The sequence below is a fragment of the uncultured Methanobrevibacter sp. genome (assembly GCF_900314695.1).
GTDB lineage: Archaea > Methanobacteriota > Methanobacteria > Methanobacteriales > Methanobacteriaceae > Methanocatella.
On record NZ_OMWD01000023.1, the window covers coordinates 1 to 57,671 of the forward strand.

The following is a 57,671-nucleotide window of genomic DNA, read 5'->3' on the forward strand; positions in this document are numbered from 1 at the left end:
CGAAGAAAAAGGCCTAGATGGATACATATCCACTAGAAAACTCTCAAGAAAAGAAAAAAAGTACAATCTATGGGAAAAACCATTTCAAAAAGATAATTTTGACTACGATGCAGAAATCGAAACCTATATCTGCCCTTTAGGAGAAATTTTATATCGAAGAAGAACATACGAATATAAAAACAAACAAAGAATAACTTATTGGACAAACGAATGTAAAAACTGCATTATGAAAGAAATCTGCTGCAATAAAAAGAACTACAGAATAATCCAAGACTATGGAAACCCTTCCAAGATTAGAATGCAGCGGAAAATGGAAACAGACTGGGCACAAAAAATCTACAAAAAACGATCAAAAACAGCAGAACTACCATTTGCACATATAAAACAAAACATGAAACTACATGAATTCACCACAACCGGAATAAAAAACACAAACACAGAATTCAAACTATACACAATCGGACATAACCTAAAAAGAATATACAATGAAATAAACAAGAAAAACAACTAAAAATAATAAAAAATATCAAAAAATCATAAACACAAAATTCAATTAAAAATTTTGCGTCACATCCTCTAACATTAAAAAAAAAGCCTTTAATGAAGGATTTACAGAATTTAATCATGTTGTTAATGATGGAACAATCAAAGCATACAATTCCAACAACACCTAACAAAAAAGAAACAATAATATTAGTCAATTACTACAGACGACCAGTAGACTCCAAATCCCTTTAAAAACTCCATATACCATCTCAAAGATTGTTCGAAAAGAAATACATCGATGATGAAGATAAGTTAGAACAATAATATGAAATAAAAACACAATTTACATTCACAGGCCAAAATAAAATACAAATAAACGATATTGAAGCAAATTTATGAAATGCAAGAAATGAAATTTCATGGTTGCCTATAATATCCAATCTGCAGTCGATTACGATACCAAATTAACATGTACAATAAATGTCACAAAAAACCCTACAGACCATTATGAACTACCAAACATCTCGGAAAGAGCAATAAGAAACATTAACCCAACCAAAATTATCAAAATCAACTTGCATATAAAAAAAATAGATGGATTAATACCAAACAAAAAGCAAAGAAAAGAAAAAATAGGAAAATTAAACTCAAATCCATATCACAAAGACCATTTATGAATTAAATGCATTTAAATGACAAGAAAAATCAATATATGTACATTTTTGCAAAATATGTTGAACCACACAAAGATCCATGAAAAAACAGATGAAATAAGACCCATAATAATTACTAATCCTATAAAAAACTGCAAGCAAGAAAAAAACGTTGTTCATTCTTACAAATACACAAAACCATCACAAAATACGGTTCAGAAATGCAAAAAGCAATGAACCAGAAAATGGAAAAACAAGAATATGAATATGAACACACTAAAAGATTAAACGTTGAAGGGTCATTTGGAATATTCAAAGAACAAATCCAAATAGAAAAAGAAGTAGTCGCAGAGAATGGTAAAAACAGAAGAAAGAATAAATTAAATGTATTATAATACAATTTAATACAATTATACAATATAAAATAATAAATAAAAAATACAACAGAAGATTTGAAGATTTCTGCAAAAGTACATCCATTAAAAATCAATTAAAACTTGATGCAACAATATTTTAAAAAAAAAAACAACAAATCAGACAAAATTTAATTTTGGCAGACACTCTGAAATAAAAAAATAAACAAAATTATAAAATTAATGAGTTATTAACAAACTCCTTAAAAATAATGAATTTTTCTTTAAGTAACTTTTTTGAAAAATCGATTAAAATTCATGTTGTTGTTTAATATAAACTCTTTTAATAGCCACATAATTATTAGAACCATAAACCTTTATCGAAAAAAAACTGCCATTTGATTCATTTACTCTGATTCCTTCTCCATCAGCCTTAACGACAATTTGCCCATTGTCTCGGATAATTTCTATATCATGCCATTCATTACTTGACAAAGGCAAATCATAATTTAAAGGAGAATTCCTAAATGTAACAAATAATTTTGAATCAATGAAAAGACTAGTGAAAATGGAATATTTTAATTTAAATTTAATTGTAAAATTTTTAGGAAGTTGAAATGGTAAAGTTATTCCCCTAAATTCTTGAGCACATTCATGATAAAAACATATAATTTCATTATCAATTTTAGATTTCACATTTTTATCACATTCCCATAATTGATTATCAAATAATTCAAATTGTTCATTATCATTCAACAACATGTTATCCCAATTTTCTTTTGTAATATTTTCATGATCTGGAAGAAAATCATTTAGATTATCTTCTAAAATATGGTAAATTATAGGCACAATATACTTTTTAAACAAAGGATTATGACCTTGATTTTTATTTCCAATCATTATTTTAATAAAATCATGATAATTAAAAGGTAATTTCGCAATTTTTTTAAAAAAAGGAATGTATTGAGATTCCAAATCAAATAAAACACTGAAATCTAAAATTAATACAATATTAGGAATATATTTTTCTTTCTTTATTAATTCAATAATATTAGTTCTATATCCATATTTTTCAAAAATAATAGAATCATCATTTTCAAGAAAAGAGTATTTTTTTAGATTTTCCCAATGAAATGACCAATAAGTAAATAAATCAAATTGAGGGATATCTGCTAAAGCTTTAGACTCTTTAATTAAAATAGACAATACAATAGCTGTGAATCCTCCTTGTGAAGAACCAAAAAATAATATGTTTTTATTAAAAACATTAATCTTTTTGGAAATAATTGAAATTATTTTTGCAATATTCCCAAGATACCAATCATCAGTTTTTCCAACACCCCAACCCGCTTTCATATCCTTACTTAAATATAACGTAGGGTCATTATAATGTATTGTCGAATATTCAAAATCCCATGACCACCTATCAAATTTGGGACCAAATCTTTCTCGAGGTTTACTCATAGAATATGCACCAGAACCAAAAACAATTAGTTTATCACAATTTTCTTTTAAATTTAACAAAAATTCATATTTAACATTATTGAAAGTAATGCATAAACCAAATCGTTGATTATAAAGAAAAACAACATCTTCAAGTTCCTCGAACTCGCAATAAATTATATTGTCTACTAATTCCTGCAAATTATCTCCTCATTAAATATTTGCTTATAACCTACTCAAAACATAACCTTAAATCATAACTCTTGAATACTTAATTCTTTAAATAAGAATTCATTTCCACCCCATAAATCAATACGTATTGCGATTCCATTTGAACCTAAATCACAATTATAATGAGTAGTTTTATCATCAGTTATGAAAATTATATCTCCTTCATCATAACAAATAGTTAAATGACCGCCATTTGTGGGAATACCCAAATCGATGAATTTTTTAGAAATAAATTTTCTTTCGCTATTAGTTAATACAATCCTTGCAGCTGAATTATGTTGTAGTATATCAATATTTAATTTAAATCTGGAAGGTAAAAAATGAACTTTATTATTAGATATTGGACTAAACCAATTTCCAGACCTTCTCTTAACCAATGTACCATGAGGTTTTCGAATCATCAAAACAAGTTTCTTATCCCAATTATTATTACAATCCCCTTTAATACCTTTATCATAATACAAAATGGATTTAAATTCCCCATTATACATTGACTCATCATCAGAGGTTAAGATATTAGAATCAAATAATATCTTTTCAAAAGATTTAACATTAGATAAACTATTATTATAAAAATCTAACCAAAATTCTTTAGGATTATTAAAATAATTATTTTCAGAATTATAATAATTTGAATATTCTTGAATGATTAAATTTGAAGAAAGTAATTCTATTTTACTTTTAGAAGGGATTTTATAAATTTCTTGAAGTTTTACATTTTTTCCGTCAAAAATATTCGGAACTTTATATTTTATATTAGAATTACTAAAATCCTCAAGTATATGGAAACTAGTTGATATTGCATATTTATCGTTTAATTTCATATAAAATAAATTATGATTAGAATATTTTGTATAAATCTCCCCATTTCCATTGGATTTTATAAATCCAACTGTAAAAAAGCCATCAATATTGGTGAAATCAGATAAATTAATTATTTTTTCTGCAATTAATAATTCATTTTCATAAACTTTTTTCAACCATCCACTAATAAATGATAAATTACCATTTTGATCTATATTAAAAGTTTCATAATTATTATTAACATCAATTTTAAAATCTTTTCCAACGAAAATTGTTTTTTTATCTTTTGAAATCCATTCAAAATTAATAGTATCAGAATTTAATGAATTAAATTTATTAAATTTGTTTTTAATATTTTTTATTTCAGAATGCATTAATTTTTTTTTAGATTTAAATAATACAAATTCCATTTTCACACCTCACTCTTAATACAAATTTATATATAATATCATATATTTAGTTACAGTTTAAATATATTTCTATAAGTTTCGCAAATCTTCAAAAACTATGTGCTTTTTTCTTTTTCATTATTTTGAATTCAATGATTACTATTACATAATTCTTTTGAAAATCATTGTTTTCTTCATCAACGAAATCAAGATCATTATAAAAAAAATGATTTAGACACTGAAATTTCGCTATGATTTTATTTAATAAGCAAATAAATTATTTTTAAAGAATTTTTCAATCAAAAAAAAATATAATCCGATATAATTGAACATATCTACAAATTATGAATATTAGAAAATATTTATATTAATAAAAAAAATATATATAATAAGGTGAATTTTATGAAGAAAAAATTTCTGATATTAATAATAATTATTGCACTTTTATTAATATTCATTGGCTTTACAGAACATTCAAAGACATCAAATGAAAAAAAAGTAATTAATGTAGCCGGCACCAATTTTACAATACCCGACAAATATTATGAAAACGGTACAAATGAAAATAAACAGATTAAGATTACTAATGACACTAATTCCTTTTATATAGGACATTATAACGATTCATACATAAAAAATCATTTAAATGAATATTTCAAGTATTGGCATGAGCAAAATCAGTCAGTTTCAATTCCATGTTCCAATTTCACTGTAGAAAATAATTTAGTTTATAAAACAGTTAACAATCAAAATCATGTAATAGGTTACTGGTTTGAAAAAAACAATCAAACTTATTTCATACATGATGGAGGAGATAATTCGATTGAAGAAAGTATCTTTCTTGATTTGATAAAATCAGCAAATAACTAAGAAATTATCTGAAATCATGAAAAAATATTTATTAAGGGAAAAAAGTTAAATAAATTACTATTTAACTATCCCAAACTATTTAAACTGTATATTTGCTAACTGTTCATTACTTGCTTTTTCAGCATCCTTAAGATAATGGTCACAAACTTTATTAACTTCACCAATTTCTCTTAATTTTCCATTATCAATCCAAACGGCTTTATCGCACAATTCTCGAATTTGAGGAATAGAGTGAGAAACTAATAAAACTGTAGTTCCCCCATCCATTAATGATTTCATTTTATCAGCACTTTTTTTCTGGAAATTAACATCCCCAACACCTAAAATTTCATCAATAATTAAAATATCAGGGTTTACAGCCGTTGCAATAGAAAACCCTAATTTCGCAAGCATGCCCTTTGAATAATTTTTAATAGGAATATCAATGAATTCACCTAATTCAGAAAATTCTATAATTTCATCCATTTTTGATTCTAAAAATTCCTTTTCATATCCTAAAACTGCACCATTTAAAATTATATTTTTCCTTCCAGAGAAGTTTTGGTCAAATCCTGCACCTAATGATAATAATGGTGAAATATTACCATAGGTAGTTACACTTCCTTTATCAGGAGAATAAATACCAGTAATTAAATTTAGTAAAGTAGATTTACCTGCACCATTATACCCAATAATACCTACCTTTTCACCTTTATATATTTTAAAAGAAACATCATTTATAGCATGAATTTTTATTTTTTTAGATTTATCTCGTTTTAAAGTACGGACAAAAGTTTCTTTTAATGTGTCAATTTTTTCAGTTTGAACTTCGAAAGTTAAATCGGCGTGATCAACAATTATTGAAACCTGCTTATTATAATCAGGTATAATATCTTCAAGGAGATTATCAACTTTTTTTTCATCAACATGCTTATTTTTATGAATTACATCAGCTTGATTTTTACTATCTTTTAGTTCCTTGGACACATTATCATTTTCTCGTTCTAAACCAATTTTATCAGTTACTAAAGTTGCATCATTTTTAAGATTTGAAACAGGTTTAGATATAACATTAGGATTATTAACTTGTTTTTTTAAACTTCCTTTAGAATTAAATTTTGCTTTTTCTTTTTGTTCAAGATGAATCAAAATTTTATTGGCTTCATGAAATGATAACCCATATTTATCCATAATCTTTTTTATAGCAACATTTTTTTGATTATTTAATGAATTATCATTAAAAGTTTTATTTACTTCTTTATTAAATTCTAAATTATTGTTTTTTTGATTCATGAAACACCTCTAAAATTTGGTAACCACATTGCCCTCATATTTTTTAAATACAATAATTCCAAAAATTAGTATTATCAAAGATAATAATAACAAATTTATTAAATTAATCCAATTTGGAACAGTTCCTTGATAAATAAAGCACCTAAATTGATCAATAGCCCAATATAAAGGATTTAACATCATATAACCTCTAAAAGGTTCTGGAATAATATCTATTGGATAAAAAATCGCTGAAGCATACATAAACATCATCGAAATGACTGTCCACAAATGTTTAATATCAGTATAATACACACATGCTATTGATAACATTAAACCCAAACCAACAATCATAACAAATAATAAAATAACTGGAATAATTGAACAAAATATGATAGGAAAATGAAATGTGGCATGTGTAATAAACATTATAATTACTAAAAGAATTAACATTATTAAATAATTTAAAAATTCAGATAAAATAGCCCCTAAAACAAAAATATATTTTGGAGCAGGAGTTCTTTGTAAAATAGATTTATTTCCTCTTAGTGCATCCATGGATGAGGATATAGAAGAAGTAAAAAATTGAAATAAACACCATCCACACAAGAAATAAACAGCATAATTATCTATATTTCTCCCAAAAATAGTTGAAAATATTATTGTAAACAAAGCCATCATCAATAATGGACTTAAAATTGTCCACATGACCCCTAAAACAGAATCCTTATATTTTGATGAAAAATTTTTTTTCACAATTTCTTCCAATAAAAATATATCATTTTTTTTAATTGAACTCATAAAATCAACATTTAAAATTATATAACTTAATTAGTATTTACTAATATATAATTATTAACAACATGATTTAAATATTTTTAAAATAATAATTTATATTGCAAATAAATTATTAAATGTGTTTGAGAGATTACCTACTTAAAAATTCACATGAAAAATTTAAATGGTTTAAAAATTCTTATTTTCCCACCCCATAATACAAATAAAAACAAATTTATTGATTGTTGAAAATCATGTTCTAAATGAATGGGAAAATAATTCTTCAAGTTAAGAGTTTTAGATTATTCCTGGGTTAAATACTCAAGATTATGAAAAGGATGTTTTTATTTAGGATTTTATGAATTGATAAAATCCTAAAAAAAATAAGTGTTGATAACAGATTAGAATTATTCAAAAGTTAATTATCAGAACCAAATGAAATATTGTTTTACAATAATTTAATAGCGTGATATGATATGATTAGTACAAACCAACTTAATACATTCAAATTAAAAATGATTGAAACATTTTATGATGAAACATGCAAAATTTTTTATGAATATTTCAAAGGAAAATATGATATCCGGAGATTTGAATATTATATTAATAGATATTTCAATGCATGGAAAACCTGTAGAATAGATTTAAGAAATAAAGGGGAAACAGCATCACTTAAAGTCTTAAATGAAGAAATTAACACAAATATTAAATATCCTACTTGGTTTGATAATGGAAATGGATGCATTATTGAATCTGAAAATAAAATATTAAATTTAGATATTAAATGCAATGGATCTGGACAAATAGAATTGAATTTAAAAGGTATTGATTATAGAAACAATCCCACTACAAGACTTCCAATTTATATTGCCTACAAACAACTACTCTACAATGATTTACCTATTTTTAATGATAATCACTTAACATGGCACGATAACTCCTATACATATACAAAACTATGCCAAAACAATGAAAAAATAAAAATTAAAGTAGAATTTAAAACCATTTTTGATTATTTTCCAAAACTTAATGAATTTCAAAATAACTTAACTTATGAATTCAATAGCTTTGAGGACATCAATGAAATTTACAATCAATTTGAAGACTATATCCTACAAGAAAAACTTAATCTATTTCCATATGTCGATAATAAGGAATTATATAAAATCTATTTAAATTTAACAAAAAATTACAATAATCTAATTAATGAATTTAATAGTTATAAAAAGGACACCGCTAAAGTTTTAGACTCTTATAATCTACTTTTCAACAACATATTTAAATTCAACAAATTAGAACCGACAGCAATAGCAAAATATTCCCGTGAGCTCAACAATCAACTACTTGACTTTATCGGCAATGTCTGTAAAAAATATGGTTTGCAATGGTGGTTAGATTTTGGAGTTTTATTAGGTGCTGTCAGACATGGAGGAAATATCCCCTGGGACGATGACTATGACATTTCCATGATGAGATCAGATTACGATAAATTCTTTAAAATAATCCATAATGAACTTAAAGAAAATAATCTTGAAAATTCAATTCAAGTGAATTTAAATAAAAAAGGCCCTAACAATTCATTATTATCATTTATCAAACTGGAATACTTCGATAAAGGAAGATTATTTGGTTTTGTAGATATATTTCCATATGACTACATTGACAGGACAATTGATGATTATGAACATGTAAAATCTATTTTTTATAATGAACATTATAAATTCATTGATGAGCTAAAGGCAGGCGTTGACAGGGAGGTCGCTTTGGAAAAGTATTTCAAATTATTTAATGTTGCAAATAATCAGACAGATACAATGATTTTAGGCATTGAACACTTTACTTACAATGAGATTAGTCATGAAAATGTATTTCCACTCAGTCAAATAAAATTTGAGGACAGATATTATCCTTGTCCAAATAAACCGAAAGATTTCCTTAGACAGGAGTATGGTGACGACTTTATGAAAGTTCCAAAAACTATTTATAATCATGGATTTTTTGATGCTTTATCCCAATATGATGATGTTTTAGTAACTTTTGAGAGAAATATCAGTCTTTTAAAAGAAATTAATTTCAGATATAAGTAATGCACATTAAACTCTAAGTGATTAAATGAATGAAATTACACTTTTTCAACCTTTGGATTATGTGCATCAAGCAACATAATTTACCAATCTGACATTCAATTTATAATCTTTTGTTAAGGATAAAGAAAAATTAACAGCATGTATTGGGACACCTATAATTTTATGATATGCATACATTAATCCACATAATAAAATTGTTTATTATTTTAACAAATAGTTTTGAAAAATAAATATTGAAAACAGTGCCGAGAGTAAAACCTAAATAGTTTTTAATATAAAAATTAAAGTATAATATAATATATTGTTAGGTGTAAAAATGAGCGAATATGATGAATTATATGCAGATGAATTTTTTATAATTGATTCCAATAAATTAAATGAAGTAGAAAGTGAATTTTATGGATATTTAATTGATGAAGGCAATTTTTATACAAGAGACAACTTCAATAATACAGTTAACCTTTCAGGATTAGGAGCCTACATCAATATAGACCGAGAATATAATGAAATCATCATCAAACAAGATGCCAATGGAAGTTTTGGACTTTACGTGTATAAAAATGAAAATGTGTTCTGCATATCAAACTCATTTGTTAAACTATTGGATTATGTAAAGCAAAGATATGCCATATCTTTTAATGAAGATGCCGCTAATACACTTTTAGCATACAATTATAGTTCTTACATCTATAAACAAACATTAGTGAATGAAATTGAAATCCTTCCAAGAAACTACGTGATAAAAATAGATACTGTTTCAGAAAAAATTTCATACGAAATTATTGATTATAAAGAAAAAACTGTGGATTTGGATTCACAGGAAGCTTTTGATATTATAGACAATTGGTTTTATAGATGGACTTTATTATTCCGAAATCTTAAAAAACAAACAAATAACATTACTGCTGATTTAACCGGTGGATTCGACTCCAGGATAACTTTTTCATTATTGTTAGCATCAAATATTAATTTAAATGAAATTCATATACGCTCAATAAAAGATGAAGTATATACACATAAGGAAGATTATCAAATAGCTTCCAAAATAGCAAAAGAATTCAATTTTAGATTAAATGATTTAAGCCCATTTAATTTAAATCGTTACTATTTTGAAGAAAAAGAGACATCACTTAAACTATCTGCAAATATCAAATTAGGAATCCACCATCAATTATTCTATAAATATTTCAAAAATGTAAACCCATGTTACTCCATAACTGGATATGGTGGAGAAAATATCAGGGATTACAGCCATGTAATGCCGCTTCATGAATATATTGAGCTTGCAGAGTCTTTTTCACCAGAATTAGTGGAATCCACCAAAAAGATTATTGATTATAATGTAAATCACATCAAAAATGATTTTTATGGAACTTACAATGATGAAAATGTTGACTATGGGATTTCTAGAGAAACCATTCACACATATCATTTTGGAAGAGGCACTATAGAAAAATATCTAACTAATGAATTCAGTATAAGTCCACTTTCAGATCCTGAAATAAATAAAATTAAAAGGCATGACGGAATCCATATCGATAAAAATTTATTAATTGCTATAATTTATTTAAGATATTGTCCTAAACTTTTAGACTTCGATTTCAATGGAACATCAGAAATTAAAAAAGAAACAATTGAATATGCGAAAAAATTTAATGAGAAATATCCATTTACATTTAACGGATATGAATTGGCTTCAAGTGAACTAAAAAATACAACCAGAGACAAATCACACAGCCCAATTAGCGTTCGTGAAATCGATGAAAATTTAAAAGAGATATTTTTCTCAAAAGCATTTAGAAAGCAATTTGAAATATATTACTCCCCAGAACTTTATAATAAATTCGCAACAAGAATTAAAACAATGAAATATGTTCCTCTTCAATTTGCATGTCCTGCATTTATAATAATGAAGGTATTGAATGATATTGAAATAAGCAAATTTAATGCAGATGAAGACTGGTATGACTGGTTAAATCATTTTATTGAAACTGGAAACGATTATGGGCAAATTGATAATGAAATAATCGAAAAACTATTAATATATAACACAGCTAGAATCGACATTATCAACAAGGGTGCCAACAATGATATTGAATTTATTAGTTGTTCAGATGCAAACTCCATTCATAAAAAGCCTGCCTGGATTAAACCTGAAAATGGAGGGGCATTAGTAGTTGAAAGTAAAAACAATTCAATGGATTTGAAATTCAGATGTGTTAAAGACGGCAAACTTGATATCAGCCTTAAAGGTAAAGATGTAAGGGATAAAAATAGAAACAGATTCCCAGTTTATATAGATTATTCTGAATTTACAGTGAATGGTGCAAAAATATTAAAAGAAAATATCTTAACTTGGCATGACAAACCTTATGTTTACAGCAAAAATGTAAAAAATGGTGAAGAAATTACAATTCATGTAACATGGAAACCATTCGACCATCAAAGTACTTTTAAATAAAATCTTAAAACACACCTTCTTTAGAATAATTAAGAAGGTGTTTTTAATATTGATTATTATTTTTTAACAACATATATATAAAATACATAATATATAACTAAATATATTATAAACAAAGATAATTCAAGAATTTTATAGATTACACTTTAATTTTGAAATTGAATTAAGTACACATATAATATTTAAATTAAAAATTTTTTCAAAAAATGTGATAAAATGGTAGAAATTTCTGTAGTAATTCCAATTTATAATGTTGAAGATTATTTAGAAGAATGTTTGGACAGCATTGTCAACCAAACATTCACAGATTTAGAAATAATCTGCGTTAATGATGGTTCTAAAGACAATTCACTAGAAATCCTAAATGAATATGCAAAAAAGGATGATAGAATAACTGTTATTGACCAAGAAAACGGAGGTCATGCAGTTGCTACCAATGTGGGGATGGATCAGGCAACTGGAAAATACCTTTTTTTAATGGATTCCGATGACAGCTTAAAGTTAGATGCTTTAGAGTTAACATATAACGCAGCTGAAGAGAAAAATGTGGATTTCGTATTATTTCAGGCAATAAATTATGATGATGAAAAAGATGAATTTTACGAAGCTGAAAATTACAGCATGAATAAACTTGCGGATTTTGTGGGGGAAAATGTTTTTTCAATTGATGACATTGGAGAAATGTCCTTTGAAATTGCCGTAACTCCCTGGACCAAATTATACAACAGAGAATTTATTGAAAATTCACACATCAGATTTGCTGAAGGATTAATTTTTGAAGACAATATCTTTTTTTGGGAAGTCCTATTGCAAGCCCAAAGAATTTATTTTTTAAGAGAACATCTGTTTTACAGACGTTGGTATGAAACATCTTCAACAATGGCTGGTGATTTGAGATTTACTGATTCTATTGCCATTAATACTATGATTATTGATGTTTTTGAAAAGTATGATTACATGACCGAACGATTTGAAAGCAGAAGCTTTAATAGAAAAGTTTCTTTAACTTTTTTACGTTTCCAACAAATTAAACCCGAATTTAAAGAAACATTCTTCGATGAAATGCAGAAAAATTTCAAATTTTGGGTTCGTGACAATGAATTTTACGAATATTTACAATCAATAATGCTTCCAAGAAATAAATTTCTATTAGAATCCATATTAAAAGCAAAAACTGCAAAAGAATTGGATTATTTAGTTGAAATTTATGATTTGGAAGAGGAAAACCGGGAATTAGAAAAAACTATCAAAACATTTGAAAATAAAAAAATTTCATCCAACACAGGAGAATTAACTAATCAAAAAAACAAGATTATCGAAGAAAATAGGCAGTTAGCTGAAAGAAATGAGGAATTAGTCGGAACTGTTGAAAACCTAAAGAATGTTAATAAAAAGCATCTTGAATCAAAAAGCTGGAAAATTACAAAGCCACTGAGAAGTGTTAATAAGGTATTTAAAGATAAAGAGGGATATGATGAAGAATAATATAAAAGTTTCAGTTATAATGCCTTCATTAAATGTTGGGGAGTATATTGATGAGTGTATTTCAAGTGTAACCAATCAGACACTAAAAGAAATCGAAATTATTTGCATTGATGCTGGTTCAACTGATGACACCTTAGATATTCTAAAAAAACATGCTAAAAAAGACTCCAGAATCACAATATTAAACTCTGATGAAAAAAGTTATGGTCATCAAGTAAACATAGGGATTGAAAGAGCAAAAGGAGATTATATCAGCATTATTGAAACCGATGACTTTATTGATGAAAATATGCTTGAAGTATTATACAGTTTATCAGATAATGGAAAAGTAGATCTCATCAAATCAACATTTTATCATTATGATGACTGGGATAAAAACAACATTAAAGCAGATATAGACAATTCCAAAGCAGATTTACCTAATAATAAACAATTCACACTTAAAGAAGAACCTCTTTTTGTTGATGGTCATCCTTCAGTATGGTCAGGAATATATAAAAGAAACTTTTTGGAAGAAAATAAGATTAAAATGGTGGAAGCACCTGCTGGCGGTTGGGTGGACAATCCATTTTTCTATGAAACAGCAATTGCAGCTAAATCTATTGTCTATACTCATCAAGCATTTTATTACTATAGAGTGTCAAATCCCAATTCTTCTTCAAATCAATTCAGTGATTTTTCAATGCCTATGCAAAGAGTATTGGACATGTTCGATATCCTTGACAAGTACAATTTCAAAGATGAAAATGTTCTTGTAAAATTCTATAATCGATTATTCAGATATGTTGAAATCATTTTGGAAAATAATGACAATTCCGATGAAAATCTGGATTATGAAACATGCGCTAAAATTCATGAAGTTATGCAAAAAGTTGATGAAAACATCGTCATGAAAAAATTGAAATTCAATTTCCAAAAGATTTATTTAAAATACATCTCACCATTATTCCTGGCAAGGTTTGAAAAACCCAAAAAACTTACTGATGAAGATTATGAACTTTTATTTAAAGAAAATAAATTCCTGCATACAAATGTGGCTTATTTCAGAACACAGTATAACGAAACAAATTACCAGAAGTCACAACTTGAGAAAAAATTAAAAGAAGAGGAAGAATTATTAACCATCAATAAAGTTTCAATAGCTAAAAAGCCAAAAATAGAAACTGTTACTCCAAAACCAAAAGTAAACATTGAAGAAATAAAAAATAAAAAAGAAAAATCATTTTCATATACTGAACGTGAAAGTAAATATCCAGTTTCTGTCATAATGCCTGTGTTTAATGGAGAAGAATTCCTTGAAAGGTCAATGGCCAGTTTATTAAAACAAACACTAGAAAATTTCGAAATTGTATTTATCGATGACGGTTCAACAGACAATTCATTAAAGATGCTTAAGGAATATGAAAAGAAATACGATTTTGTTAATGTATTAACACAGGAAAATTCAGGTTCTGGAAAAGCAAGAAATTATGGAATCAATGAAGCTCAAGGAGAATACATTGCATTTTTGGATGCTGATGACTTTTTCATAGATGCTGACGCATTGGAAAAAATGTATGATATAGGAAATCTGAATAATGCAGACATGGTTACTGCCAATATTAAACACGATGTAGACAATCAGGGAGAATTCAAGCCATGGGGACCTTTCCCATATTATCAACAAAATGATGTGATATTACCAGAACAATACGGTATTCCATGGTCATTTTACAAAAATATTTTCAAAAGAGACTTTTTAGTTGAAAACAACATTTATTTCCCAGATTTATTAAGAGGACAAGACCCAGTATTTTTAGCAGAAGCATTGACTAAAGTAGATAAAGTTTATGTTGCCGCTACAGATTTATATGCATATGTTTATAACAGCGATACTGCAAAAGCCAGCAATCCCCGTAAATTATATGATCAGTTACTCCACTACAGACAAGTCATTGATTATTTGGACATTCCGAAATTCTACAGACGCAGAACTGAATATTTCGTAAAAATAATTTTATTCTGTAGCAGAATAGATGACGATAGTATTGTGGATGCAATAGAAAGCATAAGAGATATCTTCAAAGACATGCCAGATTTCTTAAGAAGATTGGAAGATTATATTTTCTTGAAATTCAGACATGTTCCTGAAGTTAATGAAATGATTGACTGGCCTGAAATTTCTGTAATTATGGATGTTCACAATTCAGAGAAATTCTTTGAAAAAACCATCAATTCATTAATCGGACAAAAAATGAATGATTTTGAATTGATTTTAATTGATGGATTTGACGATGGCAAATTTGAATATGTTAAACATTTGCTTAAAGATGAACCTTGGGTCAAATTCATTGAAAATGATAATGAAGACATAATAAGCCTAAGAAAAAAGGCATTTGACGATGCTGAAGGAGATTATATCTTTTTCTGTGATGACACATACGTTTTTGAAAATAATCTATTTGAAGATATGCTTGAAAGAACACTTGTTGAAGGTTCTGATGTCTGTTTGTGTAATGTGGCCAAAGGTGGAGCTAATAAAAATCGTGAAATAAACTTCAGAAGTATCCTAGGCAATCAAAATTACCTATATTATACAACAGGATGGGAAAAAATCATCCCACACATATTCAGTTCATCATTTGAAAAAGGATGTGCAATATATAAAAAAGCATTATTAAATGATTTGTTTGCTAAAGATGACCTTATTGGAGAAATTTCTGTTTTACAGATAAAAGCAATTTTAAGTGCATCAAAAATATCAATTCTAGATAAATTTTCTGTAAAATACCTTACAAAAGATAATATTTTCTATTCATCCAGGATGCCTGAATATAATGCAAATCCATTAAACATTTTTAATATCTGTGATGATGTGGAAGAATTTTTAAAAGAAAGGTCACTTTATGATGATTTGAAAACATATTTTGATATTTACAAAATTAACCAAATCTCATCTGCCTTAGATTCTGTCCGTTATATTGGTTGTTATAGTTATAATGACCCTAGAAATAGGGATTTGTATGCTAATAACGATATTGCCCTAGATTATTCCCAATATTACGGATCCAAATCAGAGCATGTGGGCCTAGACTATTCATATGCCAATGAATATTTCACAAAAACAAAAGAAGAATTTAATAATCTTGATTATAGAGATTTAAGATTCCTGGATTTGAATGCAAATAGATTTTCAGATAGCGACAACTTAATTAAATACAATGCTGTTTTAAAATCAGATTCATATGAAGAATACATGGACATTGCCAACTTTTCAAGAGTCGAAGAGTTAAGGGCAAGATATAACGACATAAAACGAAGAGTCAATGATGCAGAATCCAAAAAAGAAAAATTAAGTAAAGAATCTGAAAAAGCAATTGAAGAAAATACAGCTTTGGAAAACAAACTTAAAAACGAATTAAAAGAATTGGAATCAGAAAACCAAAGGTTAAATGATGAAAATAATCGTTTAAGAGAAGAATACTGGGAAAATCGTGAAATATATGACTATATTTTAGCATCTAAGAGTTGGAAATATACTAGATGGATGAGAAAAGACTAAGGTATGTTAAAATGAAAGATATTGTAAATAAGTTAATTTCTATAAATTTTGATGAGTTAAATAATCTAAAATTAAATATTAATGAAAAAACAGGATTAGTTATAGATTATAAAAATTGCAAATATGAATTCCTTATACATTTGGTTGATTTTGATACAAACTTAGTTATATTGGGTTCAAGTTTCTTAAGCCCCCAACAAAAAGAAAAATTTAAAAATAGACCATACTTTGAAAGACAATCATGGTTTAAAGATATAAAACACAATGTAATATACTATAATGACCCAACTATATATGATTATGAAGAAATTAATGGAGGCTGGGGTATTGGTACTCCAGACAACTGGCATTTAGAGAATATTGCTGAAATAATCAAAAAATTGTCAGATAACATATTTGATTATGATGCAATGAAAATACCAAAATATGGAAATTTATTTTTCTATGGAAGTTCCATGGGAGGATTTATGTCAATTGTATTATCCACACTAATTGAAAATTCAACCTCCATTGCAGATTCACCCCAATTAAATTTATTTACCTGGTGGTATTGGGATGAACTGAAAAAATATTGCTTTAAAGGAATGACTGATGAAGAGATATTGCAATATTCCTATCGTTTAGACATCATGGATTTAATAAATACCAAAAAAATAATTCCAAATTCATATATCATTTTAGACTGCACTGATCAAAGAGATTGGGACAGCCAAAATAGAAATTTTTTAAACAGATTTGATTCCCTGCCTTATTATTATAACAGACATAATAACAATATTAACCTGCATTTTGTTGGAAAAGGATTGAAGCATTATATGCTGTCTAAAAGTGAAACACTAAATTTTATAGACAACATCATAAAAATACGCAACGATAATTTCAATTATAATCCAATAGAATCAGAAATGTTAACTACATTTAAAGAGCTCATAACTAAAATATTTTACAGTTATGAGGATAAAAACATTCCATATTCCCAATTTATCCATGAAATAAATTTTTATTTTGAAAACTGGAATACATGTAGATTTGACATGAAAAACATTGGAACTGAAAATAATTCCATAGAAATTATCGAAAAGGATGAAAACATTAACATTAAATCTCCACCTTGGTTTAAAGATCAACAAGGAACAGGTTGTGTCGTTTCATCAAAATACCCTATACACTTAAAAATTAGATGCATACAAAAGGGAAATTTATCAATCGCTTTTAAGGGACCAGATTACAGATACCGTGAAAAACGATATCCTGTACATATTTGTTACAATAATTTCAAAGTCAACAACAAATTAGAGTTTTCTAAAGACTTTTTATTGTGGCATAACCTACCACACATATTTTCACAAAAATGCGAAGATAATGAAATAATTGATTTGAAAATTGAATTTAAAACTATAAACGATTATTTTCCAGAACTAGCATCATTGATAGATGCATTAAATGAAAATGAAGAAAATCTAAAATACAATTTTAATATTCTAATCGATTATATCAATAAATCAATTAAAGAAAACAATCCACAATAAAATAAATTATTAATTACAACGGAGAAAATTAAATGAAATATGATTATTTAATAGTTGGTGCAGGTCTTTTTGGTGCAGTTTTTGCACATGAAATGACCAAATCAGGTAAAAAATGTTTAGTTATTGAAAAAAGAGACCATATTGCTGGAAATGCGTATACTGAACTTAGCGAAAACATTAATGTCCACAAATACGGAGCACATATCTTCCACACTAACAACAAAGAAGTTTGGCAATATATCAACCAGTTTGCTGATTTTAACAGGTTTACAAACTCTCCCGTAGCTAACTACAAAGGAGAATTATATAACTTACCTTTCAACATGAACACATTTTATCAGATGTGGGGTGTCAAAACACCTCAAGAAGCCAAAGCAAAAATCGAAGAGCAAAAAGCTGAAGCAAAAATTGAAAACCCTAAAAACCTTGAAGAACAGGCAATATCCTTGATTGGAAAAGACATCTATGAGAAACTGGTTAAAGGATATACCGAAAAGCAATGGGGTAGAAAATGTGAAGATCTCCCATCATTCATCATTAAAAGATTACCAGTCAGATTTACTTTTGACAATAACTATTTCAATGATTTATATCAAGGAATTCCAATTGGAGGATATACCAAAATTGTTGAAAAAATGTTGGATGGCATTGAAGTTAAATTAAATACTGATTTTTTCGATGACAAACAAAAATGGCTAGATATTGCAGATAAAGTCATCTTTACAGGAATGATTGATGAATATTATGATTACTGTTATGGCGAACTTGAATACAGGGGACTTAAATTTGAATTTGAAACATTGGATATGGAAAACTATCAGGGAAATGCTGTAATCAACTACACAGAAGCTGAAATTCCATACACACGTATTATTGAACATAAGCATTTTGAAGGGTCTGATTCACCAAAAACTATCATTACAAAAGAGTACCCTAAATCCTGGATTAAAGGAGAAGAGGCATATTATCCAATGAACGATGAAAAAAATTCTGAATTATTCAATAAATATGTTGAACTCTCTAAAAAAGAAGACAAAGTATTGTTTGGTGGACGTTTAGGAATGTACAGATACTTTGATATGTGGCAAGTTATTGATGAAGCCTTAAAATTAGTAAACAGATTAAAGGATAATTAAATCCTTTCCATTTTTTATTCTGATTAAAACATGCAGTAATCTTAACTTAAGATCTTTTTAATATATTTCTCAAATTTAAACCTTTAGATTTCTTTGGTTTATCTTTTTCTTTCTTAAGAGATAAAATACTATCTTGCAAACATCTATTTTGGATGGTTAATATCCTATTTTTTTCCTTAAGTCCAACATAAGATTCTGAATTCAATAATTGGAAATTTTCCTTTTTTAGTGAAACAAACTTGTTAAATAACTCATTTTTTTCTTCATTCAAATTATTCAATGCAATAGCCGATTCATAATTATCAAGTTCGAGTTCCACTTCACGAGGAGTTTCACAATATAAAAAAGAATGAAATACTTTTTTGTGTTTATCATCCAAATACTCCATATAATCATCATATAGTCCTTCAGAGACAATTCTTTGCAATTCATTTTTTAATTTATCAAAATACATTCTCTTGAATTCAGGTTTTATATGTTCAAATCTATATAATCCCATTTTGAGTTTATGATTGTATAATTTTCTTTTGTGTTGTTCGAACATTCCATATTTTTTAAATGTTTCAATAATTAAATTTTGAATATCAATTGAATCTAAAAAACGCTGATCACCAGTGGTTGTTGATGAAAAACTATACCATCTCCTAGTAAAGAGGAATTCCCTGTAAAATGCAATGCGTTTTGAATTGAAAAGAACCTCCCAAAAAAATACATTGTCATCAAATATTAATCCTTCGGGAAATTTTGCACCACATTCTTTTACAAACTGGTTGTTGTATAATTTACTCCAAGGCGTAACAGAAATTTTAAAAATTAAAGCTCCCAATTCTTTATAATGAACTGTTGATTCACCTATAAAATCTGCTACTTTCACCATACTATACATTCCAGTTTTAAAATACTTATCTTCCTCGGTTCCATAGTTCAATGCTTGAAATATGACAAAATCAGCCTGTGTCTTTTCCGCATGATTAAAAGTCTTTTCAAGAGCAGTTAAATCCAATAAATCATCAGAATCCATTAAATATAAATATTTTCCATTGGCAAGTTCCATACCCCTATTTGTTGCTACTGCATGACCGCCATTTTCTTGGGAAATCACAGTAAACCGGTCGTCATTTTTAGCATAAGAATTTAAAATATCCAGTGATTTGTCTGTAGAACCATCATTAACACAAATTATTTCAATATCCTCCAGTGTTTGATTAACAATGCTATCCAAGCAGGGTTCTAAAAATTCTTCAACATTGTATACTGGAATAACAACAGAAACCTTAACCATTTCATTCGCCATTTATATTTTTTTAATGTATATTTTGTAATTTTTAATTTATTTAAGTTGTAAGTCAAATAACATTAATATTTATCTAGTTTTAATTTATTTATTTTTACTGTTAAAAAAATATTTGTTAAAAAATCATGAAAATCCCATTTTAAAATTAAAAGGCCTTCTTGAAAATAGTCATATAATGCTCATATACTCGAAATGCTAACCGATTAAGATTAAAACAAAATCCCAACTATCACCAAACAGACATAATTGTTTATGTTTAAATATTACTAAATTCAATATATCATAAAGGAGACTTTTTTATGCATAAAAATTCACATGAAAAAATGGAATGGTTTAAAAATAATTATTTAAATACATCAAAAAAATTAGATATCCTTGATGTTGGATCTTTGGACGGTAATGGAAACTACAATTATTCTGATATTTTCAATGAAACAAACTGGACATATACAGGACTTGATTTCCAGGCTGGAAACAATGTAGATATTGTTGTAACTGACATTTACAACTGGTTTGAAGTTGAAGACAACACTTATGACGTTGTAATTTCCGGCCAGATTTTTGAACATTTGGAATTCTTTTGGCTTACAATGTCTCAAATTGAAAGAGTGTTAAGACCTGGAGGTTATGTCTGTATTATCGCTCCATCAGCAGGACCAAAACATGGAGGAGATATGCCAAACTGCTACAGATTCCATGAAGGCGGTATGGAAGCTATGGCAAAATATGTTGATTTAGAAGTTCTTCACGCTTCTGTAGATGACAGAGAAGAAACCAAACCTTGGTATGATGCTTGCTTAGTTGCTCATAAAGCTGGAAGTTCCAGTGAAAATACACAAGAGTTAGAAAGCAGAGTAAATAACCTTGAAAGCAAACTAGATTTAATTTTAGAAAAGCTTAATAAGTAAGTTGATTTTATGGAAATAGTTAACTCAAAAGAAGACATTGAAAAATTAGAGAAAAATAGAGTTGAGGGAAACCCTGAAATCACCAACTCCAAAATCTCATTTAAAGGAATCAATAATATTTTATTTTGTGAAGGCAATGTAAAAATTACAAATGCAAACTTTGCGTTTGAAGGAAACAACTCAATAGTTTATCTTTCATCAGCAATGAACTCACAATATTCATTTACATTAATAATATACAATAATTCCACATTTTTCATTGGAAAAGAAGGTAATTTGGCAAATCCTGTAAACATCAATATTCAGGAAAGCCAAAATGTGATTATTGGTGCAGAATGCAGTCTTTCAAGTGGTGTGAACATCAGAACTGCAGATATCCATCCTATTTATGACAATAAAACAATGCAAAGAGTCAACCCTGCTCAAAGCGTATTTATTGGAGATCATGTATGGATAGGTCACTTGGCTTACATTTCAAGAGGAGTTAAAATTGGTTCAGGAGCAATCGTTGACAATTATTCATTTGTTCCGCACAATGCCAGAATCCATTCAAATTCGTTAGTTGTTGGAAATCCCGTAAGAGTGGAAAGAGATAACGTATTTTTTACCAAAGAGTTTTTAGGTTATCATACAGCTGAAGATTCACTTAATACACAGGATTATAAAAGCGATGTTTTCATATACGAATTTGTAAATCAGGAAACATTAAATTTAAATCAAATCGATAAAATCCTAAAGGAATTAAGTGTTGATGATAGATTAGAGTTTATCCAAAAGTTGTTTGTCAGAAACAAACGTAAAAACAGATTCGCAATTTTTTAAACATGATAAAATTTAGGGGATATAAAGGATTGCTGATTAAGCAATCCTTAAAAGCAATTTTATATCCAATAAAATATTTAAGAACCCATGTCAAAGTTGACATGAATTGTAGGTTGTATCACAAATCAAAACTTGACTTGCTATTTAAAGTTTATATTTTTTCACATAAATAAACATTTAGTTTGAAAGACCTTTATTTTTAATTTGTTTAATCTACAATTAATACTAATAATTTTTTTATACCATATCGATTAAAGTTTATATTAATTACATGAAAATTTTTTAAATCAAATAGGTTGAATAAATGTATAAATTATCCGTTATTATCCCAGTTTACAATGTTGAAAACTATCTAAGAGAGTGTCTTGACAGCATCACCAATCAAACAGTCAAAGACATTGAAATAATATGCATTGATGACGGATCAAGCGATAACTCACCAGATATCCTAAAGGAATACCAAAAGAAAGATTCCCGAATCAAAATCATCACCAAAGAAAATGGCGGCCAGGCAAGTGCAAGAAACCTTGGAATCAAGGAAGCCCAAGGAGAATACATTGCATTTATCGACTCAGATGATTTCATTGAAGCTGAAATGCTTGAAAAGCTCTACACAAAAGCAAAGGATGACAACCTTGACATTGCAATGTGCAAGATTGCAACCTATAACAACCAAACAAAAGAAATCAAGGACAATGTCTGGTATTACATGCTTGGAATATTCAGAGACTTTGAAAAGGACATCTTCAACCACAAGGATACCAAAGAATTCACATGCAACATTGCAGTTACACCGTATAATAAAATCTATAAAACTTCCCTAATCAAGGACAACGGCATTTTATTCCCCGAAGGATTGATTTTTGAGGATGAAAAGTTCTTTTATGACACATACCTAAGAGCAAAAAGAGTATCAATCATTCCAGAATTTTTATACTACTACAGAGTCAACAGAAAAGGTTCCACAGTTGATATTGAAAAGGAAAACGACTACACCGACATCATTGAAATTTCAAAGCAGATCAGACAAACATTTAAAGAAACAAACAACTATGAAGACTATAAATACCTGCTCAACAATCGCCTAATCCATCTGCAGCTGGCAAGATTTACTGAAACTTCACCGAAATACAGGGAAAAATTCTTCAACCTAATAAAAGAAGACTTGCAGGAAGTTTTAAAAGATCCAGACATCAAAGACAACCTTGAATCAGACGTCAAAATCAGAGTCGATAAAATTCTTAAATCAAAAGATTACGAAGAGTTCAAAAGACTTGATGAAAACAAGATTTTTTCAGTGGTTATGGCATCATACAACTGTGGCCAATATTTGGATGAAACCATAAACTCATTGATTGGTCAGAGCTTTTCATTTGGAAGCAATATCCAACTGATCATTGTTGATGACGGGTCAACAGACAATACAAAAGAAATCTGTCTTAAATACCAAAGCCAATATCCGGACAATATAATTTATCTCTATCAGGAAAATCAAGGTCAGGGCGTTGCAAGAAACTTAGGCCTGAAATATGCCAACGGAAAATACATAAACTTCCTGGATGCAGATGACAAGTTCAGCGGGAACACGTTCTATAAAGTTTATGAGTTTTTTGAAAAGCATTACGAAGAAATTGATTTTGTAGCAACCAGAATGCTTTTCTTTGACAAATACGAAGGCCATCACCCACTAAACTACAAGTTTGAGGAAGACAGAGCCATAGATTTAAATGAAAACTGGGACTGTCCGCAGCTTTCGGCTTCATCAGCATTTTTCAAAAGGGAACTCTTTGACAATTACAAATTCGAGGAAAGCCTTGTAAACTCCGAAGACACATTGATGCTCAACAGGATGCTTTTGAAAAACCCAAAATATGGTGCCGTGACAGAGGCCATATACTGGTATAGAAAGCGCAGCGACGAGTCATCCACAATCGATTCAACATCTATGCAAAAGGAATTCTACATCAACCGTTTAAACAACTATTTTAAGGAACTTATAAACCTGTCCATTGAAGAATACGGGCATGTGGCAAAATTCATCCAATATCTGATTGTTTATGATATCCAGTGGATGTTTTGGGTAGAAGACATATCAGAAATACTGGAAAGTGATGAAATCAAAGAAGTATATCTATACATAAAGGAAATTTTATCTTACATCGAAGATGATATCATATTATCTTTACGGGACGACCGTTTAAACATTGCTCACCACATGTTAGCTACAAAATATGCAGTCGTTAATGTCAGTTTAGACAAGGTTGTAACCTATGAAAATATCCATTCAAATTTCAATGGCCAATATGCCGGAGTATATGTCGAGGACACATTGGTCGACAGGCTTGACAACCACAAACTCTGGCTTGACATAATCGAAATAAAAGGCAACACATTATTCATCTCAGGATTTTTAATGTCATTTTTTGAAGATGACGAAATTGAAATTGAGATTAGCAAAAACAATCAAATTTACAAAGCCAAAAAGGTTTACTATGCAAACAATGCAAAGAAATTCCTCAACTGCTCACTTGAATCACAGTTCAATTTTGATGCTGAAATTCCGCTAAAAGACAAGGAAAACTGCATTGTTGAAATCTTTGCAAGATTTACCGGCGAAAACTCAAATGAAAACACAAGATGGGCATTGAATGTTGATTTTGCAAACCATGCTCGAATGTCAAAGCTCAGCAACTACAGCATAGAAAAGAATCATTTCATGAAATTCAAAGACAACAAGTTTTACATTTCAAACTACAATTATCTTAAAATGATTAAATCAGAGCTTCCAATTTTACTTAAAGTATTCAAAAGAAAGGAATCATACTACACTTCAATTCTGCTTTTCAGACTTATATACTTACTATTATACCCATTTTACAGAAAGAGAAGAATTTGGCTTTTCATGGACAGGAGGGAAAACGCCGATGACAATGCAGAGCATCTCTACAGATATGCCATTGGCCAAAATGACAATGTCAAAAAGTATTTCACCGTTTCAGATAAATTCGGAGATTTCACACGTTTATCAAATCTTTCAAACGTTTTGGAGTTTTACACAATCAAACAAAGATTAATCTATCTTTTTTCAGAAAAAGTCATCTCTTCACATCCTGATGAAAACATTCTGAATCCTTTTTTTGACAAAAACGAAACTTCCTACGCTGGCCTAATCAATTCAGATAAGATTTTTCTGCAGCACGGAGTTACAAAGGACAACGTTTCATCATGGCTTCACAAGTTTGACAAGAATGTTAAATTAATCACTACAGTTTCCGATGCGGAAAAGAAATCCTTCATGGATCCAGGTTACAACTATGATGAAAAGGTAATCCGGACTTTGGGCTTTGCCAGATTCGACAATCTGAAAAGCAATGAAGGAAAAAGGCAAATCCTGATTGCACCTTCCTGGAGAAGTGAACTTCAGAACATGACTGAAAAATACATTACCTCATCAAAATACTTCAATACCATAAACTCACTGATAAACAGCGAAAAACTAATCGAAATAGCCAAAAAATACGATTATGAAATAGTATTCAAGCCACATCCGATGGTTTACGAATACATTGATCTTTTTGACACCCATGACTACATCCAAATAGACAATGAAAGCACATATCAAAGCCTCTTCAGGGATTCCAGCTTGCTGATAACCGATTACTCATCAATAGCTTTCGATTTTTCCTACATGAAAAAGCCAGTCATCTACTATCAGCATGACGACGACTACAACTTTGAGGAAGGTTATTTCAAATATGAAAGTTGTGGATTTGGAGAAGTCATAAAAACAGAAGACATATTAATTAAAACAATAGATAAATATCTTGAAAATAACTGTGAAATGAAAGAAATCTATAAAAACAGAGTAGATACTTTTTATAAATATAATGACAAAAATAATTGTAGAAGAATTTATGATTATATTTTAAATATGAAATGATGTTTCCATCAATCTGAAAACATAAGGGGAAATTAAATGAGTTTTAAAGAAAAGATGCTGCTGAAAAGTAATTCCTATGCTTATTATAAAAATAAAAGTAACCACCTGCAAAAGGAAAACAATTCCCTTAAAAGAGAACTTGAATCCATCAAAAATGAAAGAAGAATATCCTTAAGAGATGAATATTTTAGAAAATACGGATTATCCGGTGCCTTTTCAAATTGGGATTATGTAGATTTTTATTTAAATGATGATTTTGAGGACAATCTCAAAGAGATTACAGGCCATCTTGACAGCGAATCTAAAAGACTGTTCAAATGGATTTATTTAAGAACACTCTTCGTAAATCTTGTCACTAAAAACACAGTATATCTAGACCACGAACTGGAAAATCAAAAGAAATTCACCGAGTTTAAAATAAATAATTCACATCCAGGTGAAATTGCAGGATACAAATTCAGTGGAGACTACAACCTTCATGCATTCATAGACTTGGGCTTAAGCGATGACGATATTAAATTCCTTGAAAATAAAGACATCATTGATGCCGGAGCATTTACAGGAGATACCTCACTTCCCCTTTCAAAAATTACAAACAGAAACGTTTATGCATTTGAACCATTTGAGGAGTCATTTGAACTGCTGAAGAGAAACATTAACGACAACCAAATCAAAAACATCCAACCAGTGAACCAATCTCTGGGAAACTTGAACGGTGAACGTACACTATATTTATCCGGAGAAAATGTGCAGGGAATTACAAGCGATGCAAATATGAGAAATTATGACAATGAACTCAAGGTTCAGGAAACTACATTAGACAAGTTTGTCGAGGATAACAATTTAAATGTTGGGCTGATAACAATTGATGTTGAAGGGGCGGAAATGGATCTTTTAAATGGGGCATTAAATACCATCAAAAACCAAAAGCCAATATTACACATAAGCATTTACCATAAGGCTTCCGATTTCTTTGAAATTATCCCATGGATAGCAAATCTGGAATTGGATTATGAATTCAAAATCGTTAAAGAACAGCCATGGCCGTTTTTGGCAGATACTGTAGTACAGTGCAGAGTTAAATAAAGTGATTTAGATGTTTTTTGAGTCAAAACCATACAAATTTTCCATCATAATGGCAGTCTATAATACTGCAGATTACCTAAGCGAATCCATCGACAGCATTATAAATCAGACAATTGGTTTTGAAAATATTGAGTTGATACTCGTTGATGATGGAAGCAGCGACAGCTCAAAAGACATTTGCTTGAGTTATCATGAAAAATATCCCCATAATATCAAATACATTTATCAGGAAAATCAGGGCCAGGCCGTTGCCAGAAACAACGGAATGAAAGCGGCAAAGGGAAAATACCTGAACTTTCTAGATAGTGACGATAAATTAGAATTAAATGCATTGGAACTCGTCTATGACTTTTTTGAGAAAAATTATAAAAATGTGGATGTCGTATCCATTCCAATGAAGTTTTTTGACAGAAAAGATGGAGAACACATTTTAAACTATAAATATGAAAGCACAAGACTGGTTGATTTGAAATCCGAACCCAATTGCATTCAGCTTTCCGCATCATCTGCATTTTTTAAAAGAAAAGCGATTAAAAATTTTGAATTTGACACTGAACTTGTCGTATCTGAAGATGCAGTATTTGTAAATAAGATTTTACTCGAAAAATGCAGACATGGAGTGGTTTCAGATACCTCATACCTATATCGTAAAAGAACATCAAAAACATCAACAATCGATTCTACACTAAAAAAGAAGGAATATTACATTGACAGATCACAGAAATTTTTCAAAGCGCTGTTTGATTATTCGAAAGACAAATATGGAAAAGTCCTTGATTTTATCAAGCATACCGTAATGTATGACATCCAGTGGATGTTTGACATAAGCGACGTTTCCGACGTGTTAGATGAAAATGAATTGGAGCAGTTATACTCAATTTTGCATGAGCTTTTGGAAGAAATTGACGATTCAATCATATTGAACCAAAAACATCCCGACAGAAGTCTGTTAAAATCCATTTTACTCTTCAAGCACGGAAATACAGAAACAATAAAAGATACTTATGGAAACAATGCTAAAATAAAAGTTGGCAATTACATTATTGATGAACTGTATTACCACATTTTTTATATTGATGCCGTGGAGATATCCAATGATAATTTAAAGATTCTAGGATTTTTAAAATCATTTTTCAGACCAGAAGAAATAAAAATTCAAGCCATAACATATAATAAAACTGAATTTTTAAAATATTGGGTTGAATACTTCAATAAAAACAAGATAGTGTTCATTAAAAAAGAATTTTTAGATGAAGATGGAAAAAATATCAAGGATTATTTACTGCATTCCAATAATTCATATGACAATTTAAATATCGCACAATACCTTAAATGCGATTTAAACTTCAATTATGAACAAACATATAATTTAAAACAAATAGAATGGCTAATTAAAAAAGATTTAATCGATTTAGAATACTACAACAAAGCATATGAAAACATTTCAATATTGTACGCAGAAACTTGCGGCAAAATTTTCGATGCCGAAAAAATGAATTATCCAAATAGGGAAAAATATCATTTAAATCTTAATTTTAACCCAAATTATAATTTTGAGCTTTCAATACCCCTGACATTAAAGGAATCTTCGGAAATTAAAATTAGGGTTTCATATGACAACATCAATTCATATTTAGATATTGCATTCAACTATTATTCAAGATTAACAAAAGAAAGTTTTTATTCCAAAAAAGAGGATTACCTGATAAAATTTGAAGACAACACATTCACTGTGATACCATACACAAATTTTGATTGTTTGAGATTTGAAAAGGAAAATATAAATCATTTGATTTCAAAAAATGAATCATCTTTAAATAACGTGATTAACTTTAGAAAACAATACTACGATTTATTTTATAAATTCAACAACAGAAGAATATGGCTGTTTATGGATAGGCCAGAAATAGCTGGAGACAATGCAGAACAGTTATATAAATATGCCATTAATCAAAATGACAATATAGAAAAATATTTTATAATTTCAAAGGATTCAAAAGATTATGACAGGTTAAAAGGATTTGCAAATGTTGTGGAATACAAATCAAAAGAACATAAATTGCTATCTTGTTTTGCCGAAAAAATAATTTCATCACATCCTGATGACGATTTGATTAATCCTTTCTCAGGAAGATATGAAAAGTATTTCAATGGCCTTTTTTCAGCAAAACTTTGCTTTTTACAGCACGGCATAATCTTAAACAACATCTCATCATGGTTACATAAATATGACAAATTTCTGCACCTGTTTGTTACATCTGCAAAAAAAGAATATGAATCAATATTCAACAACCCATATAATTACGATGAAAGTGTAGTTAAACTGTTGGGACTTCCCAGATATGATAATTTAGATAAAGGCAATGAAAAAAATCAGATTGTCATTATGCCGACATGGCGAAGAAGCATGCGGGAAATGACAGAATCAGAAATAAAAAAATCCACATATCTGAAAAAATGGAATTCACTACTGAACAATGAAAAGCTATTAGAGTATGCACAAAAAAATAACTACAAAATAATATTCAAACCTCATATTAACGTTAATGAGATAATTCATCTATTTGACTTGGACAATGTGATTTTTGATGATGAACTTTCCTATCAAAACGTTTTTAATGAATCAAAACTATTAATAACAGACTTTTCGTCTGTTGCATTCGATTTTGCATATATGAAAAAACCTGTTTTATACTATCAATGGGAAAATGATGATTTTCATTTTGATTTGACTGAAAGTTACTTTGATTATGAAGAAATGGGATTTGGTGAAAAAACAAATGATGAAAATGAATTAATACATCTAATAAAAAAACATATAGATGATGACTGTCAAATGAAAGAAAAATTCAAACAAAGAGTAGATGATTTTTACAGATTTACTGATAAGAATAACTGTAAAAGAGTTTACGATTATATTTTAACTATAAAATAACAAATCATGGTGATCAATTGAGTGAATACAAACTAACAATAGTTATTCCAACTTATAATTCTGAAAAGACAATAAAAAAAGCTTTTAATTCTGTTAAAGTGCAAACAATCGGATTTGAAAATATTGAATTGATATTTGTTGATGACAAATCAAAAGACAATACATTAACATTACTTAAATCCTATGAAAATGAATACGGCAACATAAAAGTATTTGAAACAGATGAAAATAGTGGTTTTGCGGGAACTCCAAGAAATATTGGTCTTAAAAATTCAAATTCAAAATACATTCTCTTTTTAGACAGTGATGATGAACTATCAATCGATGCATGTGAAGTCCTGTTTAATGAAATTACCCAAAATAGCTCAGATATTGTGATTGGTGCTTTTATTAACCAATACTCCAATTTCAAAAAGGAACATAATCCTCCATTATATTCCGGAAATAAAGAACTGTTTAATTATTCAAAAGATGTGAATTTACTCGATGTCACACCCGCCATTTCGGCAAAACTATTCAAAAACGAATTGCTCATCGAAAACAATATATTATTTATCGAAGGAGCACCTGCCCAGGATTTGGCATTTTTAATAGAATATATGCTTAATTCAAACAAAATATCCGTGTTGAATAATTATTATGCGTATATGCGTAATGTGAATGAAAACTCCGTTTCAATGAATGTGAATAAAAAATATTTATATGGATTAATCAACACACTAAATATAGTTCTGAATTTATTTAAGAATCACAATATCACTTCAGAAACTCAAAAAATAATATTCAACAAACATTTATACTTCCTTACAACACAATTTATGCGATTTTCAAATTCTGAAAAATTTGATGAAAGTGAATTGAATGAAATATTAAACTCAACAACATTCAAAAATTTCCAAAATCAAGACTTCTTTAAAGATGATGAAAGTTTTGAAGATTATCTCAATAATTTAAAAAATGGAAAATATGAAGATAACCACCTATTGCTCAAAGACATGAGAAAACAGTTTAATAATAATTCAATCAATGACTATTCAAATCTGAAAAATGAGATAAATATCCTAAAAAATGAAAACAGTGAATTGAATATAATTCTAAATGAAAGTAAAAATGAAATCAATGAATTGTGTGAAGAAAAATCCAACTTATTAAACGAAAATGAAAACTTAAAAAATGAAATAAATGAAATAAAATCATCAAGAATATGGAAATTGAAAAATAAATTATAGGGCGTGATAGAATGCATAAAAGTTCATACATGAAAATGAAATATTTCAAAGATGCTTATTTAAATCCCAATCAAGAATTGAAAATACTCGACATAGGTTCCTTTGACAAAGGCGGAAATTATAATTATGGAATGATTTTAAATGAATCCAAATGGACATACCAAGGCCTTGACATGCGAGAGGGAAACAACATCGACATTGTTGTTGAAAATCCATATGAATGGAGTGAAATTGAAGATGAATCATATGATTTGATTGTTTCAGGTCAGGCATTTGAACATATCGAATTCTTTTGGTTAACACTAGATGAAATCAAAAGAGTCCTGAAACCCGGAGGACTATTCATTCTTATCGTTCCAAGTACAGGGCCTGTTCATAAAAATCCTTATGACTGCTACCGGTTCAATGAGGACGGTGTAAGAGCAATGGCAAAATACATTAAATTTGACATTCTAGAATCCGGAACCAACCTCGATGAAATTTCAGACCCATGGTATGACAGTTATGTTGTTGCAAGAAAACCGGGCGGTGAAAACAAAAACGACCTGGAAGAGAGAATGGATGACATAGAACGCAAAATGGATTTGATTTTAGAAAAATTATGATAACATGTATAAGATTTCCGTTATTGTACCCGTTTTTAATGTGGAAGAAACACTTCAAGATGCCTTTGATTCAATTTTAGACCAGACCATTGGTTTTGAGAATCTTGAAGTGATTTTTGTTGATGATGCATCAACAGACAGTAGTGGAGATATTATCAAAGAGTTTTCTGACAACTATGAAAATGTCAAATCAATTTATTTAAGTGAAAACAGTGGTTTTGCAGGCAAACCCAGAAATGTGGGAATTGAAAATGCAAATGCATCCTATTTGATGTTTTTGGATCCGGATGACGTTTATTTAAAAGATGCATGTGAAATACTATATGAAAACATTACAGAAAACGATTTAGATATTGTTTCAGGAAATTACAACATCAATCGAGACAATAGAATCATTCGAAATGATTGGAGTGTTTTAAGACTTGATGATGGACAATCCCGAGAAACCCGAAACATAGAAGAATACTTTAACTTTTTAATTCCGACCCCATCTGTCTGGTCAAAGATATTCAAAAGAGAATTTATTTTAAATGAAAAAATTCAATTTTTAGTTGGCGTTCCAGCACAGGATTTGGTTTTCGTATCAGAAGCACTTCTAAAAGCAAAGGGAATAAGATTCATAAATACACCGGTCGTTGAGTACATACCACGTAAAAATGACTCAGTCACATCCAAAAAAACCAAAGAGGTTCTTGCAGGGTTCATCAAATCATACACAGAATTATACAATATAGCAAAAGACCATAACCCCAATTATGTATGGATAAGTTATAGAAACCTATATTTCTGGATTAAGCAATTTTGCCTAAGTGATTTGAACTTAAAAGATAAAATTGACTTACTATACTTGGCAAATCCATTATTTGAAGAGTTCATCACCACAGACAGACTAAAACAACCTGAATTTTTAGATGAATTTATAAGATCAATATCCAAAAAGGACTTTTTAAACGCTTCAAAGATGTCTGAAAATCTGGACATTTATTACGATGAAAATATTCTTTTGGAAAAGATTAAGGAAAAAGAGATAATACTTTTGTTTTATGGATTGGACATTGAAATTGGTGGCCTTGCAAAAGCAACATTCAACCGTGCCAATTTATTAAAAGAACATGGATACAATGTGACTTTGCTGAACCTCAACGAGTGCAAAAACTTTGACCATATCACACAGCATTTCCACGAAAACGGATATCTGGACGAATCCATAGAATTAATAAATATCGTCGAATATTACGCTTTAAAAAATAATCTGAATGACAAGATTTCAAAAGCATCAAAAGATGCAATTGAAACAAAGGACAAAACAAAGATAACCGATTACAAAACAAACGGCAAATTAACAAAGTCTGAATACGAATTCAACAACTATTCCTGTGAAAAGATTTATGAAAGCAATAGATTGAAACTTGAGCAATACTACACAAATGACGGATTTAACTACCTTATCATAGAATATACAGGCCGTGAAAGTTCATACACATTAATAGACAGATTCATTGATTCGAAAATTAAATTCAAGGACATGTTCGAATTTCACAATTACTTCATAACAGAGATATTGCTTAAATATGATAACAAACCTTTCCTAATCAATGAAAACTCCGGAAAGATTCCAAACTTCAATGACATCAGCCCAGAAATTGCATATAAAATTGCAAACATCCATACAAATCCATATAAAGATGAACGTCACTATGGAAGTTCTTTAAGAGACAATTTTACAATCCTAAAAGGCAAAAATGACCATGATTATGTTGTCGTTTTGACTGAAAGACTAAAAGATGATCTTATCAAGGAATTCAATTTCAAAAACATAAAGGCGATTCCAAACATATTAAATATACAAAAATGTGAAAGAACCGTCACAAAAGATACAAATAAAATTTCAATATTTGCCCGTCTAAGCCATGAAAAGAACATTTCAGATGCAATACGTGCATTCAAGATAGTTTCACAAAAAAGAAGCAATGTTCGTTTGGAAATATTTGGAAGGGCAGTAATCGAAGAGGAACTGACAGAAGAGAAAAAACTGAAAGACCTTGTCAAGGAACTGGAACTTGAAGAACAAGTGATTTTTAAAGGCCATACAGAAAACGTCAGAGAAGAGATGTCAAAGTCCCTTGCAACACTATTTGTTTCCACTTATGAAGGACTCGGAATAGTTGTTCTGGAATCCATGATTAACAAAACACCTGTAATCAGCTATGACATCTATTACGGCCCGTCCGATTTCATCAGAGATGATGAAAATGGATATCTGATTAAACAAAACGACATAGATGAATTGGCCCAAAAGATACTGTTCCTACTTGAAAATCCAGACAAGGCAGTTGAAATGGGAAAAACAGCTGAAGAAGATATTTTAAAGCAAATCGATGATGAAACTCTCTTTTTGAAATGGCAAAACGTGTTTAAAGAAACATACCTCAACTCACAGGCTTTAAACAGTGATGCAATCAACAGAAGCATACTCCAGGAATTAATCAAAACAGAAAGAGTTAAAATTAAACTCTACAAGCAAAACCACAGACTATACAAACAAAACAAGTTATTGAAACAACAAATCAATTCCAAAAAAGGCATCAAAGACATTTTCAAAAGATTTAAATTTTAAAACTACTTTTAATCCATAATACAAAAAAAATAATATTATATAGAATAATAATTATACTTTTATTATGGATATTCAAACTGAAAAATCTAAAATTATTTCCAAAATCCAGAGATTGAACTATAAAGATTTAATAATATTCCTAATCCCAGTTATAATATTCTCATTTTATCTTTATGTTTACAATCCAGGTATTTTAACTTTTGATTCATTTAATCAAGTTCATCAAATTGCATCTGGCCACTATACCAACTGGCATCCATTTTTCCACACATTCATTGAAATGCTGCTGTATAAAATCTACTCCAGCCCCGCAACTGTGGCAATATTCCAGATTCTGGTATTTTCAATAATCTGGATGGTAATCTGCAAATACTTCAGAAATAATGATGAAAACATCAATTTAGCTGACATAAAAAGAGATAGGGAATTTATTATACAAAGCATAATCACATTAATAATCTGTCTTATTCCAATAAACGCAATATACTCAATTACATTATGGAAAGACGTACTTTTCAGTTATGGAATTCTGTTTTTATGCTTTTTAATCAAAGTAATGATTGACAAAAAATGCAAGGTCAGCATCAGGTTCATAGTACTTATGGGATTTGTTATGGCCTGCGTAGCCCAATTGAGACTTAACGGTATTTACGTTATCGTCCCATTATTAATCATTCTGGCATATTATCTCTACAAGCATGACAAAACAGAGAAGTTTTTCATCAAATTGCCAGTCATAGCAATAATATTTATTCTATTGATTGCATCAATGAATGTTGTCTATAATGTTGAAGACAATGCAAAGGATGCAACACTTTCAAAAACCACACATATGCTTGCAAATTATGACTTATACCACAAACTGGATGCTAAAGACAGCGCCAAGTTCCATGAGCTGATAAACGAAACTGCCGTAAAGGATAATTACAAAACCTTTTTCACGGATCCTGTGCGAAATGCCGCAAATGAAAGTGTCTTTGAAGCCAACAAGGGTGAATATATCGGCATGGCATTGAAATATTCACTTCAGGATCCAATACATTTCATAAAATATATGTTAAGCTCATCTGAAATCACATGGGACATTACAAGGGACAGCTACTGGCAGGGAAAACCATATTACATAGAGGAGAATGGTCCAAATCTTGAAACTGCAAGAAATACCTACTTCAAAGCATACCATACAACCCCTGTTGAAGCTTATGAGAATGTATCTTCAGCAAATGAAGGAAACGGATTGTTTAACCTATTTAACTACATAGTATATAATGCAAGAACAAATGTTATCGCAGATACATTATTTGAAAGTCCAGCACTTTACATGTACCTGTCAATTCTGGCAATGGCTGGAATATACTATCTGACCAAATCAAAGGACATCCTTCTTGTCTATCTGCCTAATCTGTTTAATATTTTAGTTGTTTTTGTTTCAATACCAACGCAGGACAACAGGTATTTATATCCAAACCTGCTTGTATTCTATCTGTTAATGCTCATACTGGTTGGAATACTGGCAAAACAGAATTTTAGTCTAAAACCTAAAGCTGTTGCAACCAGCGCTGAACTTTCAAGCCATCAAGAGGAGAATTATAATGAGATAGATGCAAAAATAGATAATTTGACTCCTGAAGATAAAGTTTCACAAACAGAAACAATTGAAAAAGAAGACACATATGACGAATTAGACGCAATAATTGACAATTTAACCCCTGAAGAAGTCAACAGCATATTGAATGAACCTGAAGACAAAACTTCACCAACAGAAACTGATGAAAAAGAAGACACATATGACGAATTAGACGCAATAATTGACAATTTAACCCCTGAAGAAGTCAACAGCATATTGAATGAACCTGAAGATGAAACTTCACCAAAAGCAGAAAGTGTCAAAAAAGAGAGCATTAACGATGAAATCGACTCACTAGTCAATGATTTAAGTCAAGCAGAACTTACCAGCATTGTTAACGAATCTGAAGGAAAATCTTCAAAAGCAGAAACTGTTAAAAAAGAAGATGTGAAAAAACAGGAAGATTCTAAACAAGACCCACAAAAACCACAACAAGAAATCCCACCAATGAAAACAATACCAAAACAAAAACCACAACAAGAAATCCCACCAATGAAAACAATACCAAAACAAAAACCACAAGTTGTTTTCCAAAAGGAAATCCCAAAAAAGCAACAAACACAACAAAGAAAAACAAACCCACAACAACAAACACAACAAAGAAAAACAAACCCACAACAACAAAAACAACAAAGAAAAACAAACCCACAACAACAAAAACAACAAAGAAAAATAACCCCTGAAAAACAATTTTCCCAAAGAACAGAAACAAAAGAACAAATGGAAGCAAGAATCAGGGCAAAAATATTAAAAGACTTAGAAAGGGAAAAACAAAACAAAAAATAAAACCTTGTGTTTTAAATCGTGCAAACAGCATGATTTAAAACTTCTTTTTATTGAAAAAAGAGCGCTTATTTTTCACACCAATATAAAACCTATTGTAATCATTACATCTAATTACTGATTGAAGGTATGCAATTTTTTCATCAACATCATTAATAGAATTGAAATTTTCCTCAATTTCATCAAAACTTAAAACATTGCCCTCATTTCTGTAAATCCATCGCCCAGCACTATATTCCATAGAATTTTCAGTTTGTTCATCAGTGTAGTAATGAACACTTGACCCATCAAAAAGCACATCATCTCGAATCAATTGGGCAGGAACTCCACCCCAAAGAGAATTTGACTGAATCTTTTTGCCCGCAACCAATGCTTTTGCACCAATGATACTTCCAGAACCAATTTGAGTTCCCTTAAGTATCAGTGCATCCTGACCAACCCAAACATGATCTCCCAAATAAATGCTTTTGGAGAGATTGATTCTTTTAAGGGAATTGGTATCATAAATCAGGTGAGGATCTGCAATCCTCATCCATATATCTCGTGCAAACAGGCATTCATTACCAATGAATATGTTTTTTTGCTCAGATATGGAAAAATTAATCCTCCCATTAATATAGCTGTTTTCACCCATATAGAAAAGGGAATTGTTGTAAATGGATATGTTCAAATAATATACATTTCTGTTGGATGAAAGATAGATTATTGAATTGTCTGCATTGAAATCCAAAATTGAGTTATGCAGATTTACATTGTCTTCACAAATCAAACGATTATTTCTGCCTCTGAAAATGATTTGGGTGTTTTGCAGATTGGGATTTACGCCAATTATTTGATTGTTATTTTCATCAACTTTTACAACATCCATGATACCACACTATGTAATTTGTATAGTTAATGCTATTTATTAATTTTTATAACTCCACAACAATAATTTATATAGAATACAAACATAATTACTATTATAAAATGTTTTAAATAATGCAAACTATATATTTTGGTGAAAAAAATGAGAAAACTAATAAAAATTGTCCCATTATTGGTGGTAATTTTTTTAGTATCCATGTCATTCGCCTGCGCAAGCAATACAGACGAACAAATATTGGCAAATGATACTGACACACCAGATAATGAAATTCTATCAGTTGACAATGACATAACAAATATAAACAGTCAAACTGATGCAAATAAACTTACAGATAATGAAAAAAGAATAACTTCAAAGACATTCGGTGAATTAACAAAAGAAATCAGGTCCTCTGAAGAAGGAAGTACACTTGTTTTATTAAATGACTGTTCCTGTGAAAGCGGTTTCAGTTCAGATGGAATCGGAATTCAAAAACAATTTACAATAGATGGAAACGGACACACAATAAACGGCAAGAACACTGCAAGGACATTCTTTATTGATGCAGACAATGTTATTTTAAAAAACATTATATTCATCAATGGAAATGCAAAAGGTAACGGCGGAGGTGTCCTACTCATCCGAGCATCCAACACAGTCATTGAAAACTGTACCTTCAAAAACAGCAAAGATGAATATGGAGGTGCAATCTACATAACCGAAAAAACCAAAGTGGATAACAAAGCGATTACAGGCACAAAAATCAACAACTGTAAATTTGAAAGCAACACTGCTGAGAAAGGTGGTGGAGCAATTTACGCTTTAGGCAAAGGAAATACAATTACAAACTCAAAATTCACAAGCAACAAGGCAAATGCCATGGGAGGTGCTGTTCAAATTGCAAACAACAACAACAAAATCATAAACAATACTTTCACAAGCAACTCCGCTAAAACAGAAGCAGGAGCACTAGCATTGATGTACTGCTCAAACCAAGAGATTGAAGGAAATACCTTCACAAAAAATACTGCTGGAAGCATTGCAGGAGCTATTGACCTCTATAAAGGAAGCGGATACACCGTCAAAAACAACAAATTTGACGGGAACACCGCAGACGACCTTGGAGGTGCAATGAGACTTTCAATTTCATCCTACTCAACAGCAAGCAGAATTGAAAACAATGACTTCAAAAACAGTCAGGCACAAAATGGAGGAGCTATATACAGTGACAGCGACAAGGCAACATTCACAAAAAACACATTCTACAACAACAAAGCTACCTCAAAAAGCGGTGGAGCAATTCACATTAACGGAAAAAGTAATATCATTTCCTACAACAACTTCGACAAATGCAGTGCCAAATACAAAGGAGGCGCAATATGCATTGAAAGCAACTCCGATAAAATTATGCACAACAACATTACACACTGCCATGCAGATAACGGCGGAGGAGCAATCTACGTAATGGGATCAGGCACAACAATCAGCGACAACAACATCGAAAGCAACGATGCAAACCTCAATGGAGGAGCAATTCAAATCGATGGTTCCAATACAAAAATAGTATACAATGAAATATCAGGCAATTCAGATAAAGGCAATGGTGGAGCATTATTTATCAGCGGAAATACCGAAACAATATCTTCAAACAAATTCATATCCAACAAAGGAGATGCAAGTACAGGTACCGGTGGTGCAATCAAAATGTTCGGACATGATGCAATCATAACCGAAAATACTTTCACTAAAAACATCGCAAAGTATGGTGCTTCTATTTTCATAACCGGTTCTAACGAAAAAATCGCCAAAAACATTTATACTGGAAGTACAATGGCAAAACAGGTAACCTGGAAACATCAAAAACAGAACACAAAAATAAATGCTCCTGCAAAAACATTCAAGAAATCCGTGAAATCCAAGAATGTTATCATTACATTAAAATCCGCTTTAAACAAATTGCTTGCTTCCAAAAAGATTACATTAAGCGTTAACGGCAAAACTTATGCTGCAAAAACAAATTCAAAAGGTCAAGCTACTCTCAAGATTACCAAATTGACCAAAAAAGGAAGCTTCAAATACACCGTTAAATTCAACGGAGACAGCAATTTCAACAAAGTAAGCAAAACCGGTAAAATTACAATAAAATAAATTCAAACTGTCCTTAACCGGACAGTATTCACTTTTTTTAAGATATTATCAACATCATCCAAAATAGGAGGGAAAAACTATGAAAAAATCAATGAAACTCATCCCATTGCTTGTCATAATCTTTCTGGTATCCATATCATATGCCTGCGCAGCAGACATCGACGGGAAAAACATGACGGACAGTGATGTTTTAACCGGCAATGATGATGACATAGCAATATCAACAGCAAACAACGAAGAAATAGTAAAAAGTACAAATGTCAGTTCAAAGACGTTTTCAGATTTGTCAAAAGAAATCAACAAAGCAGAAGAGGGTAGTGAAATCATATTGATGGAAGACTGTGAATATGACTCAGGCATTACATTTGAGGGAATCGCAATCAAAAAGCAACTAACAATCAATGGAAACGGCCATACAATAAACGGAAAGGATTCTGCAAGGGCATTTTTCATAGATGCAAACAATGTCGTGCTTAAAAACATCAACTTCATAAACGGGAACTCAAGGGCACATGGTGGTGGAACACTACTCATCCGTGCATCCAACACAGTCATTGAAAACTGTACCTTCAAAAACAGCAAAGACATCTATGGAGGTGCAATCTACATGACTGCACACACCAAAACCGGGCTTTTTCAGGAAGTCAAAGGAACAAAAATCAGCAACTGCAACTTTGAGTCAAACACTGCTGAGAAAGGTGGTGGAGCAATATATGCATTAAGCAAGGAAAATACAATCAACAATTGTGAATTCATATCCAACCAAGCTTCAATGGGTGGTGCAGTTCAAATAGGAAATTCAAACAACAACAAAATTACAAACAATAAATTCACAAGCAATTCTGCTAAATCAGAAGGTGGAGCTCTTGCACTGATGTACACATCAAACGAAATTGTAAAAGACAATGTCTTTGAAAAAAACAGTGCTACCAAAATTTCAGGAGCATTTGAAGCTTACAAAGGAAGCAACTATACCATTACAAACAACCAGTTCAATTCAAACTACGGTGGTGAACTGGCAGGTGCAATGAGGCTTTCAATCAAATCCTCAAAAACCACAAGCAAAATTGCAAACAACAAGTTCACAAACAACAAAGCTAAAAACTCAGGTGCACTATACAGTGACGGTGACAATGCAACATTTACGAAAAACACATTCACAAACAATGAAGCCACTGAAAAAAGCGGAGGAGCAATATTCATTAACGGTAACTCAAACAGCATTTCACAAAATACAATCAGCAAATGCAGTGCCAGCTACAAAGGAGGAGCAATCACCATTGATGGAGACTCCAACAGCATTGTAAAAAACAATATCACAAGCTGCAAATCAAAAGACGGTGGAGGAGCAATCTACATATTGGGATCAAAATCTACAATCAACAGCAACAACATCAAAAGCTGTGAAGCAGGAACCTCCGGTGGAGCGATACTTGTAAGCGGTGACAAGGCAACAATAAAAAGCAATACAATATCCTCCAACACTGCCAAAAGTCATGGTGGAGCATTGCTTGTTAAGGGAAACAATGCAGTCATCACATCAAACAAGTTCACTTCAAACAAAGCAACTGCCAAATCAGGTTCAGGAGGTGCAATAAGGTTGAACGGAAACTATGCAAAGATTACTTCAAATACATTCACAAAGAACTCTGCAAAAAACGGCCCTTCAATCTATGCACAAGGATATGAAGAAACAATAAGCAAAAACAAGTTTACAGGAAGTACAATGGCAAAACAGGTTGTGTGGAAAATTGTGAAACAGAAGACAAAAATTACCGCACCGACCAAAAAATTCAAGAGGTCAGCTGTCAAAAAGGTTGTAATCACCCTTAAATCCGCTGTGGGAAAGAAACTTGCCTCCAAATTCATTTACCTTAAAATCAATGCCAAAAACTACAAGGCAAAAACCAACAAGAATGGTCAGGCAACATTTAAAATCACAAACATAAATAAAAAAGCGATTTTCATATATGTTGTGAGATTCAAAGGTGACAAGTACTACTACTCTGTTAAAAATACAGGAAGAATCAGAGTAATCTAAAATTAAGCTGTCTTCGGACAGCTCACTTTTCTTTTTTTTGAGCCAAAACAAGAATTTTGTGTTTAAATCTTTTTTTAGCACAAACATGTAACATTATATATGCATTTTAACAAATAGTTAAACATGTACAACAAAAAACTAATCGGCTTTTTCCTAATCGCACTGATTTTGGCAGTATGCATAGGAACTGCATCTGCAAGCGAAAATACAACACTCACATCAGCCAATGAGGAAAAAACATTTACAGATATACAAACAGAAATAGACAATGCCTGTGAAAACGATACAATAGAACTTGAAGGCACATATATAAGTCAGGGAAACGCAATTGAAGTCAATAATGATTTAACATTTAAGGGTACAAATGATACTACTCTGGATGGAAACTGGAGTTCAAGGATAATAAATACTGATAAAAATCTTATTTTTAAGGATATAACATTCCAAAATGCACTTTCAAGTGAATACGGAGGAGCAATCAAATCCATAGGAGATTTGACATTCATAAACTGCATCTTCAAAGGTAACAACATAAAACCTATGCCGGATTACTATTGGTACTACGGAAGTGCAATATACGGTGAAGGAAAATTGACAATAGTCAACTGCACATTCACAGACAATCTTGGAGATTCTGCAATCAGAGCAGACGTCATAGATTTGAAAAACTCAAAATTCATAAATAATCCTGCAAATAATGCAGTCAACGGAAATAGAGTAACTATAGACAACTGCGATTTTCAAAACAATTCCGTGGCAGTCTATGATGCAGTGGAGTTAAAAATTAAAAATTCCAGATTCGACAAAAACGAATACGGAATCTATGTATTCAGTTATTGCACACTTGATGTGGACAACTGCAGTTTCACAAACAACAGTGAAACCGCAATGTATGCATCATGCGATTCAACCGTTTCAAATTCAAGATTTGAAAACAACCGTAAGGGGATTAGAGCCTACAGTTCCTATATTTCATCATCACAAACCTTCCCTTCAGATGCATTGAAATTGAATATCCTCAACTGCACATTCAAGTCAAATACAGACACTGCAATATCCACAGACGGAAATGTGATTGTCAAAAAAACTTCGTTTGAGGACAATACTGGAGAAATGGCAGGCGCAATATACAGCGACGATTACCACGGCTACACCACAATCAATATTTCAGATTCCACATTTACAAACAATACTGCAGATTATGCAGGTGCCCTCAAGGTCGTGGGAGCAAAAGTCACAATAAATAACACCACACTAAAAGGCAACGGCAAGGCAAGCATCATACTTACAAGCGCCATATGGGGAATTTATGGCAATACCTACTACAGCATCGCAAAGCTTACAGTCAACTCAAAGACATATACAAAAAGCGTCAATTTAAATGATAACTTAAAAGAAATGGAAATGGCCACACTCACCGCCAATAAGGTGAAAACTTCATATAATTCAGGAGCTACATTGAACATCAAAATCATCAACAAGTTTACAAAAAAACCCGTGAAGGAGTGTGATATTACATTAAAAGTATTTACCGGCAAAAAATATAAAACATACACAATACGAACAAAAAATAACGGAATAGCAAAATTCAGCGCATCCGGATTAAATGTAGGATCCCACAAGATTGAAATCACTACAGATTATGGAGAGTGCAAAGTCAAAAAGACAACAACTGTCACCACCATCACAAAGGCAAAGACAATCATAAAGGCTCCTAAAATAATTGCAAAACACAGAAAGTCCAAATACTTCAAAGTTACAGTCAAAAACAAGGCCACCAAGAAGCCTGTGAAAAACACATACATCAAAGTCAAAATCGACAAGAAAACACACAAAGTCAAAACAAACTCAAAAGGAATAGCTAAAATCAACACCAAAAAACTTAATTACGGAAAACACAAGGTTACAATAACTTCAGCAAACACAAACTACCAAATGAGCGCTAAATCAACAATAACAATCAAATAAAACCCAAAACTGTCATCGAGACAGTTTCCTTTTTTTCTTTTTAATGCAGACATGTAACATTATATATACATTTTAACAAATAGTTAAGCATATCGTGACACTGAAAAATAGTCAAGGTCAAAAAATCCACCAAAAAGCTAACATTGACAGCAACACTCAAAAGCAAGCAGGTAACTTTCAAATTCAACGGAAAAACATACAAAACCAAAACCAATGCAAAAGGTGTTGCAAAAGTGACCCTTAAAAAATCCGCATTGGCCAATCTCAAGGGAGGAAGCAGGGCCAAGATTCAGGCACCCTGCCTCAAGGATACAGTCAAAAAATCTTTAAAAGTTCAAAAATAATGATTGATTTCATTATTTTCTTTTTTTGTTAATTTTTTTCATTATTTTTCTTATTTTTTAAAAATTATTCATATTAATTCTTTTCATTCGAATTTAATCACTGAAATTCTTTAATTTCAAGAATAAAGTTAAAATTTATATGTAATATATTTCAGATATATTATTGTATTCAAATTGAATATAAATTAAATCAATATGGGGATAAAATTGAAGTTAAATAAGATTATATTGTTGTCCATATTTTTGCTTGCGGTTTTGACACTTGGTGCTGCAAGCGCAAGCGAGAACAGTACGGATAATTTAAAAATTGACGGAGCTGTTGACGTGTCCGCTTCAGTTGATGATGATATTGTGGCTGATGATGAGTCAGGTCAACCGAAAGATGTTGAAATAGTCTTTCCAGATAGCATAAAGGCATATGAAAGATTTAATGTTAACATAACCTTGCCTAAAGATGCATCCGGTGAAGTACATTACTACTTTGATGCTAATCTGGAGGATGATGACTATAGTTATGTTTACTCAGGATTCAACAAGGTTTCATCAAAGATAAAGGAATTCGGTACTCATACATTGAATATCAATTTCATTTCAGATGATAAGGAAATCTGCAACGATAAGGAAGTATCAAAAACCTATGATGTAAATGATTACGGTATTGATATTTCCATTGATGAGGACGAATGGAAATATGGAGAATCCAATTCTATAACTGCTGACCTTCCTTCACACACAGGCAAAGTTGTTATGGATATAAATGGTGAAAAATTTAATATAGATTTGGATGAGGAGTATGAGGCTTGGTTAATTATGGTCCGGCAACCACTACCAACGTGACTGTTAAAGTAACATACAAAGGTGACGGCAAAAACATCAAAGCAAAATCAGCTGAAAAAGTATTTGCTGTTGTGCCAAAGGTATACATTCCTGATGAAGTCATTTTTAAATCTTCAAGTGATGTTGTAGTCAATTATGCTGACGGTGAACAAATCAAATTCATTCTTGTGGATTATGATGATGAAAGTATTATATATGATGAAAAGACAGTGACCGTTAAGGATTCAAAGGCGGTCTACGCAATTCCAGATAATCTTGAATTTAATAAAAATTACATGGCATATGTCATTCATAATAATGTCACTATTGTTAATGAATATTTTAATGTCATTCCAAATATGGATCTCCCAAACAAGTTCTACAGCAAAAGAACCTATGATATTCCTGTTGTTTTCCCGGAAGAATATAAAAACAAAAATGTAACTGTATCAATTGGGGATGTAGCGGTTTTTAAAGACAAACTAGATAATACTGGAAAATGCGATGTTCATTTATCCGATTTAACTCCATATGAGGGAAGTTTATCTATTGGAATTTATGGTGATGATGGCGATTGCATTTATTACTATTCTAGGGAGATTGGTGTTTCAGATGTCGATCCTTCCTGTGTAAATCTAAATGTGGATGTTCCTGCTGATGTTGTAAAAGGATCTGAAATTCAATTATATTTTTCATTGCCTTATGATATTGGTGGCAAAATAATTGCCTATGTCGACGGCAGCGAAATTTCCAGAGATAATGCATATGGTACATTGACAATATATGTTGGAACCGATAAATTGGCTTTGGGCACCCATACTCTAACCTTGAACTATACCGGTGACGGATACTTTGAACCTAAGGTCATGTCATATGAATTCAATGTTTCAAATTATGTAGTGGACATTCCGGATACGTTATACTACAATAACGGCGACAACATACTTGTAAAACTCCAGGATGGTGCCACTGGAACAGTAATCATTTATTCAGACGGCAAAAAGGTTAAAGAATATGATGTTGCTGATATTTATGATGATTATGATGAATATAGTAAATTCGTTCGCTGTCAAGTAGACTCCTTGAATTTGCCTTTAGGCTACCATAATATTCGAGTTTACTACAAAGGAAACAAAGCTCCGATTGATGTAAGCAAAAAAATTAATCTGGACTATACAATTCCAATCTATATTAGTGAATACAATTATGGCAGAGAGAATTATGTTGAATTTAATCTTCCTGATGACAGTAAGGGTTCAGTTAACGTAACTATTGATGGAAAACCAGCAAAATACAGGACTACTGATGATGGATATTATTATGAAGTAAATGTCACAGAATATTTCGGCGACCATGTCATCACTGTTGAATATTCAGGTGATGAGAAATACAATCATCCGTTAAAGGTAAATGAAACATTCAGTGTGGCTGCAAATATTGATTATGACTCATATGTTGCATATAAGTCTCAAAATAATGATGTTTCAGTAGTTTTACCTGATGATGCTAAAGGCAATCTTGTTGTCGAAGTCGATGGAGAAGTCTATGCCAAAAAAGCATTTGAAAACGGTAAGGCTGCAATATCATTCGACACATTGAATAGGGGTTACTATAATGTCCGTGTGTATTATGACGGAAATGACTATTATGTGGAAAACAGGACTTTTGACCTTTCCGTAAACTTCAATATTCTTGTTTCATCACAGGAGATTCTTTTCAATGAAAGTGTGGATGTTTATTTAAATCTTCCTTCATATATCAACGGTACATTGACAGTATCATGCAACGGCAAAGAGTCCAGCGCAATGATGGTTGATGGATATGCTAAAGTCACTCTTTTAGGATTAAATTTAGGGGAGAATGAATATTCTGCTAATTTTGTTGAAGATGGAGAAGAACCTATTGAGGTTTCAACTGAAGGTACAATATGGGTTAAACCTATTGTTATTGTATCCGACAATTTTGTTGTATTTGGCAAAAATATCGTTTCTGTTTTAGTTCCTTCAGGATTTAAAGGCAAAGTCAGTTGTTATGGTGACAACGATTATGAAAGGACAGCAAAGATTACCTCACAAAAAACTGATGTTTCAATGCCTCTTATAACTTCAGGTTTATATCTAATCGATGTCAGTGTCTATGATGAAGACAACTGTTGTGTTTTCCAGGAGGGTTATCAGGCTAATGTTTCAAAAGCGACTACTCCTAAACTCTTTGCAACTTCAGCAACAGTTTACAACGGATTCAATTACAATGCAAAGGTTTTAGGCACTGACGGCAACCCTCTTAAAGGAGCTAAAGTAACCTTCCAGGTCGGCAAAAACAAGGTTGTTGCCAAAAAAACCAATGTTAAAGGTATCGCTTCATTGCCTATGAATTACAAACCTGCCAAATACACTGTAGTTGTCAAATATGCAAAGCAAACCTTAAAAGTTAAAGTGACAGTTAAAAAAGTCCTTGCTTTGAAAAGTGTAGCTGTCAAAAAATCCGCTAAAAAACTTGTCCTGACCGCAACCCTTAAGAAAGGAAAATCTCCTATCAAAGGTAAAGTTGTTGCATTCAAGTTCAGCGGCAAAACCTACAATGTTAAAACCAAAGCCAATGGTATTGCAAAAGTAACCATCAAATCAAGTATCCTGAAAAAGCTCAAAGTAGGCAAAAATATAACCTACCAGGCAACATACCTAAAAGACACCGTCAAAAAAACAACTAAAGTTAAAAAATAGGGACCCACCAATCCTTATTTTTTCTTATTTTCTTAATTAAAGCAAAAGCTTTCTAAGACTTAAATACTTTCTTAAAAAGAAATAATCCCATATAAACTATAATAATCTGTGATATTATGGGATTTAAAAAAGCGATTTTAGTACTATTACTACTGATTATTTTAACAATGGGAGCTGCAAGTGCAGCCGACACCAATACGACATCGGACAATCTCGCAGCAACTGAAGAAACAAGCTTAAAGCTTAGCGAAAATGAGAATTTTGAAGAAAAACTAGGAATTGACGAATCTACAACACCCCTTTCAGGGCCTGGAAATTCAAGCGGAAAATTTGCTGACTTAAACACTTTAATAAGCGGCGCAACTGCCGGAGATACAGTGACACTGACAGTTGACTACTGTAAAGAATCTGACTTCTATGGTCTAATTTCGATTGATAAAGAACTCACCATTGATGGACAGGGTCACATCATTGATGCTAATAATACCCGAGACATAATGCGAATAGACAATGCGCAAAATGTCAAACTGAAAAACATACAATTTATAAATGTGAAGGGCAATTCAAGCACTGCACTTTACTGGACATACGGTAGCGATAATGGATTGATAGAAAATTGTACCTTCACAAACTGTTTAGGCATTGACGGAAGCGCCATTAACCTGATAGGAAGCAATACCAATATAATTGGATCTACTTTTATAAACTGTTCAGGATATGAAGGAGGAGCAATCTACTGGGGCGGAAATGATAATACAATAAGATATTCCTACTTTGAAAATACAACTGCAAATAAAGGAGGAGCAATCTACTTGTATGGTGAAAGAGGGCGAATTGAAGGAACAACTTTCAAAAATTGCAATATGCCAAATTCAACAGTGATATACGCAGACAATATAGTGAACATAATTGGATGCGAATTCACCACTACAAGAAATGAAACACTATCCAGTTTAGTTTATAACGGAAACCTCACCAACTGTACCCTAAATGGAATATCTGACAAATATGCAGATCTTAACATGAGGATAGATTCAAACATTATCGGAACCTGCAAAATAGGTGATACAATCGAATTGACCGCCACTGTCTACAACAATGGACCTGATGATGCAAAAAACGTATCTGCACATTTCGCAATTCCACCCTCTTTAGAAATTATTGGCAACACCCCCTATGCAGGTTCCTTTGACTGTATGACTGGAATCTGGAACATACCTGAGATATTTTCAACTTCATGGGCAACCTTAACAATCACATGCCAAGCAATAAAAGCAGAAAATACCACAGTAAATGCTTTTGTCAGTTCAGATGCAGAAGATTTGAATTTAACTGACAATAATGCCTCAGCAAACCTGTTCATTTTAAGAGCAGACACAACATTAACTCTTAATGTTAGCGACATATTTGCAGGAGAAACATTACGAATCTTTATTGACATTACCCCATTTGATGCCACAGGCAACCTTACCATAAACATCGGTGGAGTTGAGGAACAATCATTCATCAATGGTTCAGACGTCATAATGAAAGAAGGATTATCTGCAGGAGAGTACAACATTACAGCCACATATTCAGGAAATGCAAATTACCTGCCTACTCAAAGTACCACATCATTTAGAGTAAACAAGAGAAACGTTAATCTAACAATCTCATTGGATGAAAACACAATAACTTATGGTCAAAACGCAACACTAACCGCCATAATGCCAATCGACGGCAACATAGCCATCAACATAAACAACGAAACATACAACATTACCACCATCGCAGGAACAGCACACTTACAAATACCAGCACAACCTGCAGGAAACCACACAATAACCGCAACATTTGAAGGAAACGACCAGTACAATCCGGCAAATACAACAATAATATTAACCGTGAACAGAGCTGACCCACCAATCACAATTAACACAACAGACATAAAATACGGCCAAAACGCAACAATAGCTGTCACAACACTTCCAGATGTAACAGGAATCATAGCAATCCACATCGATGGCAAAATTTATGGCATGGCAACCATCATTTCAGGCACTGCAGCATTCAACATCACAGGATTAAATATAGGAAACTACACAGTAACTGCAACATATTCCGGAGATGAAAACTACAATCCAGCAAACAAAAGCGCAACACAAACCGTGACAAAAGCGGATGTCGATTTAGGAATTTCACTATATCCTAACGCAACAGAATTCAAAAGAGGAGACACAGTCGAATTCATAATCAATCTAATAAATAACGGTCCAAGCGATGCAACAAATATCACCGTAAATTTAACCATTCCGAATTCATTAAGATACAAATCATCCAACACCTCAACAGCATATGAAGATAGCCAAACATTTATCTGGATTATAGACCGTTTAAATGCAAATAATACTGCATCAATAACATTCTATTGCGATTTGATGGGTGCTGGCATGATTGCATTAAATGCAACCGCAAGTACTGAAAATGAAATTGACACAGATAACACCAACAATGTCGCAACCATACTAATCAACGCTAGCGAATCAAAAGTCGTGACCCCGGACAAATTCGATTGCTTCTTTGACGAGAACGGAACATTGCTTAATGTATCAACAAATGAATTGACATTTGAAGGTGACTTTTCAAATATCACAGCATCCACAATAACCATTAACAAAGAAATTATATTTACAGGAAACAATGCAACATTCAAAGACGTTTCATTTATCGTGAAATCAGACTGGGTTTTCATAATTAATTTCACAATAATCTCAGAAAATGCCACAGGATGTGCAATCAATGCCAGTTCCCATTCAAACATAGGATTAATGAATAACACAATCATTTACAAGGCAATGTTTGACAGTGATGCCTATGTTCTTTATGCCAACAACATTTCAAGCTTGGTATTCTTCAAAAACAGAGTAACATATACCGGAAATACCAACGGTGTCGGCAAAAATTTTGCAATATATCTAACCAATGCCACAACTTCCGTAATAGCTGAAAATATATTTAACATATCTCTGGTTTCTGCTGAAGTGCCTTGGGCTGAAGTGCCTCCAGGTAGTGGAAATTGGGTAAGCTATCCTATTAGTGAAGGCATTGTTGTTGAAAATTCTGATAATGTTACTTTTGATAGCAATACTGTATCTGTTAATTTCACTGATGTCGTTACTGCAAGCGGTTATGATACTATTTACTCTGTAGATTTCAAAAATTCCAATAATGCTGTAATTTCCAATAACACAATTGTATCTGAAGGAAATAGTTATATCTATGGATTATCAATAAGCGATTGTGATAATTTCAATATTGAAGCAAATGACATTGATACAACATCCAATTATTACTCTAACGGTATCAGTATCGAAGGCCATTCTACTGGTGTTGTAAAAGATAACGAAATATCAGTAAAATCAAAAAATTCTGCTTATGGAATTTACTCAAATAGACTGGATGGAAATGCTTCAGCAACTTATACTGATAATGTCATTGTTGGTAACGCATATAATGTGTTCGGATTCGAACTAGATAATGTTGAGAGCAATGTAACCGGAAATCTTGTTAATCTTAGAGGTAATTATACTACCGGAATCGCATACGCAGGATCCAATTTAATAGCTGAAAACAACACAATTTTTGCAGATGCATCCAATGTAGGAAATGAATATGTCTATGACTTATTTGGCAGTGATACCACAGGAATTAAAGTCATAGGAGACAATTCCATAATAAAAGACAATACCATCAATTCAACCGACAAATCATTCTATATTACCGGAGACTATAATGAATTATTTAGAAACAATGCAGCAGGAAGCGTAAATGTCAGCGGAGATTACAATACAATCACTGAAAACATAATCAACACTACAGAGATTTATGCAGTTAATCTGGGCAGTTCAAAGCAAAACACTGTAAGGGAAAACCATTTATATGCAAGGGAATTGTTTGGAAATGATGCAGTCAATTTCACAGATGCAAGTAATACTGTTATTTCAAATCATCCAGGGTCAACCTTTTTAACTGTAAATGCAACAGACATCAGCTATGGAGATTCCCTCTACATCATCGTATCAGTAACGGAAAATGCAACAGGAACAATTACAATTACAAACACCCAAGCAAATTCAACAGAATATAAATCAGATATTTTCGACGGCATAGCAGTATTCAACATGACAGGCTTTGATGTTGGAAACTATACATTTAATGTGACCTATTCAGGAGATGATAATTACGGTCCTTGCCAAAGCAACTTTACAGTTGCAGTTAATAAAAAATTAGTGGATATGACAATAACTGCTGGAGACATAACCTATGGTGAAGCCGCAACAATAACTGTAACAACCCCAACAGATGCAACTGGAACAGTTACAATATGCATCGGCGATAAAAACTACGCTGCAGAAATCATTAACGGAGAGGCCACATTCAACATTACAGGATTGGGTGCCGGGGATTATGAGGCCATAGCCAATTATACTGGAGATGCAAATTACATGGCTTGCCAAAACACTACACAATTTAGAGTAAGTAAAGCACCTACCGAAATCAGTGTTGCCAGCGATGTTGTCAACCTCAAGGTTCTTGAGGAATTTGCTCCAGAAGCCACTTTGATTCCAGATGTAGGCTACCTAACATACATATCAAATGATACAAGCATTGCCATCGTTTTAAATGGTACAATCAAAGCCACTGGCGCAGGCTCAACCATAATTACTGTCAATTTTGAAGGCAATGATAATTATGAAGCCTCAAATAAAACTATTAATGTTACCGTTACTTTAAATGATGCCAGCATCAGCGTGAATAACTCCACATTGGATTTAAAAGTTGGTGATAGTTTTAGCATTGCTGCTACTACCATTCCTGATGATTTGAATGTAACTTATATTCCTGATGACTCAGGAGTTGTAAGCGTTAGTGAAAACGGTGTTGTTACTGCTTTAAAAGAAGGTAATGGCATCATTACTGTTAGAGTTGGTGGCGACGGAATTTACTCTCAAAATTCAACTACCGTTAACGTTAGTGTAGGCAAAAAAGACGTCATCCTGACAATATCTACCGAAGACACCACATACAGTGAGAACGCAACAATCACAGCAACAATGTCAATCGACGGTACAGTAACAGTCAATATAAACAACGAAAACATTGCCCTTGAAATAACAAACGGAACAGGACAAATAACAATACCAAACTTAAACGCAGGAGAATACAACATAAAAGCCACATTTGAAGGAAACGACCACTACAAAGCAGCAAACGCAACAACAACCCTCACAGTTGCAAAATCAGAATCACATCTAACAATCCAACCAATCCCTGAAACAGCATATGGCGAAGACATAAATATTATTATAAATGTCCAAAATGATGCAACAGGAACAATAACACTCACAGTCAACGGCGAAAATTACATCAAAAACATCGAAAACGGACAGGCCACATTCAACATAACCGGACTCAATGCAGGAAATTATGAAGCAATAGCCAATTACACTGGAGATACCAATTACCTTGCATCCCAAAATTCCACACAGTTCACTGTCAAATCCAGCATGAAAACATTTGAAGACATAGCCAACATTATCAGCAATGCACATGCAGGAGACGAAATCAATCTGGAGGGAACATACTACGGAACAGGTTCAACAATAACCGTCAACAAAGAATTAAGCATTAAAGGTAACGGAGAAACCATTCTTGATGCCAAAAACCTGTCCGGAATCCTAAGCGTTTCTGCCGATAACGTCAGAATCAACAACATCCGATTCATCAACGGAAAAATCAACGCCAACGGTGGAGCAATCAACTGGATTGGTAAAAATGGTATGATATCCAATTGTACATTTATTAACTGTTCTGCTGAAAATGGAGGATCTGTTTACTGGAATGGTGAAAACGGAATGATAAACACATCAACATTCGACAAATCAACTGCAACACAGAACGGTGGAGCAATATACTGGAACGCAAATAGCGGAGAAATAACAGACTCCATATTCACCAATTCACATGCGCAAAACGGAGGCGCTGTATATGTTCCGGAAAACAGGACCGTTGAAATCAAATCATCAATATTTGACAGTAACATTGCAGAAGAGGAAAGCGGAGCAGTTTACGGAGGAACAGTTGATGATGACTGCATATTCAAAAACAACACATACACACCACTAAACACAACAACAATCATTTCAATAAATGAAACTGCAGTATATACCGGAAACGACATCTCAATCACAACCCTCATTTTAAGCCAAAAAGGAGGACTGGTGAACACCGGTACAGTTGAAATATACATAAATTCCAAATTAATAGCAACAATACCTGCAAACACTGCATACATCTATAAAACAGACGATTTAGGCACCTACAGAGTACTTGCAAAATTCATTGACGACTCCAGCTACAAAGACAGCTCAAGCACCGCTGAATTTACTGTAATACCTGTTGACATTCCAGAAGAAATAGAAACAAGCACAGCTGGAATATTTACACTAGAATTCCCAGATGATGCAGAAGGAACACTAACAGTCTTCATCGACGGAACCAAATACAAAGTATATGACATCATCGGAGGAATACTCAAAATCGATTTATCCGACAAGAAAGGAAAATACAACATAACATTCGAATATTCCGGAGACAAAAACTACCCTGCATTTAAAAAGGACGCAAACATAACAGTAGAAACCAACCCATCAATAACCGCCTCTAACGCCAAAGTCCTATACTCAGCAGGAACAACATACAAAATAACAGTATACAAAAACAAAGGAATAACAGCAAACAATGTCAGTGTAGCAATAAAGCAAAACAACAAAGCATTCAAGACAATCAAAACAAATTCCAAAGGAATCGCAAGCTTCAAAATAACACAAACACCAGGAACATACAAGCTAAAAATAACATCCCTTGGAAAAACAGTAACAAAAACACTAACAGTAAAACACATAGTAACACTAAAAACAGCAACAGTCAAAAAATCAGCCAAAAAACTAATACTACAGGCAACACTCGCCAAAGTAAACAAAAAATACCTAAAAAAGAAAACCGTAACCTTCAAATTCAACGGTAAAAAATACAAAGCCAAAACCAATGCAAAAGGTGTCGCAAAAGTAACCATCAAAAAATCCATACTCAAAAAACTAAAAGTAGGCAAAAAAATAACCTACCAGGCAACATATGCAAAAGATACAATCAAAAAGACAGTTAAAATTAAAAAATAAGGGATTACACCCCTTATTTAAATTTCTTTTTTTTTGACAATACTTCTTTATATATACAATTTAACAAATATTTAATCATGTTTGGGAAAAAAATCATATGCTTTTCTTTGATGATTCTGATAATCATGATTGGTGCTGTTTCAGCTTCAGAAAACATCACTATTGAAAATGATTTGCAGGCACATGAAACCACAAATACCTTTGATGACGTGCAGAACACAATAGAAAAAGCAAAATTCAATTCAACAGTCATTTTAAATGGAACTTATAAAGGATCAGGGCATGAAATTGAAATTGATAAGGACATTACCATAGACGGATTGGGAAAAACAACACTAAACGCCAATCACAATTCAAGAATATTCAACATTAATTCCAGCAACGTCATTTTAAAAAATCTTAATATTACCAATGGATTTTCCTCTGTCTACGGCGGTGCAATCACATCCAGTGGAAAATTAACCATTATAAACTGTAATTTTATCAACAATAATGTATATGATACTTTTAATTACCTAAGCTGGAGGGAACCTGGTTACGGGGAGGGAGGTGCAATTTATACAGAAAATGATTTGACAGTGATAAATTCCACTTTCATAGATAATTATGCAAAATATTTAGGCAGTTACCACGATATGGATGTGGACGTTGATATGGGAGACTATGGAAATGGTGGAGCAATAAGCTGTCTTGGCAATTTATACCTGGAAAACTCCAATTTCACAAAAAATTCACTCCATTCAATTATGGCACACTACAATGCCAGTATCCTAAATTGCATTTTCAAATCCAGCAGTATTTATTGCAGTGCAACCGCCGATTTACACATCCGAAATTGTGATTTTAAGGATGCAAAAATTAATAGTGGAAACTTAACTGTAAATAATTCTAATTTTATAGGAATTAAACATGGTGATGCTTTGATTTATAGCGAGCATGCTAAAATCATCAACTCCACTTTCATAAACAACACTGCCTCAAATACTGCCATTTTAGTTCTTGAGGACTATGAACTAAAAGACTGTGTATTCATCAACAACAGGGATGCGACAATTCTTTCAGGAGATAGCTTGTTAAATGATTCATTAATGCCAACTTATCTAAAAGCGAAAAGCATGAATCACCTTAGAAAAACATATTATAAAAGCGGAAAATCACTTAAAATAGATTCAATTTATGAAGAAGTCAAGATTTATATTAACGGTAAAAAACATGAGTTATACGAATTTTATGATTATAATTCAAAATTTTATGATTATAATTCAAATTACTTTATTTTTCCAGTTTCAACCTGGAAGGTCGGAACATATACAATTTTTATGAAATCTGAAGTAAAATATGTTAAAGATGCAACATTTAAAATTACTGTCTTGAAAGCCCCAACAACTGTCAAAGCACCAAAAGTAATCGCTAAATACAAAAAATCCAAATATTTCAAAGTAACAGTAAAGCACAAAACCACGAAAAAAGCTGTGAAAAACACCTACATCAAACTCAAAATCGGCAAGAAAACATACAAGGTAAAGACTAACTCAAAGGGAATAGCAAAATTCAACACCAAAAAGCTTAAAGTAGGAACCCACAAAGTCACAATAACCTCTGGTAACGCCAACTACAAAATTTCAGCAAAAAGCCAAATTAAAGTCAAAAAATAAGGATCTCACCAATCCTTATCTTTTTATTTATACATGCAATATTTATAAAGCCCCACTTTTATGACAAAAAAAATCATGCAGAACACAAAATCAGTTATATACCTTAAAAAACAAAGTATTACTCATGAATTTAAACTCAAAATTTAATTATAGGGATTTTATAATATTCATAGTACCCGTTCTAATATTCTCATTATATCTTTACATATATAATCCGGGCATTTTGACTGCTGCTTCATTCAGCCAGCTTCACCAAATTGCTACAGGCGAATTTACCGGCGCATATCCGATATTGCACACAATCATTGAGATGATATGTCTTAAAATCTATGCGTCCCCTGCATCAATCGGCGCTTTCCAGATACTGGTATTCAGCCTTATTTGGATGATTATATGCAACTATCATCGTGATGATACAAAAAGCGACAGCAATGGATTCGTATTGCAGTTCATCATAACAATGATTGTATGTCTGATTCCAATAAATGCAATTTATTCAATTACATTGTCAAGCAATATCCTATTCAGCTATGCAGTGCTGTTTTTATGTTTCCTCATTAAGGTAATAAT

35 protein-coding genes (1 of these 35 running past the window's edge) are annotated in these 57,671 nt (G+C 31.3%); 29 read left to right on the forward strand and 6 right to left on the reverse strand.

Annotation, left to right across the window (positions count from 1 at the left end; genetic code table 11):
• The 4 genes from QZN45_RS08105 to QZN45_RS08120 all read left to right on the forward strand — a co-directional run.
• Positions 1-511 (forward strand): transposase (locus QZN45_RS08105; RefSeq protein ID WP_296812375.1); only part of this gene is annotated, 511 nt, incomplete at its 5' end.
• 89 nt (positions 512-600) lie between these two features.
• Positions 601-738 carry a hypothetical protein gene (locus tag QZN45_RS08110; RefSeq protein WP_296812376.1) on the forward strand — a complete coding sequence of 46 codons (138 nt, stop codon included), beginning with the start codon at positions 601-603 and terminating at the stop codon, positions 736-738.
• 167 nt (positions 739-905) lie between these two features.
• On the forward strand, positions 906-1,163 hold the full coding sequence (locus tag QZN45_RS08115; protein WP_296812378.1) for a hypothetical protein: 258 nt from the start codon (positions 906-908) through the stop codon (positions 1,161-1,163).
• Positions 1,164-1,372: 209 nt separating this feature from the next.
• The gene (locus QZN45_RS08120; protein ID WP_296812380.1) at positions 1,373-1,534 is read left to right on the forward strand and encodes a hypothetical protein; all 162 of its coding nucleotides are present in this window, start codon (positions 1,373-1,375) and stop codon (positions 1,532-1,534) included.
• Between the two features lie 267 nt (positions 1,535-1,801).
• Here the strand turns inward: QZN45_RS08120 and QZN45_RS08125 are convergent, their stop codons facing one another.
• Positions 1,802-3,016: a hypothetical protein gene (locus QZN45_RS08125; RefSeq protein WP_296812383.1), complete on the reverse strand. Its 1,215-nt coding sequence runs from the start codon at positions 3,014-3,016 to the stop codon at positions 1,802-1,804.
• 173 nt (positions 3,017-3,189) lie between these two features.
• Positions 3,190-4,380, reverse strand: a complete 1,191-nt coding sequence (locus QZN45_RS08130; protein WP_296812385.1) for a hypothetical protein — start codon at positions 4,378-4,380, stop codon at positions 3,190-3,192.
• A gap of 381 nt (positions 4,381-4,761) precedes the next feature.
• On the opposite strand from QZN45_RS08130, the gene QZN45_RS08135 reads away from it, so the two are divergent.
• Positions 4,762-5,229: a hypothetical protein gene (locus QZN45_RS08135; protein WP_296812387.1), complete on the forward strand. Its 468-nt coding sequence runs from the start codon at positions 4,762-4,764 to the stop codon at positions 5,227-5,229.
• Positions 5,230-5,304: 75 nt separating this feature from the next.
• On the opposite strand, the gene QZN45_RS08140 is transcribed toward QZN45_RS08135, so the two are convergent.
• On the reverse strand, positions 5,305-6,501 hold the full coding sequence (locus QZN45_RS08140; RefSeq protein WP_296812389.1) for an ABC transporter ATP-binding protein: 1,197 nt from the start codon (positions 6,499-6,501) through the stop codon (positions 5,305-5,307).
• 9 nt (positions 6,502-6,510) lie between these two features.
• Positions 6,511-7,281, reverse strand: a complete 771-nt coding sequence (locus QZN45_RS08145; protein ID WP_296812391.1) for an ABC transporter permease — start codon at positions 7,279-7,281, stop codon at positions 6,511-6,513.
• Positions 7,282-7,733: 452 nt separating this feature from the next.
• Between QZN45_RS08145 and QZN45_RS08150 the strand changes: the two genes are divergently transcribed.
• The 6 genes from QZN45_RS08150 (at position 7,734) to glf (ending at position 19,496) form a co-directional block, all read left to right on the forward strand.
• Complete coding sequence (locus QZN45_RS08150; protein ID WP_296812393.1) at positions 7,734-9,344, forward strand: phosphorylcholine transferase LicD; 1,611 nt, start codon at positions 7,734-7,736, stop codon at positions 9,342-9,344.
• Between the two features lie 316 nt (positions 9,345-9,660).
• On the forward strand, positions 9,661-11,805 hold the full coding sequence (locus QZN45_RS08155) for a hypothetical protein (RefSeq protein ID WP_296812394.1): 2,145 nt from the start codon (positions 9,661-9,663) through the stop codon (positions 11,803-11,805).
• Positions 11,806-12,021: 216 nt separating this feature from the next.
• Positions 12,022-13,290: a glycosyltransferase gene (locus tag QZN45_RS08160; protein ID WP_296812395.1), complete on the forward strand. Its 1,269-nt coding sequence runs from the start codon at positions 12,022-12,024 to the stop codon at positions 13,288-13,290.
• Positions 13,280-16,831, forward strand: a complete 3,552-nt coding sequence (locus tag QZN45_RS08165; protein WP_296812397.1) for a glycosyltransferase — start codon at positions 13,280-13,282, stop codon at positions 16,829-16,831. Before QZN45_RS08160 ends, QZN45_RS08165 begins: the two co-directional genes overlap by 11 nt.
• Positions 16,813-18,360 carry a hypothetical protein gene (locus tag QZN45_RS08170; protein WP_296812399.1) on the forward strand — a complete coding sequence of 516 codons (1,548 nt, stop codon included), beginning with the start codon at positions 16,813-16,815 and terminating at the stop codon, positions 18,358-18,360. The genes QZN45_RS08165 and QZN45_RS08170 overlap by 19 nt, the downstream gene beginning before the upstream one ends.
• A gap of 32 nt (positions 18,361-18,392) precedes the next feature.
• On the forward strand, positions 18,393-19,496 hold the full coding sequence (gene glf, locus QZN45_RS08175; RefSeq protein ID WP_296812401.1) for a UDP-galactopyranose mutase: 1,104 nt from the start codon (positions 18,393-18,395) through the stop codon (positions 19,494-19,496).
• Positions 19,497-19,542: 46 nt separating this feature from the next.
• Here the strand turns inward: glf and QZN45_RS08180 are convergent, their stop codons facing one another.
• On the reverse strand, positions 19,543-20,790 hold the full coding sequence (locus tag QZN45_RS08180) for a glycosyltransferase (RefSeq protein WP_296812403.1): 1,248 nt from the start codon (positions 20,788-20,790) through the stop codon (positions 19,543-19,545).
• 299 nt (positions 20,791-21,089) lie between these two features.
• On the opposite strand from QZN45_RS08180, the gene QZN45_RS08185 reads away from it, so the two are divergent.
• The 9 genes from QZN45_RS08185 (at position 21,090) to QZN45_RS08225 (ending at position 37,345) form a co-directional block, all read left to right on the forward strand.
• Complete coding sequence (locus QZN45_RS08185) at positions 21,090-21,698, forward strand: class I SAM-dependent methyltransferase (protein ID WP_296812405.1); 609 nt, start codon at positions 21,090-21,092, stop codon at positions 21,696-21,698.
• 9 nt (positions 21,699-21,707) lie between these two features.
• Entirely contained in the window at positions 21,708-22,520 is an 813-nt protein-coding gene (locus tag QZN45_RS08190) for an acetyltransferase (protein ID WP_296812406.1), read from the forward strand.
• A gap of 304 nt (positions 22,521-22,824) precedes the next feature.
• Positions 22,825-26,460 (forward strand): glycosyltransferase, encoded by a 3,636-nt coding sequence (locus QZN45_RS08195; protein WP_296812407.1) that lies wholly within the window; start codon positions 22,825-22,827, stop codon positions 26,458-26,460.
• Between the two features lie 36 nt (positions 26,461-26,496).
• Positions 26,497-27,546 carry an FkbM family methyltransferase gene (locus QZN45_RS08200; protein WP_296812409.1) on the forward strand — a complete coding sequence of 350 codons (1,050 nt, stop codon included), beginning with the start codon at positions 26,497-26,499 and terminating at the stop codon, positions 27,544-27,546.
• A gap of 10 nt (positions 27,547-27,556) precedes the next feature.
• Positions 27,557-30,481: a CDP-glycerol glycerophosphotransferase family protein gene (locus tag QZN45_RS08205; protein ID WP_296812411.1), complete on the forward strand. Its 2,925-nt coding sequence runs from the start codon at positions 27,557-27,559 to the stop codon at positions 30,479-30,481.
• 17 nt (positions 30,482-30,498) lie between these two features.
• Positions 30,499-31,710, forward strand: a complete 1,212-nt coding sequence (locus QZN45_RS08210) for a glycosyltransferase family 2 protein (RefSeq protein WP_296812413.1) — start codon at positions 30,499-30,501, stop codon at positions 31,708-31,710.
• A gap of 11 nt (positions 31,711-31,721) precedes the next feature.
• Positions 31,722-32,315, forward strand: coding sequence for a class I SAM-dependent methyltransferase (locus tag QZN45_RS08215; protein ID WP_296812414.1), 594 nt, complete (start codon positions 31,722-31,724; stop codon positions 32,313-32,315).
• A 4-nt stretch (positions 32,316-32,319) separates the two neighbouring features.
• Entirely contained in the window at positions 32,320-34,932 is a 2,613-nt protein-coding gene (locus tag QZN45_RS08220) for a glycosyltransferase (RefSeq protein WP_296812416.1), read from the forward strand.
• A 64-nt stretch (positions 34,933-34,996) separates the two neighbouring features.
• Positions 34,997-37,345, forward strand: coding sequence for a DUF6020 family protein (locus QZN45_RS08225; RefSeq protein WP_296812417.1), 2,349 nt, complete (start codon positions 34,997-34,999; stop codon positions 37,343-37,345).
• Between the two features lie 34 nt (positions 37,346-37,379).
• Here the strand turns inward: QZN45_RS08225 and QZN45_RS08230 are convergent, their stop codons facing one another.
• On the reverse strand, positions 37,380-38,210 hold the full coding sequence (locus tag QZN45_RS08230) for a hypothetical protein (protein ID WP_296812419.1): 831 nt from the start codon (positions 38,208-38,210) through the stop codon (positions 37,380-37,382).
• A 141-nt stretch (positions 38,211-38,351) separates the two neighbouring features.
• On the opposite strand from QZN45_RS08230, the gene QZN45_RS08235 reads away from it, so the two are divergent.
• The 9 genes from QZN45_RS08235 to QZN45_RS08275 form a co-directional block, all read left to right on the forward strand.
• The gene (locus QZN45_RS08235; protein ID WP_296812421.1) at positions 38,352-40,337 is read left to right on the forward strand and encodes a right-handed parallel beta-helix repeat-containing protein; all 1,986 of its coding nucleotides are present in this window, start codon (positions 38,352-38,354) and stop codon (positions 40,335-40,337) included.
• Between the two features lie 79 nt (positions 40,338-40,416).
• Positions 40,417-42,378, forward strand: a complete 1,962-nt coding sequence (locus QZN45_RS08240; protein WP_296812423.1) for a right-handed parallel beta-helix repeat-containing protein — start codon at positions 40,417-40,419, stop codon at positions 42,376-42,378.
• Positions 42,379-42,501: 123 nt separating this feature from the next.
• The gene (locus tag QZN45_RS08245) at positions 42,502-44,346 is read left to right on the forward strand and encodes a right-handed parallel beta-helix repeat-containing protein (protein WP_296812425.1); all 1,845 of its coding nucleotides are present in this window, start codon (positions 42,502-42,504) and stop codon (positions 44,344-44,346) included.
• A gap of 143 nt (positions 44,347-44,489) precedes the next feature.
• Positions 44,490-44,690, forward strand: coding sequence for a hypothetical protein (locus QZN45_RS08250; RefSeq protein ID WP_296812427.1), 201 nt, complete (start codon positions 44,490-44,492; stop codon positions 44,688-44,690).
• 207 nt (positions 44,691-44,897) lie between these two features.
• Positions 44,898-45,527, forward strand: a complete 630-nt coding sequence (locus tag QZN45_RS08255) for a hypothetical protein (protein WP_296812429.1) — start codon at positions 44,898-44,900, stop codon at positions 45,525-45,527.
• On the forward strand, positions 45,491-48,229 hold the full coding sequence (locus QZN45_RS08260; RefSeq protein ID WP_296812431.1) for a hypothetical protein: 2,739 nt from the start codon (positions 45,491-45,493) through the stop codon (positions 48,227-48,229). Before QZN45_RS08255 ends, QZN45_RS08260 begins: the two co-directional genes overlap by 37 nt.
• Before the next feature lie 116 nt (positions 48,230-48,345).
• Positions 48,346-55,446 (forward strand): Ig-like domain repeat protein, encoded by a 7,101-nt coding sequence (locus QZN45_RS08265; protein ID WP_296812433.1) that lies wholly within the window; start codon positions 48,346-48,348, stop codon positions 55,444-55,446.
• A 77-nt stretch (positions 55,447-55,523) separates the two neighbouring features.
• Entirely contained in the window at positions 55,524-57,101 is a 1,578-nt protein-coding gene (locus QZN45_RS08270; protein WP_296812435.1) for a hypothetical protein, read from the forward strand.
• A gap of 124 nt (positions 57,102-57,225) precedes the next feature.
• Positions 57,226-57,671: the 5' portion of a hypothetical protein gene (locus tag QZN45_RS08275; RefSeq protein ID WP_296812436.1), read on the forward strand. 895 nt of this gene lie beyond the right edge of the window; only the first 446 of its 1,341 coding nucleotides appear in the window; the start codon lies at positions 57,226-57,228; its stop codon lies off the right edge, out of view.

Bases quoted from the DNA above. Each gene is read 5' to 3' on its own strand.
- QZN45_RS08110 (WP_296812376.1), top strand. From the start codon at position 601: ATGAAGGATTTACAGAATTTAATCATGTTGTTAATGATGGAACAATCA.
- QZN45_RS08115 (WP_296812378.1), top strand. From the start codon at position 906: ATGGTTGCCTATAATATCCAATCTGCAGTCGATTACGATACCAAATTA.
- QZN45_RS08120 (WP_296812380.1), top strand. From the start codon at position 1,373: ATGAACCAGAAAATGGAAAAACAAGAATATGAATATGAACACACTAAA.
- QZN45_RS08130 (WP_296812385.1), bottom strand. From the start codon at position 4,380: ATGGAATTTGTATTATTTAAATCTAAAAAAAAATTAATGCATTCTGAA.
- QZN45_RS08135 (WP_296812387.1), top strand. From the start codon at position 4,762: ATGAAGAAAAAATTTCTGATATTAATAATAATTATTGCACTTTTATTA.
- QZN45_RS08140 (WP_296812389.1), bottom strand. From the start codon at position 6,501: ATGAATCAAAAAAACAATAATTTAGAATTTAATAAAGAAGTAAATAAA.
- QZN45_RS08145 (WP_296812391.1), bottom strand. From the start codon at position 7,281: ATGAGTTCAATTAAAAAAAATGATATATTTTTATTGGAAGAAATTGTG.
- QZN45_RS08150 (WP_296812393.1), top strand. From the start codon at position 7,734: ATGATTAGTACAAACCAACTTAATACATTCAAATTAAAAATGATTGAA.
- QZN45_RS08155 (WP_296812394.1), top strand. From the start codon at position 9,661: ATGAGCGAATATGATGAATTATATGCAGATGAATTTTTTATAATTGAT.
- QZN45_RS08160 (WP_296812395.1), top strand. From the start codon at position 12,022: ATGGTAGAAATTTCTGTAGTAATTCCAATTTATAATGTTGAAGATTAT.
- QZN45_RS08165 (WP_296812397.1), top strand. From the start codon at position 13,280: ATGAAGAATAATATAAAAGTTTCAGTTATAATGCCTTCATTAAATGTT.
- QZN45_RS08170 (WP_296812399.1), top strand. From the start codon at position 16,813: ATGGATGAGAAAAGACTAAGGTATGTTAAAATGAAAGATATTGTAAAT.
- glf (WP_296812401.1), top strand. From the start codon at position 18,393: ATGAAATATGATTATTTAATAGTTGGTGCAGGTCTTTTTGGTGCAGTT.
- QZN45_RS08180 (WP_296812403.1), bottom strand. From the start codon at position 20,790: ATGGCGAATGAAATGGTTAAGGTTTCTGTTGTTATTCCAGTATACAAT.
- QZN45_RS08185 (WP_296812405.1), top strand. From the start codon at position 21,090: ATGCATAAAAATTCACATGAAAAAATGGAATGGTTTAAAAATAATTAT.
- QZN45_RS08190 (WP_296812406.1), top strand. From the start codon at position 21,708: ATGGAAATAGTTAACTCAAAAGAAGACATTGAAAAATTAGAGAAAAAT.
- QZN45_RS08195 (WP_296812407.1), top strand. From the start codon at position 22,825: ATGTATAAATTATCCGTTATTATCCCAGTTTACAATGTTGAAAACTAT.
- QZN45_RS08200 (WP_296812409.1), top strand. From the start codon at position 26,497: ATGAGTTTTAAAGAAAAGATGCTGCTGAAAAGTAATTCCTATGCTTAT.
- QZN45_RS08205 (WP_296812411.1), top strand. From the start codon at position 27,557: ATGTTTTTTGAGTCAAAACCATACAAATTTTCCATCATAATGGCAGTC.
- QZN45_RS08215 (WP_296812414.1), top strand. From the start codon at position 31,722: ATGCATAAAAGTTCATACATGAAAATGAAATATTTCAAAGATGCTTAT.
- QZN45_RS08220 (WP_296812416.1), top strand. From the start codon at position 32,320: ATGTATAAGATTTCCGTTATTGTACCCGTTTTTAATGTGGAAGAAACA.
- QZN45_RS08225 (WP_296812417.1), top strand. From the start codon at position 34,997: ATGGATATTCAAACTGAAAAATCTAAAATTATTTCCAAAATCCAGAGA.
- QZN45_RS08230 (WP_296812419.1), bottom strand. From the start codon at position 38,210: ATGGATGTTGTAAAAGTTGATGAAAATAACAATCAAATAATTGGCGTA.
- QZN45_RS08235 (WP_296812421.1), top strand. From the start codon at position 38,352: ATGAGAAAACTAATAAAAATTGTCCCATTATTGGTGGTAATTTTTTTA.
- QZN45_RS08240 (WP_296812423.1), top strand. From the start codon at position 40,417: ATGAAAAAATCAATGAAACTCATCCCATTGCTTGTCATAATCTTTCTG.
- QZN45_RS08245 (WP_296812425.1), top strand. From the start codon at position 42,502: ATGTACAACAAAAAACTAATCGGCTTTTTCCTAATCGCACTGATTTTG.
- QZN45_RS08265 (WP_296812433.1), top strand. From the start codon at position 48,346: ATGGGATTTAAAAAAGCGATTTTAGTACTATTACTACTGATTATTTTA.
- QZN45_RS08270 (WP_296812435.1), top strand. From the start codon at position 55,524: ATGTTTGGGAAAAAAATCATATGCTTTTCTTTGATGATTCTGATAATC.